52 protein-coding genes and 1 tRNA gene (1 of these 53 cut by a window edge) are annotated in these 47,538 nt (G+C 55.3%); 30 read left to right on the plus strand and 23 right to left on the minus strand.

The features are described from left to right. The 4 genes from C8N36_RS19760 to C8N36_RS19775 form a co-directional block, all read left to right on the plus strand. Positions 1-472 carry the 3' portion of a LysE family translocator gene (locus tag C8N36_RS19760; RefSeq protein WP_097806440.1) on the plus strand. Its footprint begins 149 nt before the window's first position, so the window shows 472 of its 621 coding nt (coding positions 150-621); the start codon falls outside the window, past its left edge; the stop codon is at positions 470-472. Positions 473-497: 25 nt separating this feature from the next. Then, positions 498-1,040, plus strand: coding sequence for a molybdenum cofactor biosynthesis protein B (gene moaB / locus C8N36_RS19765; RefSeq protein ID WP_097806441.1), 543 nt, complete (start codon positions 498-500; stop codon positions 1,038-1,040). A gap of 84 nt (positions 1,041-1,124) precedes the next feature. Continuing rightward, positions 1,125-2,582, plus strand: coding sequence for an efflux RND transporter periplasmic adaptor subunit (locus C8N36_RS19770; protein ID WP_097806442.1), 1,458 nt, complete (start codon positions 1,125-1,127; stop codon positions 2,580-2,582). Between the two features lie 3 nt (positions 2,583-2,585). Then, positions 2,586-5,975, plus strand: a complete 3,390-nt coding sequence (locus C8N36_RS19775; RefSeq protein ID WP_097806443.1) for an efflux RND transporter permease subunit — start codon at positions 2,586-2,588, stop codon at positions 5,973-5,975. Position 5,976: 1 nt separating this feature from the next. Here the strand turns inward: C8N36_RS19775 and C8N36_RS19780 are convergent, their stop codons facing one another. After that, a complete protein-coding gene (locus C8N36_RS19780; RefSeq protein ID WP_097806444.1) occupies positions 5,977-6,774 on the minus strand; it encodes a protein-disulfide reductase DsbD domain-containing protein in 798 nt (265 codons plus the stop codon). Positions 6,775-6,950: 176 nt separating this feature from the next. Between C8N36_RS19780 and C8N36_RS19785 the strand changes: the two genes are divergently transcribed. Together C8N36_RS19785 and C8N36_RS19790 are read left to right on the plus strand one after the other, a co-directional pair. After that, positions 6,951-7,517: a YqgE/AlgH family protein gene (locus C8N36_RS19785; protein ID WP_097806490.1), complete on the plus strand. Its 567-nt coding sequence runs from the start codon at positions 6,951-6,953 to the stop codon at positions 7,515-7,517. A 59-nt stretch (positions 7,518-7,576) separates the two neighbouring features. Continuing rightward, positions 7,577-7,915: a hypothetical protein gene (locus tag C8N36_RS19790; protein ID WP_141468210.1), complete on the plus strand. Its 339-nt coding sequence runs from the start codon at positions 7,577-7,579 to the stop codon at positions 7,913-7,915. Here the strand turns inward: C8N36_RS19790 and C8N36_RS19795 are convergent. Beyond that, positions 7,890-8,837 carry an L-threonylcarbamoyladenylate synthase gene (locus C8N36_RS19795; RefSeq protein WP_097806446.1) on the minus strand — a complete coding sequence of 316 codons (948 nt, stop codon included), beginning with the start codon at positions 8,835-8,837 and terminating at the stop codon, positions 7,890-7,892. The genes C8N36_RS19790 and C8N36_RS19795 overlap by 26 nt on opposite strands. A gap of 125 nt (positions 8,838-8,962) precedes the next feature. Between C8N36_RS19795 and C8N36_RS19800 the strand changes: the two genes are divergently transcribed. From C8N36_RS19800 to C8N36_RS19820, 5 genes are all read left to right on the plus strand, one after another. Further along, entirely contained in the window at positions 8,963-10,663 is a 1,701-nt protein-coding gene (locus C8N36_RS19800) for an acyl-CoA dehydrogenase (RefSeq protein WP_097806491.1), read from the plus strand. A gap of 8 nt (positions 10,664-10,671) precedes the next feature. Further along, complete coding sequence (locus C8N36_RS19805; RefSeq protein WP_097806447.1) at positions 10,672-11,703, plus strand: MBL fold metallo-hydrolase; 1,032 nt, start codon at positions 10,672-10,674, stop codon at positions 11,701-11,703. A gap of 102 nt (positions 11,704-11,805) precedes the next feature. Further along, a complete protein-coding gene (locus tag C8N36_RS19810) occupies positions 11,806-12,264 on the plus strand; it encodes a DUF6173 family protein (protein WP_097806448.1) in 459 nt (152 codons plus the stop codon). A 91-nt stretch (positions 12,265-12,355) separates the two neighbouring features. Next, on the plus strand, positions 12,356-12,490 hold the full coding sequence (locus C8N36_RS19815; protein WP_097806449.1) for an aa3-type cytochrome c oxidase subunit IV: 135 nt from the start codon (positions 12,356-12,358) through the stop codon (positions 12,488-12,490). Between the two features lie 34 nt (positions 12,491-12,524). Then, on the plus strand, positions 12,525-13,148 hold the full coding sequence (locus C8N36_RS19820) for a hypothetical protein (RefSeq protein ID WP_245910998.1): 624 nt from the start codon (positions 12,525-12,527) through the stop codon (positions 13,146-13,148). Between the two features lie 15 nt (positions 13,149-13,163). On the opposite strand, the gene C8N36_RS19825 is transcribed toward C8N36_RS19820, so the two are convergent. Further along, positions 13,164-13,490: an AzlD domain-containing protein gene (locus C8N36_RS19825; RefSeq protein ID WP_097806450.1), complete on the minus strand. Its 327-nt coding sequence runs from the start codon at positions 13,488-13,490 to the stop codon at positions 13,164-13,166. After that, on the minus strand, positions 13,487-14,188 hold the full coding sequence (locus C8N36_RS19830; RefSeq protein ID WP_097806451.1) for an AzlC family ABC transporter permease: 702 nt from the start codon (positions 14,186-14,188) through the stop codon (positions 13,487-13,489). Before C8N36_RS19830 ends, C8N36_RS19825 begins: the two co-directional genes overlap by 4 nt. A 50-nt stretch (positions 14,189-14,238) precedes the next feature. Here C8N36_RS19830 and C8N36_RS19835 point away from each other — a divergent pair, with 50 nt between their 5' ends. From C8N36_RS19835 to C8N36_RS19845, 3 genes are all read left to right on the plus strand, one after another. Then, positions 14,239-15,114 (plus strand): formate dehydrogenase accessory sulfurtransferase FdhD, encoded by an 876-nt coding sequence (locus tag C8N36_RS19835; RefSeq protein WP_097806452.1) that lies wholly within the window; start codon positions 14,239-14,241, stop codon positions 15,112-15,114. A gap of 91 nt (positions 15,115-15,205) precedes the next feature. Beyond that, positions 15,206-15,844, plus strand: a complete 639-nt coding sequence (mobA, locus tag C8N36_RS19840; RefSeq protein ID WP_097806453.1) for a molybdenum cofactor guanylyltransferase MobA — start codon at positions 15,206-15,208, stop codon at positions 15,842-15,844. Continuing rightward, positions 15,841-17,607: a bifunctional molybdopterin-guanine dinucleotide biosynthesis adaptor protein MobB/molybdopterin molybdotransferase MoeA gene (locus C8N36_RS19845; RefSeq protein WP_097806454.1), complete on the plus strand. Its 1,767-nt coding sequence runs from the start codon at positions 15,841-15,843 to the stop codon at positions 17,605-17,607. Before mobA ends, C8N36_RS19845 begins: the two co-directional genes overlap by 4 nt. 34 nt (positions 17,608-17,641) lie before the next feature. Here C8N36_RS19845 and C8N36_RS19850 read toward each other — a convergent pair whose 3' ends face one another. The 4 genes from C8N36_RS19850 to C8N36_RS19865 all read right to left on the minus strand — a co-directional run bounded on the left by C8N36_RS19850 (position 17,642) and on the right by C8N36_RS19865 (position 20,225). After that, positions 17,642-18,649, minus strand: a complete 1,008-nt coding sequence (locus tag C8N36_RS19850; protein WP_097806455.1) for a hypothetical protein — start codon at positions 18,647-18,649, stop codon at positions 17,642-17,644. 9 nt (positions 18,650-18,658) lie between these two features. Continuing rightward, on the minus strand, positions 18,659-19,129 hold the full coding sequence (gene greA, locus C8N36_RS19855) for a transcription elongation factor GreA (protein WP_097806456.1): 471 nt from the start codon (positions 19,127-19,129) through the stop codon (positions 18,659-18,661). Between the two features lie 137 nt (positions 19,130-19,266). Continuing rightward, positions 19,267-19,455 carry a hypothetical protein gene (locus C8N36_RS19860; protein WP_097806457.1) on the minus strand — a complete coding sequence of 63 codons (189 nt, stop codon included), beginning with the start codon at positions 19,453-19,455 and terminating at the stop codon, positions 19,267-19,269. Beyond that, on the minus strand, positions 19,452-20,225 hold the full coding sequence (locus C8N36_RS19865; protein WP_306456926.1) for a DUF6502 family protein: 774 nt from the start codon (positions 20,223-20,225) through the stop codon (positions 19,452-19,454). Before C8N36_RS19865 ends, C8N36_RS19860 begins: the two co-directional genes overlap by 4 nt. A gap of 61 nt (positions 20,226-20,286) precedes the next feature. Between C8N36_RS19865 and C8N36_RS19870 the strand changes: the two genes are divergently transcribed. From C8N36_RS19870 to C8N36_RS19890, 5 genes are all read left to right on the plus strand, one after another. Beyond that, a complete protein-coding gene (locus C8N36_RS19870) occupies positions 20,287-21,612 on the plus strand; it encodes a vWA domain-containing protein (protein WP_097806459.1) in 1,326 nt (441 codons plus the stop codon). Between the two features lie 167 nt (positions 21,613-21,779). Then, on the plus strand, positions 21,780-23,429 hold the full coding sequence (locus tag C8N36_RS19875; protein ID WP_097806460.1) for an electron transfer flavoprotein-ubiquinone oxidoreductase: 1,650 nt from the start codon (positions 21,780-21,782) through the stop codon (positions 23,427-23,429). 61 nt (positions 23,430-23,490) lie between these two features. Beyond that, the gene (locus C8N36_RS19880; RefSeq protein ID WP_170125934.1) at positions 23,491-23,778 is read left to right on the plus strand and encodes a PilZ domain-containing protein; all 288 of its coding nucleotides are present in this window, start codon (positions 23,491-23,493) and stop codon (positions 23,776-23,778) included. A 118-nt stretch (positions 23,779-23,896) separates the two neighbouring features. After that, positions 23,897-25,612 (plus strand): tetratricopeptide repeat protein, encoded by a 1,716-nt coding sequence (locus C8N36_RS19885; protein WP_097806462.1) that lies wholly within the window; start codon positions 23,897-23,899, stop codon positions 25,610-25,612. Then, on the plus strand, positions 25,602-26,420 hold the full coding sequence (locus C8N36_RS19890) for a 4-(cytidine 5'-diphospho)-2-C-methyl-D-erythritol kinase (protein WP_097806463.1): 819 nt from the start codon (positions 25,602-25,604) through the stop codon (positions 26,418-26,420). Before C8N36_RS19885 ends, C8N36_RS19890 begins: the two co-directional genes overlap by 11 nt. A 3-nt stretch (positions 26,421-26,423) precedes the next feature. On the opposite strand, the gene C8N36_RS19895 is transcribed toward C8N36_RS19890, so the two are convergent. Continuing rightward, positions 26,424-27,422, minus strand: coding sequence for a polyprenyl synthetase family protein (locus C8N36_RS19895; protein ID WP_097806464.1), 999 nt, complete (start codon positions 27,420-27,422; stop codon positions 26,424-26,426). Positions 27,423-27,476: 54 nt separating this feature from the next. Here C8N36_RS19895 and C8N36_RS19900 point away from each other — a divergent pair, with 54 nt between their 5' ends. From C8N36_RS19900 to C8N36_RS19910, 3 genes are all read left to right on the plus strand, one after another. Further along, on the plus strand, positions 27,477-27,692 hold the full coding sequence (locus tag C8N36_RS19900; RefSeq protein ID WP_097806465.1) for a putative signal transducing protein: 216 nt from the start codon (positions 27,477-27,479) through the stop codon (positions 27,690-27,692). After that, positions 27,682-28,455, plus strand: coding sequence for a tRNA1(Val) (adenine(37)-N6)-methyltransferase (locus C8N36_RS19905; RefSeq protein WP_097806466.1), 774 nt, complete (start codon positions 27,682-27,684; stop codon positions 28,453-28,455). Before C8N36_RS19900 ends, C8N36_RS19905 begins: the two co-directional genes overlap by 11 nt. Before the next feature lie 116 nt (positions 28,456-28,571). Then, positions 28,572-28,745, plus strand: coding sequence for a YdcH family protein (locus C8N36_RS19910; RefSeq protein WP_097806467.1), 174 nt, complete (start codon positions 28,572-28,574; stop codon positions 28,743-28,745). 26 nt (positions 28,746-28,771) lie between these two features. Here C8N36_RS19910 and gcvA read toward each other — a convergent pair whose 3' ends face one another. After that, positions 28,772-29,713: a transcriptional regulator GcvA gene (gcvA, locus tag C8N36_RS19915; protein WP_097806468.1), complete on the minus strand. Its 942-nt coding sequence runs from the start codon at positions 29,711-29,713 to the stop codon at positions 28,772-28,774. A gap of 111 nt (positions 29,714-29,824) precedes the next feature. Between gcvA and C8N36_RS24280 the strand changes: the two genes are divergently transcribed. After that, entirely contained in the window at positions 29,825-29,980 is a 156-nt protein-coding gene (locus C8N36_RS24280) for a hypothetical protein (protein ID WP_170125935.1), read from the plus strand. A 102-nt stretch (positions 29,981-30,082) separates the two neighbouring features. On the opposite strand, the gene phbB is transcribed toward C8N36_RS24280, so the two are convergent. The 3 genes from phbB to C8N36_RS19930 all read right to left on the minus strand — a co-directional run bounded on the left by phbB (position 30,083) and on the right by C8N36_RS19930 (position 33,117). Then, entirely contained in the window at positions 30,083-30,805 is a 723-nt protein-coding gene (gene phbB / locus C8N36_RS19920; protein ID WP_097806469.1) for an acetoacetyl-CoA reductase, read from the minus strand. Positions 30,806-30,957: 152 nt separating this feature from the next. Beyond that, positions 30,958-32,133, minus strand: coding sequence for an acetyl-CoA C-acetyltransferase (locus C8N36_RS19925; protein WP_097806470.1), 1,176 nt, complete (start codon positions 32,131-32,133; stop codon positions 30,958-30,960). Positions 32,134-32,289: 156 nt separating this feature from the next. After that, entirely contained in the window at positions 32,290-33,117 is an 828-nt protein-coding gene (locus C8N36_RS19930; protein ID WP_370739168.1) for an EAL domain-containing protein, read from the minus strand. A 235-nt stretch (positions 33,118-33,352) separates the two neighbouring features. On the opposite strand from C8N36_RS19930, the gene rpsD reads away from it, so the two are divergent. Next, positions 33,353-33,973 (plus strand): 30S ribosomal protein S4, encoded by a 621-nt coding sequence (rpsD, locus tag C8N36_RS19935; RefSeq protein ID WP_097806472.1) that lies wholly within the window; start codon positions 33,353-33,355, stop codon positions 33,971-33,973. A 138-nt stretch (positions 33,974-34,111) separates the two neighbouring features. Here rpsD and C8N36_RS19940 read toward each other — a convergent pair whose 3' ends face one another. The 4 genes from C8N36_RS19940 to C8N36_RS19955 all read right to left on the minus strand — a co-directional run bounded on the left by C8N36_RS19940 (position 34,112) and on the right by C8N36_RS19955 (position 37,663). Further along, positions 34,112-34,327: a DUF1127 domain-containing protein gene (locus C8N36_RS19940; protein WP_170125936.1), complete on the minus strand. Its 216-nt coding sequence runs from the start codon at positions 34,325-34,327 to the stop codon at positions 34,112-34,114. Positions 34,328-34,730: 403 nt separating this feature from the next. Then, on the minus strand, positions 34,731-35,417 hold the full coding sequence (locus C8N36_RS19945) for a DUF1045 domain-containing protein (RefSeq protein WP_097806473.1): 687 nt from the start codon (positions 35,415-35,417) through the stop codon (positions 34,731-34,733). Between the two features lie 21 nt (positions 35,418-35,438). After that, on the minus strand, positions 35,439-36,638 hold the full coding sequence (locus C8N36_RS19950; RefSeq protein ID WP_370739169.1) for a winged helix-turn-helix domain-containing protein: 1,200 nt from the start codon (positions 36,636-36,638) through the stop codon (positions 35,439-35,441). Continuing rightward, positions 36,638-37,663 (minus strand): LacI family DNA-binding transcriptional regulator, encoded by a 1,026-nt coding sequence (locus C8N36_RS19955; RefSeq protein ID WP_097806494.1) that lies wholly within the window; start codon positions 37,661-37,663, stop codon positions 36,638-36,640. The genes C8N36_RS19950 and C8N36_RS19955 overlap by 1 nt, the downstream gene beginning before the upstream one ends. A 120-nt stretch (positions 37,664-37,783) precedes the next feature. Here C8N36_RS19955 and C8N36_RS19960 point away from each other — a divergent pair. From C8N36_RS19960 to C8N36_RS19975, 4 genes are all read left to right on the plus strand, one after another. Beyond that, positions 37,784-37,860, plus strand: a tRNA-Arg gene (locus tag C8N36_RS19960). A gap of 155 nt (positions 37,861-38,015) precedes the next feature. Further along, entirely contained in the window at positions 38,016-38,870 is an 855-nt protein-coding gene (locus C8N36_RS19965; protein ID WP_097806475.1) for a hypothetical protein, read from the plus strand. Continuing rightward, positions 38,867-39,340, plus strand: coding sequence for a plasmid mobilization protein (locus C8N36_RS24565; protein ID WP_245911000.1), 474 nt, complete (start codon positions 38,867-38,869; stop codon positions 39,338-39,340). Before C8N36_RS19965 ends, C8N36_RS24565 begins: the two co-directional genes overlap by 4 nt. After that, complete coding sequence (locus C8N36_RS19975; protein WP_097806476.1) at positions 39,334-40,857, plus strand: relaxase family protein; 1,524 nt, start codon at positions 39,334-39,336, stop codon at positions 40,855-40,857. Before C8N36_RS24565 ends, C8N36_RS19975 begins: the two co-directional genes overlap by 7 nt. Here C8N36_RS19975 and C8N36_RS19980 read toward each other — a convergent pair. The 6 genes from C8N36_RS19980 to C8N36_RS20010 form a co-directional block, all read right to left on the minus strand. Continuing rightward, on the minus strand, positions 40,854-41,144 hold the full coding sequence (locus C8N36_RS19980; RefSeq protein WP_097806477.1) for a HigA family addiction module antitoxin: 291 nt from the start codon (positions 41,142-41,144) through the stop codon (positions 40,854-40,856). The two genes, C8N36_RS19975 and C8N36_RS19980, sit on opposite strands and share 4 nt — an antisense overlap. A 129-nt stretch (positions 41,145-41,273) precedes the next feature. Further along, positions 41,274-42,506 (minus strand): HNH endonuclease, encoded by a 1,233-nt coding sequence (locus tag C8N36_RS19985; RefSeq protein WP_097806478.1) that lies wholly within the window; start codon positions 42,504-42,506, stop codon positions 41,274-41,276. Then, a complete protein-coding gene (locus C8N36_RS19990) occupies positions 42,503-43,474 on the minus strand; it encodes a DNA cytosine methyltransferase (protein ID WP_097806479.1) in 972 nt (323 codons plus the stop codon). Before C8N36_RS19990 ends, C8N36_RS19985 begins: the two co-directional genes overlap by 4 nt. Continuing rightward, positions 43,471-44,409 carry a DNA cytosine methyltransferase gene (locus C8N36_RS19995; protein ID WP_211318266.1) on the minus strand — a complete coding sequence of 313 codons (939 nt, stop codon included), beginning with the start codon at positions 44,407-44,409 and terminating at the stop codon, positions 43,471-43,473. Before C8N36_RS19995 ends, C8N36_RS19990 begins: the two co-directional genes overlap by 4 nt. A gap of 60 nt (positions 44,410-44,469) precedes the next feature. Further along, on the minus strand, positions 44,470-44,841 hold the full coding sequence (locus C8N36_RS24570) for a plasmid partition protein ParG (RefSeq protein ID WP_245911001.1): 372 nt from the start codon (positions 44,839-44,841) through the stop codon (positions 44,470-44,472). A 362-nt stretch (positions 44,842-45,203) separates the two neighbouring features. Further along, positions 45,204-45,626 carry a helix-turn-helix domain-containing protein gene (locus C8N36_RS20010; RefSeq protein ID WP_097806482.1) on the minus strand — a complete coding sequence of 141 codons (423 nt, stop codon included), beginning with the start codon at positions 45,624-45,626 and terminating at the stop codon, positions 45,204-45,206. 155 nt (positions 45,627-45,781) lie between these two features. Between C8N36_RS20010 and C8N36_RS24575 the strand changes: the two genes are divergently transcribed. Together C8N36_RS24575 and C8N36_RS20015 are read left to right on the plus strand one after the other, a co-directional pair. After that, positions 45,782-46,129, plus strand: a complete 348-nt coding sequence (locus C8N36_RS24575) for a hypothetical protein (RefSeq protein ID WP_245911002.1) — start codon at positions 45,782-45,784, stop codon at positions 46,127-46,129. Positions 46,130-46,143: 14 nt separating this feature from the next. After that, positions 46,144-47,088, plus strand: a complete 945-nt coding sequence (locus C8N36_RS20015) for a tyrosine-type recombinase/integrase (RefSeq protein WP_245911003.1) — start codon at positions 46,144-46,146, stop codon at positions 47,086-47,088. Positions 47,089-47,538 lie beyond the last annotated feature (450 nt).

Below are 47,538 nucleotides of genomic sequence, written 5' to 3' on the forward strand. Positions count from 1 at the left end.
TGGCGCCTTTGTGCATACTGTTTTGGCGGGATTGGGCCTTGGGGCATTGGTTGCGGCATATCCGTCGGCCTTTGAGGTGATCCGTTGGGCAGGCGTGGCCTATTTGCTGTATATTGCTTGGAAAACCTTCCGGACACCGTTGGCGGGGGATAACGCTCCTGCGATGAATTCTGTTCGCTCTGCCTGGCAGGGATTTGCGGTAAATTTGACCAACCCGAAAGTTATCCTATTCATTCTTGCCTTTGTTCCACAATTTGTTGATCCGAACCGCCCAGTTTTACCGCAGTTTTTGGTATTTGGCACCATGCTTGCGATTGGCGGCTTGATCATCAATGGGTTGGTCGGCCAGTTTGCCGGAGGCTTGCGTAGGCAGCTTTCTGCCGGAACACCAACCGAACGAATCTTGCGCTGGATGTCCTCAACACTCTTCGGTGGGTTGGCATTGCGGCTGGCCCTTTCGGCGCGCCACTAAGATCATCTTCTAACAAGGAAACAAAATGTCCCGCATTGATGAATCCAAAGATTTCATCCCGGTTCGCATCGCTGTATTGACCGTCAGCGACACCCGGCAACTGTCCGAAGATCGGTCTGGTGATACTCTGGTCGGGCGGCTGGAGGCAGCCGGACATGTTTTGGCGGATCGCACCATCGTGCAAGACGAGCGTGCCCTTATTTCGGAACAGTTGCGGATCTGGGTCGCAAATCCCGAAATCGATGTCATCATTTCAACGGGCGGCACTGGCCTGACCGGGCGCGACGTCACCGTGGAAGCGCACCGCGATGTTTATGAAAAAGAAATCGAAGCCTTTGGCACCGTTTTCACCATCGTTTCGATGAAAAAGATCGGTACAAGTGCGGTTCAAAGTCGTGCCACCGGCGGCGTTGCGGGCGGCACATATTTGTTTGCTTTGCCGGGCAGTCCGGGTGCCTGCAAGGACGCTTGGGACGAAATCTTGCAGCTTCAGCTCGACTATCGGCACCGCCCTTGCAATTTTGTTGAGATTTTTCCGCGTCTCGATGAACATAAGCGACGGAAATAGGTTTGATCTGCGTATAAGCTTGGCTGCTTGGAATTTGTCCACCAGCCACTACATGATTAGAAGACGTTCAAATAGGGGGGCGCGATGCGTTTTTTACGCAAGAGCCTAACGGGCCTGTTCCTGATATCCTTGGCGTTGGGCATGTTGGCCTACGCAGGCATTATGGTGCGTGATGCCGTGCAGGCCCGGCTGGACGAAACACCTCGGTCGCGCCCTGCCAGCGAGCGGGTTTTTGCGGTCAATGTGGTGCCAGTTCAAATTGGCAATGTGATTCCGGAAATGTCGGCATTTGGCGAAGTGCAAAGCCGCCGGACGCTTGAGCTTCGGGCCGCAGCGGGCGGTGCGCTTTTGGCGCTTGATCCCTTGTTTGTTGAAGGGGGGCGCGTTTCTGCCGGTCAACTTTTAGCGCGCGTCGATCCGGCCAATGCCCAATCGGCGCTGGACCGTGCCGAAAGCGATGTTTTGGATGCCGTCGCCGAGCAGCGCGAGGCAGACCGCGCCATTATTCTGGCCAGAGATGAGTTGAGTGCGGCAGAAGAGCAGGTTGCATTGCGTGAACAGGCTTTGCAGCGCCAAAAGGATTTGAAGGCGCGCAATGTCGGAACGTCGGCGGCGGTTGAAATAGCCGAGCTGGCGGTGTCTGCCGCGAAACAATCGGTCCTGACCCAACGCCGCGCTATTGCAATCGCAGAAGGCCGCATTGAACAGGCCGTAACACGGTTGCGGCGCTCTGAAATTGCCCGCGACGAAGCAATGCGCCGCTTGGCAGATACCGAAGTACGCGCTGAATTTTCCGGAACGCTGTCTGATGTGGCCGTCGTGGCCGGACGTTTGGTGTCTGCCAATGAACGTTTGGCGCAATTGGTTGACCCGGACTCGCTTGAGGTGGCCTTTCGGGTGTCGACGCAGCAATACGCGCGGCTATTGGATGATGCAGGGCAACTGAAAGTTGCACCCGTCTCTGTCAGTTTGGACGTTTTTGGCACCAACATTTCCACGACGGGTCAACTAAGCCGCGAGGGGGCTGCCGTTGGTGAAGGTCAAACAGGGCGTTTGCTGTTTGCGACGCTAGAGGCTCCGCGCGGGTTCAAGCCCGGTGACTTTGTCACCGTCAGTTTGAAAGAACCCGAATTGCAACGCGTGGCCCGTTTGCCCGCCACGGCCTTGAATGCCCAGTCCGAAGTCTTGGAAATTGGCGAAGACAACCGGTTAAATGCGCTTCAGGTCACGCTATTAAGACGTCAGGGCGATGATGTTCTTGTGCGCGCGCGCGGGCTTGATGGCAAAGAGATCGTCGCCGAACGCACGCCATTGTTGGGGGCTGGCATTCGGGTCAAACCGATCCGCGCTGATGGGAGCGAGGCGCCAGCAGCGCCCGAGTTGGTAGAATTGACGGATGAGAGACGGCAGAAAATACGCGCCTTTGTCGAGGCAAACACGCGTATGCCGGCGGACGCAAAAACGCGGATTTTGGGACAATTGGATCAACCGAAAGTGCCAGCGGCAGTTGTAGAACGCATCGAAGCACGGATGGGGGGCTAAGGTATGGCACGCGAGGTTCCCAAGTCCGCGCGCGGTCTTCTAAGCTATTTCACCCGTCACCCTACGTTGGCCAACCTATTCCTTGTGATGCTTGTCGCGGCGGGGCTGATGGCCGGACCGAACATGCGGGCACAGTTTTTTCCGGATGTTGTTTTGGACGACATCAGTGTGCGTGTCACATGGGAAGGGGCCGGTGCCGAAGACATAGACGCCGCGATTGTGCAGGTTCTGGAACCGGTCTTGCTGGCGGTTGAAGGGGTAGAAAGTTCGGGCGCGTCGTCTAGTGAAGGCCGCGCTGTAATCGGGTTAGAGTTTGAGCCTGACTGGGACATGTCGCGCGCCGCAGATGACATTCAAACCGCTGTTGATACGGTATCGACCTTGCCCGACGGGGCGGAGGACCCCGTGGTCCGGCGCGGGGTTTGGCGCGACCGTGTGACTGATCTGGTTATCACAGGCCCGGTTGGTGTCGATCAACTGGCACGTTTCGCGGATGAACTGGTGGTGCGTTTGTTTGCCGAAGGGGTCACACGAACAACGATCCAAGGGCTTGCTGCGCCGCGAACCGTGGTCGAGGTCCCGTCTGCCAATCTGGTGGAATTCGGCGTCACAATGAGCGATATTTCAGACGCAATTGCCGCCGAAGTTAATACCTCTCCTGCGGGGGATGTCGGCACCGCCGGCGCACGGGTCCGAACTGGCGTCGAAAAACGCAGCGCTGATGATATTTCTGACATTGCTTTGCGGTCCAACCCTGACGGATCAAAGCTCACGATTGGAGATGTTGCGGTTATTCGGGTCGAAGGCCCTGACCGTGATCGAAGCTATTTTGTTGGCGACAATCCCGCAATTTCGATCCGCGTGGATCGATCCTCTCAAGGGGACGCAATTCGCATTCAGCACAGTGTTGAAGATGTCGCCCGAGAGTTTGAACAATCGTTGCCTGACGGAGTCAGCGTGGACTTGATCCGCACCCGCGCCGAAGCAATCACCGACCGGCTGAACATTTTGCTGGAGAACGGTTTGACCGGCCTCATGCTTGTGGTGCTGCTGCTGTTCTTGTTTTTGAATGCACGGACTGCCCTTTGGGTTGCAGCAGGTATTCCAACTGCAATGCTGGCCGCAATTGCGTTGATGTATGTGGCGGGATTGACGATCAACATGATCTCTTTGTTCGCGTTGATTATTACCCTTGGTATTGTCGTGGATGACGCCATTGTTGTTGGAGAGCATGCCGACCATTTGGCGAAAAAGGGTTTGGATCCCTTTGTCGCCGCCGAAACGGCAGCCCAACGCATGTCTTTGCCTGTTGTGGCTGCAACCTTGACCACCGTTATCGCGTTTTTCGGGCTAACGGCCATTGGCGGCAGGTTCGGCAACTTAATTTCGGATATCCCGTACACTGTCATTGTAGTGTTGATCGCATCACTGATCGAATGTTTCCTAATTTTGCCCAATCACATGGCGCACGCTCTTGCTCACAGTGCCAGCAAGCATTGGTATGATATCCCTTCCAGAGTGGTGAATGTCGGGTTTTGTTTTTTCCGTGACAAGCTTTTTCGCCCCTTTATGGGGGTGGTGATTTCTGCGCGCTATGTGGTGATTGCAGGGGTTATTTTGGCCTTGGCCACGCAGGTAACGCTTCTGATAAGCGGTGATGTGCAGTGGCGGTTTTTTAACGCGCCGGAGCGGTCGTCGGTTACCGGCAATTTTGCGATGGCACCGGGGGCAACGCGTGCGGATTCGCTGGAACAGTTGAAACTGTTTCAACAGGCCACTGAAGAATTGGCGAAAGAATACGAAGACGAACATGGCACAAACCCTCTGGTTTATGTGCTTGCTGAATTGGGCGGCAACGCAGGGCGCGGCTTGTCCGGCGCGGATACCAAAGACGCCGACCAGTTGGGCGGTATTTCCATTGAGCTGATCGAAGCGGATGATCGCCCTTATTCCAGCTTTGCCTTTGTGGGTGATCTTCAAGAGCGTGTTCCGCGCCATCCCTTGGTTGAGACCCTGTCCTTTCGGGGGTGGCGATCTGGTCCGGGCGGAGACGCGCTGGATGTGCAATTTTACGGGGCCTCGTCCAGTGTCCTGAAATCTGCATCGGAAGACCTGAAAACTGCGGTTGCCCGATTCTCTGAGGTCTCTGCCGTTGAGGACAATCTGTCCTATGACAAAGAAGAGCTGATCTTGCAGCTGACGGCACAGGGGCGGGCGCTTGGCTTCGATATCGAAGGTTTGGGGCATGTTCTGGGGGATCGTTTGGGCGGGATCGAGGCCGCCACCTATCCAGACGGGCCGCGCAGTGCTGAAATCCGGGTGGAACTACCAAAGGGAGAGCTGACAGCCGATTTCCTTGAGACGTCCCAGATGCGCACGCCAGACGGAGCCTATGTGCAACTTGCCGATATTGTCAGTGTCGAACGCCGCACGGGGTTTTCCACTGTACGTCGTGAAAACGGTATTCGACTGATTTCAGTCACAGGCGACATTTCAGAAGATGATCCTGCCCGCGCCACCGAAATAATCAAACTGCTGGAAGAAGAGATCTTGCCGGAAATCTCTGTCAACCGGCAGGTCGAATACAACTTGTCTGGACTTAGCGAGCAAGAAGGCGATTTTTTAAAGGATGCTGGCACGGGTTTGACACTTGTACTTTTGGGGATTTATCTCGTTCTGGCTTGGGTTTTTGCAAGCTGGACAAGGCCCTTGGTGGTGATGGCCGTTATTCCCTTTGGGTTGATCGGCACGATTTACGGCCATGACTATTGGGGCGTGCCACTCAGCATGTTTACAGTTGTTGGCCTGCTGGGGATGACTGGCATTATCATCAACGATTCCATCGTGTTAGTGACGCAGATTGATGAATACGCTGCGGATCGCGGCCTTGTGCCATCGATCATTGACGGAACGGTGGATCGATTGCGGCCTGTCTTTTTGACCACAGCCACAACCGTGCTGGGTTTGGCCCCATTGTTGACGGAACGATCCGCGCAAGCACAGTTTTTGAAACCAACCGTGATCACTCTGGTCTATGGGTTGGGCTTTGGGATGTTCTTGGTTTTGCTGGTGATTCCAGCTCTGGTTGCCATCCAGCACGATGTCGCGCGGTATGTTGCGGCCTTTAAACGCGGGATCAAGTTCCGCGGCATGGCCATACGGGTTTGGTTGGCGCTGGCCTTTGCGGTGATGTTGGCTTGGTTGGGTGTCACTTTGGGGTACACCGCATGGTTCGGCCAATTGCCGGAGGTGCTGGCGCAGGGGCCAGTGGCACAGGTTGCCCCCAATTTTGCGGCCCTTGGCTTGTTCTTGGTCGGCGCAGGGGCGCTTGCCCTCGTGTTCTATATCTTGGGGGGATTTGGATTGGGTATAAAGCGGATGATGCGGAGTTAAGTCAGCCGTCGCAGCCGCGAATGTCTACAGGCATTTTGCCGCCTAAAACGGTGATACGGACACGGGATCGGTCCAAGGCAAAGGCGTTCCCGTCCATATGGGCCATGCGTGCTTCTGCCAGCAATTGCCCGCCTTCCCACCATGTCCGCGGCTCCCCTACCCAAATCTGGGGGTTCGCGGTTTCGATAACGGTTTCTTCGCGGCCCGTCCCTTTCGGCATTTTAATTTGCGCGCGCAGCGATAGCCCGCCGTCTGCCGGGGAAACCACACAGGACACTTTCGAAACGCCAGCATCTTTTGCGTTATACGGTTCATCTGCCAAGGCGGCGGCAATTGCCGGATCGGGGCGTGTTTGGTCAGCTGAGAGTACGGTCTTGACCCGTACCCGATGCGGAAGGCAGACATCCTTGCAAATGCCGATGTTGATCGTGCCCTTTAGCTGCGCGTTGCTGCCTGTTTTGTTCATTTGAATGCGCAATGGCAGCACAACATTGCCGGAATACCCGACTGAGCGCATGCCTGACTGGTGAAACACCTGAGGGGCGGGCCAGTGAACGGAGACACTTTTGACGTCCTTGGCACCCGTCCATTGGAATTGCGGCGGGATGCCTGCGTCTCCGGGCGCGCGCCAATAGGTTTTCCAACCCGGTGCCAATTGCAAATGCAACGCAGCCATATGCGAGCCATCAGCCATGCGCCAACCGGGGCGTAGTTCCGCTTGGACGATGTTTTCATAGCTTTCGGCAGCGCCAATAGACGGCAATAGCAAAGCGGCAAGTGTCAATATTTTGCGTATCATGCCTCTGACTTGGGGTTTTTCGCGCAGAAATGAAAGTCACATTCTGGCGATGATGTGCGTGAAACACCTTAGAGTTGTTCGCTTGACCTGCGGCACCAGTCGCTCTTGCGCAATGAGTGCGACCAAGCCATGTTGAGTACAAGACTGTTGAAAGGCCTGTGATGACGATAAAAGACATGACTGCCCCTACAAATCTAACCGGGCACATGTTGATTGCCATGCCCGGCATGGGTGATCCTCGATTTGAGCACAGTGTGATCTTGCTATGTGACCACTCTGATGAGGGAGCAATGGGGCTGATCATCAACAAATCCAGTGATGATCTCGATATGCCGACTTTGCTGTCGCAACTTTCGATTGACGTGAAAGACGACTTTGAAAAACATCCGGTGCATTTTGGTGGTCCTGTCGAAATGGGGCGCGGGTTTGTGTTGCACAGCCCGGACTACAAATCGCTGGTGACGACGCTTGAGGTCCGGGACGACATTCACATGACCGCGACGCAGGACATTCTTGAGGATCTTGGCAAAGGTGAAGGTCCTGAAAAATGGATGATGGCGCTAGGCTATGCTGGTTGGGGGGCCGGGCAACTTGAAGGTGAAATCGCCGAAAATGGATGGTTGATCTGCGATGCCGTGCCTTCGATTGTTTTTGACCTACCGGATGTTGCCAAATGGGAAGCCGCGCTTGAAACGCTTGGGGTTGGGGCCTTGGCCTTGTCAGCAGAAGGCGGCAGAGCGTGATGCCGTCGGCTAGCCCAAAAAAGCCCTGAATGAGAAATGACGAAAAAGGCGACAAAAACATGACGCTATCTGCAATTTGGTCACCGGTTCGGGTGGCTTGGAGCGCTGAAAATGCACCGTCGGACCTTGCGATCGGTAATGCGGAACGCCTGATGGTTGCCTTGGCCGTTTCGGGGCATTTGCCCGATTGGGCAGGGCGGGGCGATTGGCCGACGGTCTGCTTGAATTGGACCAGCGCCAAAATCGAAATCGAAGTCTTCGATGATGTTTATGAATTGTGCCAATTTTCCCCCGAAGCCCATTCAACGGTTATGGTTGTTGAATATGCAGCAACGCCAAGCGGAATAGGTGATTTGGTTTCTGCGATGCGATTTAACGATCAGCTGCAGCCCGGTTAAGCCGATCATTGATAGCCGCGCCCATACCGGTATTTGGAATGGGAGATACAGCGATAATCTTAGCGTGACCTGCATCCAAACGGTGCAAAAACTCAAACAGATTGGCAGCGGCTTGGGTTAGATCAGCCGTTGCGGATAGGTTCAGATCGCAATCGACCTCCCCAAACCCGAGGCGCGCTTCGCCAGATGCCCAAGATGTGGCATTTAACCGGACACGCGCCCGTGGCGCATAGTGTGACTTGATTTGACCGGGCGCAGAGATCTCAGCTGCGTCGTCTCGGATGGTGACTGGCGCGGCCAAAACCTGTGTTAGCTGGTCAAGGGTGACACCGCCGGGACGCAGCAACGTGGGCGTGCCCGCCAAGCCCAAAATCGTTGACTCCAAGCCGACAGCGCAGGCTCCGCCATCTAGAACGGCATCAATTTTACCAGAGAGATCGCCCAGCACATGCTCTGCGCGCGTCGGGCTGATCTGGCCTGATGTATTGGCCGACGGTGCCGCCACTGGCCCGTCAAATTCCGTCAACAAGTTGTGGGCCACTGTGGCCGAAGGCACGCGCACTGCAAGGGTATCAAGGCCAGCGGTGACCAGTTTGGACACCCCCGCATCGGGTTTGAGCGGTAAAACCAAGGTCAAGGGGCCGGGCCAGAAGGCCTGCGCAGCCCGTTCCGCCGCGTCGTTCCATTCAACCAGCTCTTTGACGGCGGCCACAGATGGAAGATGTACGATCAAGGGATTGAAGCTGGGCCGCCCCTTGGCCGCATAGATGCGCGCCACGGCGTGATCGTCGCATGCATCAGCACCCAAGCCATACACCGTCTCGGTCGGAAAGGCGACCAAACCGCCACCCCGCAAGATGGCCGCAGCACTGCTTAGTCCCGCCGCATCGGGCTGCAACCGCTGTGTCCCAAGTTCTGCCATCTCGCCCTCATGTTTTGTGTGACGCGGCGTTTCGGTTGATGGCCGGGCCTGTCCATTTCATCGTGTTCACAGACACCTTTAGCTACAAGAGCGCTTGGCCAATGCCAAGCCATACGGGAGATCCCATGTCGTATCGTGCCCCGCTGGATGAATATCGTCTGCTGTTGAACCATGTTGTCGGCTTTGATGCCGTGGCGGGGACGGACAAGTTTGCGGATGCCACCCCCGAAACGGTGGATGCTATTTTGACCGAAGCCGCCAAGATGTGCGAAGAAGTCCTGGCCCCGCTCAACCGCAACGGCGATCTTGATCCTGCGGTTTTGGAAAACGGTAAGGTTCGCAGCTCCAAGGGCTTTGCTGAAGGGTACAAAGCCGTTGCAGATGGCGGCTGGGTCGCGGTTTCAGCGGATCCTGAATATGGCGGAATGGGTTTGCCCATGACGGTGACATCCATCGTCAACGATATGATGGTTGCGTCCTGCATGGCGCTTCATTTGAACCCTTTGATGACCCAAGGCCAGATCGAAGCGCTGGAGCATCACGCAAGTGACGCGATCAAGGATCTGTATCTACCCAAACTGGTCACCGGTGAATGGGCAGGCACAATGAACCTGACGGAACCGCAGGCGGGATCGGACGTTGGCGCGCTGTCTTCGAAGGCAGAGCCGAATGGCGACGGCACCTATAGTGTCACTGGTCAAAAGATCTTTATCAGCTGGGGCGACAACGATTTTACCGAAAACGTCTGTCATCTGGTTTTGGCGCGCTTGCCGGACGGGGTTCCGGGCACAAAAGGCATCAGCCTGTTTTTGGTCCCGCGCAATATTCCTGATGAAACAGGCGCACCGGGGACAGCGAACAGTCTCAAAGTCGTGAGCCTTGAGCATAAGCTGGGTCTGCATGGCAGCCCGACCTGTGTAATGGCCTTTGAAGGGGCAAAAGGCTGGCTGATTGGCAAGGAAAACGACGGCATGCGCGCCATGTTCACGATGATGAACAACGCCCGCCTTGGTGTCGGAGTGCAAGGTGTTGGCACGGCAGAGGGAGCCACCCAAAAGGCGATGGAATATGCGCTTGAGCGTAAACAAGGCCACACGCAAGAAGGCACAATCATTGGCCATGCCGATGTGCGGCGGATGCTCGCGACCATGAAGGCAGACACGTTTGCCGCCCGTTCAATTGCCCTGTCCTTGGCTGTGGCGATTGATATGTCCAATGCGACAGGGGATGCAGAGTGGAAAGCGCGGGCGGCATTTTTGACTCCGATCGCCAAGGCCTTTGGCACCGATACCGGCATTGATGTCGCAAACATTGGCCTGCAAGTGCATGGCGGCATGGGGTTTGTCGAAGAAACCGGCGCGGCCCAATATGTCCGTGATGTGCGCGTGACCTCAATTTATGAGGGCACGAATGGCATTCAGGCAATGGATCTGGTTGGCCGTAAACTGATGGATGGTGGCGAGGCAGCGTATCGCTTGCTGGACGAAATCGAAGCCTTCGCGGAAGGCGCGCGGACCACTTTTCCCGAACTGGCAGAGCTTGTTTGGCAGTCATCGGAAAACCTGCGGGAAACCACCGAGGCTTTGGTCGCGCGCGATATGCCGGATCGTTTTGCCGTGGCTGTGCCGTTCTTGCGCGGCTTTGCGCGGGTGTTGGGCGGATATTTCCACCTTTGCGCGGCGATGGCAAAGCCGGACAGGGCCGAGGCACGGATTGCACGGTTTTACATCACACGCTTGTTGCCGGAACATGTCGGGCTTTTGGCGCATGCCCGCGAAGGTGCAGCGGATTTGATGGCTATTTCACCCGACGACTTGGCAGTGTAAGGGCCCTTATGACCAATGTGATCCGCTACCCGTTTGAAACGCCCCCCGCCCCCGGCGAAGCCATCGAAGTTGCTGATGGCGTGCTGTGGATGCGCCAGCCGCTGCCGATGAAGCTGGATCATGTAAACCTTTATGCGCTGGATGACGGCGATGGCTGGACCATTGTCGACACCGGATTTTCCACCCGCAAATCACGTGAAATTTGGGAAACGGTTCTGGCCGGCCCGCTAAAGGGCAAGCCGGTTCGCCGTGTGATCGGAACGCACCACCATCCCGATCATATTGGGCTGGCCGGTTGGTTCCAAAAGGAACACGGTGCCGAACTGGTGATGACCCGCACGGCGTGGCTGATGGCGCGAATGCTACAACTCGATGTGCAGGAACTGCCCACCGAAGAGACGGTAACCTATTGGAAGGGTTGCGGGATGGCAGAGGATGAATTGGCGGAACGCGTGGCGGGCCGCCCGTTCAATTTTGCCGATTGTGTCTATGAAATGCCACTGGGCTTTACCCGTATCCAGCAAGACGATGTGATCCGTGCCGGTGGCCGTGATTGGGACATTCATATCGGAAACGGTCACGCACCTGCGCATGCGACACTATGGTCCCGCGATTGCGATCTGGTTCTGACCGGCGATCAAATCCTGGCCTCGATCAGCTCAAACCTCGGCGTTTACGCCACCCAACCCGAAGCGGACCCTGTGGGCGAGTGGCTCGAATCTTGTGAACGCCTGTCGAAACTGGCCCGGCCCGAGCATTTGGCGCTTGGCGGGCACAAGTTGCCCTTTACCGGTGTACCGCAACGCATGCGGCAGCTGATCGACAATCACCACGGCGCGCTAGAGCGCTTGCTGGACCATCTGGATACGCCAAAATCTGCCGGTGAGTGCTTTATGCCGCTGTTCAAACGTAACATTTCTGGCGGGGAATATGGTTTGGCGTTGGTTGAATCCATGGCGCATTGTTTGCATCTTTGGCACGAAGGCCGCGCCACCCGGACTTTGCGCAGCGATGGTGCTTGGGTTTTTCAAGCGAACTGAAGCGATATTCTGGATGCATTAATTCGGAACGGCTCTGGCTTCTTGTGTGGTTCTTTGCCAAAATGTTCTGAGGAACATTGGATAGACCGATGAAGGGGACACATGACCGACGCAATCGCCACTGCTGCCGAAGCGCATGAAGCAGACGCAATGCCACGCCGGATCGATGTGCATACCGAGGGATCCGCAATTCCGACGGATGACTTGCCAGAGGCCATCACCAAAAAACCGGTACAACAGAAAAGTCCGGCGGAATGGGCTTATGAGCGGCTGATTCTCTATATTCAAAATTTTGAAAAGCAGTTGGATAACGAGCATGAAGTCGCAATGGGCTTTGCTGGTGGGGATGCTGGTATTCTGCGGATAGAAGGCCTTGGGTTTTACGACCCTGATATTGTGACCTTCTATGGTACGGATCCAACTGGCGCGCGCACGCAATTGATCCAGCACGTCAGTCAGCTCAGTGTTATTTTGCGGGCTTTGCCGAAGGCTGCGAAAGAAGAAAATAGCCCGCCGCGCCGCATCGGATTTCATCTCATTAGTGAACTGGGCACCAAATGAGCCGCGACATTTCTGCGCGATTGTGATCGTGACAGAATCTACAAAATGCGCTAACTCCAGCTGGAAACGCTAAGAAATAGGACGAAACATCATGGCCGAACATAAAATGGGCAGCATGGACATCACCGAACAGACAAAAACGTTTGACGGTTTCATCACTTTTACAATCCGTTCGCTGATCGCGATCTTTGCGATTGTGGTTATTTTGGCTCTTTTCGGAGCGTAAAAGCACCGTTGTTACTCATTTAAGGGGGAAGCTGATGGGACTACGTTCCTTGGCCTTTATGTTTGCGGCCGCATTTGCGTTGGCTGGATGTGAAACTCAAAAAGCCGGTCCCGATTCTACCCCGGAGCAGGCAGCGCAATCAGCGTACCGTCATGACGGTCCGCCAGCGCTGACGCTTTACACAATGATCAACAACAACTCGGGTGCGGGTGCGCATACCAGCCTGATGATCAACGCCAACCAACGTGTGGTCTTTGACCCCGCCGGAACCGTCCGCCTAAAGGCCGTGCCCGAGTTGAATGATGTCCTTTACGGTGTCACGCCCAAGGTCAAAGATTTCTACGAACGCGCCCATGCCCGCAATACATTCCATGTCCGCATTCAGCGGGTCGAAGTGCCAATGGAAGTGGCGATGCAGGCCATTAGGCTGGCGCAAAAAGCTGGTCCGGTTGCGTCCGCGCAATGCGCATCGTCGACGTCCCAGATTTTGAAACAATTGCCGGGGTTCGAAGGCGTCAACAGCACGTGGTTCCCAAACAAATTGGCTGACCAGGTTGCCAAAGTTCCCGGCGTGTCGGAACGCGTTTTGCGTGAAAACGATGACGACGATAAACAGGTTGCCATAGCTGAGTTCGAAGCCAAACAGGCCGATCGGTAAGTCAGTCGAAATTCTTCAAGCAGGCCAATAGGCCGCTGCGATCATTACGGCGGCCCCTGTGCCAAGGGCTCCGTAAACACTTTTGCTGAAATAGCCGACGCAGACAGCAGATAGCGCCGCAAATAGGCGGACAGGGTCCGTTTGCCCGCCCGTCGCCGCTGGCCAGACGACCAGCGGTGTGACCAGCGCGGCCAGTACCGCAACGGCTGTGTATCGCAAGTGCCGCATGACCCATTCGGGCATGGCGCGATCACCAACCAACCCCAAAAACAAAAACCTAAGCCCGAAGGACCCGACGGCCAATGCGGTAATCACTATCCAAAGGTCCGTTTTATCAATCATAGCAGACCCCTGCGTTCCATTTCGGCACCAACGGCCATTCCGCCAAGGGATGCAAAAATCAAACCAAGGTTAAACGGCACCCAGATCAGTCCAAGCGCTAGGAGGCAGGATGTCATCGCAGCTCCTTGATGTGCCTTTGTCCTCAAGGCGGGGGCCACCATCGCGATAAATGCAATTGGCAGGGCGAAATCAAGCCCGTTTTCAGATGGAATAGATGCGCCAAGAAAGGCCCCAAGTGCTGCAAAGACATACCAGAGCGGGCACACAGGGGTCATAACCCCCATGAAATACGCAAATTTTTGCGACACGTTTTCGTCGGGATGTTTTTCGTAATCAATGGCCGATGCAGCATAAGTAACGTCAACGATGAAATAGGCCGCGATTACCCGTTTCCACAGTGGCAACGGGCCCAGATACGGCACAAGGGCGGCTGAATACATCGCCATGCGCAAATTGACGATCAGGGCCGAAACGATGACAACCAGTAAAGGCGCATTTTCATTCATCAATTGCAGGGCTGCAAATTGGGCAGACCCTGCAATCACCGCGACCGAAAACGCCACGGTTTCAAACACCGAAAGTCCTGATTCCGTGGCCAAGACCCCAAACAACGTCGCAAAGGGGGCAATCACCAAAAAGAAGGGCATCCCGTCGCGAAAGCCTCTCCAGTAGCTTGACATCACATCGCTACGCGCCATGACTTACCCCTCAATCCCTAGACCCAAGCCGTAGCCAAGGCCCGAGCCATATGCAATTGCCGAAAAACGATTATCTGATCGCCCCAGACCCCAGCGCCCCGCGATTGACGCGTGCAGTGGTCGGCACCGATCACACCGGTGCCCCCGTGGATGTGTCGGTGGTCGAAGAGCGCCCGTTAACGATTTACCTGAACCGCCAGGAAATTGTGACGGCAATGACCATTGGCGATCATCCCAAATATCTGGCGCTTGGGTTTTTGCGCAATCAAGGGATGCTGTCGGATGAGGCTGACATAACGGGCGTCGATTACGACGAAGAGCTTGAGGTCGTTGTGGTGCGCACCGCGTCCGAGACGACTTATGAAGAAAAGCTACAGAAAAAGACCCGCACCAGCGGCTGCGCTGTTGGCACCGTGTTTGGCGACATGATGGAAGGGCTCGATCAGGTTACTCTACCGGCTTCGGAACTGCGGACGTCATGGCTCTATGCCTTGGCGCAACGCATCAACACAACGCCGTCGCTGTATCTGGAGGCCGGTGCGATTCATGGCACCGTGTTGTGTCAACGCGATCGGCCTTTGGTCTATATGGAGGATGTCGGGCGCCATAACGCAGTTGATAAAATCGCCGGTTGGATGTTGTCCGAAGGGGTCTCTGGCGGCGACAAGATGCTATATACCACCGGGCGCTTGACCTCGGAGATGGTGATCAAAGCGGCGCTGATGGGCATCCCGGTGCTGGCGTCCCGGTCTGGTTTTACCGCATGGGGCGTCGAAATCGCGCGGCAGGTTGGAATGACCTGCATCGGCCGAATGCGCGGAAAACGGTTTGTGTGTTTGAGTGGCGAGGAACGCTTAGTCCGCGATATCGATCCCGATAGCGTTCCTGAAGAGGCCAAGAAATCGCGGCGGAAGGCGGCGGAATGATCTCTGTTTGGCCGAGGCGTGTCGTGGTTGTCATTCCTGTGGTCTCGGCTTTAAAAAGTACCAAACCAGTCAGCAAAGTTAGGACGTTTCCATGAAACAACCCGTAGGAGTGATCCTTGCTGGTGGTCAGGCGACCCGCATGGGCGGCGGAGACAAAGGGCTGCTGCAATTGGGTGGGCAGACGTTACTGGCCCGTGTGATCGACCGGATCGACCCACAAGTGGCCGGTCTGGCATTGAATGCCAATGGCGATGCCGTGCGTTTTGATCGGTTCCGCTTGCCGGTGGTGCCCGATAGCATTGCCGAGTTTCCCGGCCCGCTGGCGGGTGTTCTGGCGGGGATGGATTGGGCGGCATCGCAAGGCGCAGACACGGTGGTGACCGTCGCCGCTGATACGCCGTTTTTCCCCGGTGATCTGGTGCCGCAATTGCTGCTGGCTGCTGATGGGCAAGAACACCCACTTGTTTTGGCAACCACCCCGCGTGGGGCAGGTGAAGCGCTGAAATCTGGCGGTGGTCGCAAGGTGAACCGGCATCCGACCTTTGGCATTTGGCCCGTTGCGCTGCGCGATGATCTGCGCGCGGCCTTGCACGGCGGTTTGCGCAAAGTGGTGCTTTGGACCGACAAACATGGTGGCCGCGAGGCGCTGTTTCCCGTGACAAGATTTGATCCATTTTTTAATGTCAACACGCCCGAAGATCTGGCGATGGCCGAGGGTTATTTGGGATGAAGGTTTTTGGCGTCACTGGATGGAAGAACGCTGGTAAAACGGGGTTGATGGAACGGCTTGTCGCCGAGATCACCAAGCGTGGGTTTTCCGTCAGTACGGTGAAACATGCTCATCACGCCTTTGATGTCGATCACGAAGGGCGGGATAGTTACCGTCACCGCGTAGCAGGAGCCCATGAAGTGATGCTTGCGTCAGGTGTGCGTATCGCTCAAATGAGCGAATTACGCGGCAGCGCCGAGCCGCCTTTATCCGACCTTTTGGCCCGTCTGAAACCGGTCGATCTGGTGCTGATCGAGGGCTATAAACGCGAACCTCATCCGAAGATCGAAGCCTTCCGTGAAGTGGCCGGTCATGATCTGATGGCTCCGCAGGACGGGACAATTGCCGCTGTGGCCGCCGACATAGCGCTAGAGGTGGATCTCCCTGTTTTTGATCTGGATGACACCGCGCGGATTACGGAATTTGTGTTGCGACAGGTCGGGCTGATTGCTGAAGCGCAGCCAACCTCGAATCTCAAACCGCCCCCACTTAAGAACGACTGTTTTGCGCTGCCTCCAGGGGTGAACTGGACCCCTGTGGATGAGGCCTTGGAGGCCCTGCGCACCCGTTTGACAACAGTGGTTGGCCGGGAAACTGTGCCGCTTGAACTGGCTTGCGGACGGGTATTGGCCGCAGATTTGGTCGCAAAACGGTCAAACCCGCCGCTGCCGAATACAGCGGTGGACGGCTATGGCTTTGCCGGTGCGGTGCCCGAAGGCGAGGCGGTATTTCCCTTGATCGCAGGGCGTTCTGCGGCCGGTGTTCCCTATCAAGGGCGTGTGCCAGACGGGCACGCGATTAGGGTCCTAACAGGGGCCGCTTTGCCGGACGGCGTTGACACGGTGGTGCTCGAAGAAGACTGCGCGATCAGTGAAACCCAAATCGCCTTTAACGGGCCGGTCAAGCACAAGTCCAATACACGAAAAGCCGGCGAAGACGTCGCCGAAGGCGATATTGCCCTTTCGAAGGGGCGGGTCCTGACGCCTGCCGATTTGGCACTGGCGGCGGCGGTGGGATTTGGCGAACTGCCGGTTTTTCTGCCTTTGCGGGTCGGTGTTTTGTCTACGGGTGATGAACTGGTCGAACCGGGACAAGAGGCTGGCGTAGGGCAGATTTTCGACGCCAACCGTCCGATGCTTTTGTCTGCCATCGCGCGTTTTGGATATAAGGCCGTGGACTTGGGGCGCGTCGCGGACAGCCGTGTGGCTTTGACGGATCAGCTCAAAAACGCCGCCGCCAAAGTTGATGTTATTTTGACCTCGGGCGGGGCATCTGCAGGCGATGAGGATCACGTTTCGGCTTTGCTGCGTGAAAGCGGGGCCTTGGCTGAATGGCGGATTGCCCTGAAACCGGGGCGACCATTGGCGCTAGGGATCTGGGACGGCGTGCCGGTCTTTGGGCTGCCGGGAAATCCGGTTGCGGCCTTTGTGTGTACGTTGATATTTGCCCGTCCGGCGCTGTCGGTTTTGGCGGGCAGCGATTGGCGCGTGCCGGACTATTTTGATGTACCTGCCGCCTTTTCAAAACGCAAAAAGCCGGGCCGGCGTGAATACTTGCGGGCGCGGATGCGCGGCGGTCGCGTTGAGGTGTTCAAGTCCGAAGGATCGGGCCGCGTGTCAGGTCTCAGCTGGGCCGAGGGGCTGGTTGAACTGGGGGACGAAGGCCGCGAGATATCCGAAGGCGATCTGGTGCGCTTTTATCCCTACGGCAGTTTTGGCCTCTGACCGCCAAGGCGGTCCAGCCCAATAGCTTCTAACCTCAGTCAAACGTACCCGCGACACGGCCAAGCAACATAAAGGCGCGGGCGGTCCGGGTGGCGGCCAATTCAGAGATTTCGGCGTCGGTCGCGTGTTGTTCGAACAACGCGATATTTTGATCAAAGCGTCGCAAGAAATGGTGCGCAGCGTCGCGAAAGATAGGATCTTGCTTCATTCGGCCAGCGGTAAGGGCCAAGGACGAACGGTCGCGCACGCCGCCCAAACCCGCCACTTCACGCCCGCGCGTGCCGCGCGCAAAAGTGCGCCAGACTTCTGGACGGGCCATATCGGGGCGCAGGTCGTCCATATAGATGCCGTCTTGGGACATCAGGGTGAGCACGTCTTGGGCGGCTTGGATCAGCTGCGCCGCCTGCCTGTCCTTCAATGCGCGGCGCAAAGCGGCAAACCCTTCGGTGTCTTCGGCAGTTTCAGGGAAATGCAGCGCGCGAATAAAGTCTTCGTTGCTCAGCGGCGGGCGGTGGACTTCGGCGGGTGTGCCAAGAGACAACACTGGTTGATCTTCTTCCACCGGCTCTTGAGCGGAATCCGGGGTCACGATTGGGGTCGGATCAGCCTGACGCATGCCTACCAGCATCGCGAGGGTGGTTTCCTGATTTTTCTGTGTCGCGGCAATTTCGTCGAGCCGCTTAAGAACAGCTGGATGCGGTGTCTCGCTCCGGCCGGATTGTGCTTGGGTCACATAGGCCTGCCGGATTGCGTCAATAGCGGCTGCCAAGCGGGCGCTTTCCTCGCGCATGACGCGGGTTGACCGCACCGTCATTGCCGCAACCCAAATCAGGGCGATTGGCATCATAATAACCATCACCCGCAACAAAAAACTCATGCCATCGGCTTCGACCGGACCGCCCGTCAGGAAATACGAGCCTGACAATCCAAGCCAGAGCACAGTGGCCACAATCGCGGCCATTTCAATCGAGGTGATGCCCGACACAGCCGTCCGGTCGTAAAGACCGGGGGGCGTTGGGCGGGCTTCTTTGCGGTCTGACATGAATGCTGCTTACTTAAAGACGACTTCGAGGATTTCGTAGGATTTCAGGCCGCCGGGTGTTCGCACTTCGACGCTGTCGCCTTCTTCTTTGCCAATCAAACCGCGTGCAATCGGGGATTTGACGTTCAAAAGGGCTTTTTCGACGTTGGCTTCGTGTTCGCCGACGATTTGCCACGTTTTTTCTTCGTCCGTATCCTCATCCACAAGCTTGACCGTAGCGCCAAATTTAATGGTGCCGGACAGGGTCTTGGGGTCGATCACTTCGGCGAGACCGATCACGCTTTCCAGCTCTTTGATACGGCCCTCGATAAAGCCCTGTTTTTCGCGGGCAGAGTGATACTCGGCGTTTTCCTTCAGGTCGCCGAGCTCGCGGGCTTCGGCGATGGCCTGAATAATCGTAGGGCGCTCAACGGATTTGAGCTGCTTCAATTCAGTTTCAAGCGCAGTGAAGCCTGCGCGGGTCATCGGGAACTTGTCCATTATGTCGTATCCGTTGTTATTCTTAACTTATCCGGGGCGGGCGGCCCCTTGGGCCCGATCCAGTATCGCAACACAATGTGCGCATGCGCCTGTGCATTGCAACAAGGCAATGCCAAAGTCCAGCAAAAGCGGGCGATTCACTGTATCGGGCAGCCAGTTCCGCCGATTCCGTCGCCGGTTGTCTCGCAAGGATCGTTGGATTTGGCAGGGGTCGCTGCCTCGAAGACTTGCTCAAGAACCGGTTCAGCGGTGTTGGGGGAGGGAGCTGGGGCGGCGCAGGCTGTCACAAGCGCGAAAATTCCGAGGGCAAGGCATCTGGAGATCATGAAGGGTTATCCTTGCTTGTGTAAAAATAAGCTCCGGCACGAAACCGCTGATCGGCCCTGTCTGGGGCTTTGGATTTCATGGCGTTTGCTTTTGCATTTATGTCAGCCAGCACTGCCATTTGTCCGACCTCAAAATCCGCGGCCAAAGTGGCAACCTGCGAAGGCGTCAATCCAGTGTAATGCACTGCCCGTTCAAAATGTGCCGGACGGGCACCTTGGACATTTTCGCAAGCCGCCAAGACATGATCGCCTGTGTTGTCTGACAAATAGGTGAGTTGTTCATCGCTGCCGCGCAACGGCACATAGGCCTTTTGCTGCAATGTGATATGGCCATCTTCCCCGATGGAAACTGTTCCCGCCGCCTCCAGTGTATCGAGCATGGTGCGCGGATGAACGTCTTGCCGAACGTTGCGCGCAAGGCTTTCAAACGACGGCGCAGGTCCGTTTCGAGGAAGCGGTTTCGGCCCGCGTTCAATGCAATACTCTGCATGGGTTTGCCACATCGCCACAAGTTTGCTTAGTGGGTTTTTGCGCGCGGGTTTGGCCTCAAAGGCGCGCAGTCGTGCAATATCGCGGCGCTGCAAACCAGTCATAACCGACAGGCGGCTGTCGGTGGTCTTATCTGCGGACTGAACCTGCGCAGCGCGGACGTAATGCCCCTTTAGTCTTTCTGATAGCTCGAAAAAAGGCACACCACGTGCTACCATGAGGCGCGCGAGCGCTGCGAGCAATGAGTCGAAGGTTTCCAGCATAATGTGCAATATGCACATTTATGTTGATTGATGCAATTGGGTTGATTAATGTGTAATTGACACATTTTTGGAGAGTGCGATGGTGATTGTGGATCAATTAAATGTCCAAACCGGTCAGCCGCGCAAAAAATTTATTGCCATTTTGTTGGGGCTAAGCGTCTTGGCGGGTTGTAGCGTGCCTGAGATCAGCGACTTCGAAATGGGGGCGGTATTGGATGGCAAAGCCGCTTCTGAACCGCCTGTCGTTGCCGAAGAGGCCATGGTCGAGCCGATGGTGTTGCCTGCTCTCCCGGATGCGGGCACAGCTTCAACGGGTGCTTCCCGCCGCGGTGTCGTGACGGCTGGCGACATTGACGACGGGCTGAATTTAGACGCCTTCAAGCGGTATCAATCTCGGGCGGCCAAAGATTTGGATCTGCCGCGCGCCAATCTATTAACGCCTGTTCAGGTGCAGATGGTCGGGCCGGACAATCGTCCGGCACCGGGGGTGTCCTATACGCTTCGTAAGCCGGGCGCCCCTGACCCTTTTCATTCCGGGTATTCGGGTGTGGATGGACGCATTTCAGTCTTTCCTGCCTCATTGGGGGCAAACCGCCAGTCCAAGGTTGAGCTGCGCGCGTTTGAAAATGGCGAAGAGGTGCTTCGCAAGGTTCTAACGACAGGCGAGCGAAATCGGGTCACAGTGCCTGCCTCTGAAGGGTGGACGCCGGATTTTCTCGATCTGGTGTTTGTCTTCGACACGACGGGTAGCATGGGGGATGAGCTGGCTTGGCTGACCAAGGAATTCGCTGGCATTGTGCGCCAAGCAAGGCGCGCTGCGCCCGGTGTTGATGTGCGCTATGGGTTGGTCGCTTACCGTGATGTTGGCGATGACTATGAAGTGCAGAACTACGGTTTCACGGATCAAAAGCGCGAGATGCAAAGCTGGTTGCGCAAGTTGGATGCCAATGGTGGTGGCGACTACCCCGAAGCTGCAGATCGCGCGCTGCATGCGGCGGTCAATCTGGACTGGCGGCGCGGCAAAGGCGAACGGATCATTTTTCACATTGCTGATGCGCCGCCGCACAAGCAAGGTGCCTTGTCTTATGTACGTGCGGCCCAAATTGCGGCCGGACAAAACGTACAGATCTTTGGGTTGGGGGCCAGTGGCGTCGGCGCTGAATCGGAATATCTGATGCGTCAGGCTTCGGTTTTGTCCGGGGGGCGGTATTTGTTTTTGACCGACGATTCCGGTGTTGGGAACAGCCATGCCGAACCGGATATCGCCTGCTACCGCGTGACCGCTCTCAAAGACCTGTTGGTTCGGGTTTTGGCGTCAGAACTCAGTGGCGTTCGCAATGAGGCCACAGATTCGGCAGTGCTTCGAGAAGTTGGGAACTATGCCAATGGAGTCTGCCTCCAGTGAACCGGCAGGTTCTGTGTGCAAGGAAATTGCGCTAACACCGAGTCATTTGGCAGCATTCTGTCGCATTCCCTGAAATGGACGCCGTGTTCCGATTGACCAATGCTGCGCCGCCGCGCTACGTCTCGCTTTGAAAAAAACAAAAGCCAATACCCCGGGAGGACACCGGCATGACCGACGTACAACGCGAAGCGATGGAATATGATGTTGTGATCGTAGGCGGCGGCCCAGCTGGCCTGTCTGCAGCGATCCGTCTCAAGCAACTGAATGCTGACCTTGAGGTCGTGCTGCTGGAAAAGGGATCCGAGATCGGTGCGCACATCCTATCCGGCGCGGTTCTGGACCCCTCGGGTCTTGATGCTCTGATCCCGGATTGGAAAGAAAAGGGCGCGCCCCTGACGGTGCCGGTCAAAGAAGACAACTTCTATATGTTGGGTGAAGCGGGCCAGATCCGGATCCCCAACTGGCCGATGCCGCCGCTGATGAACAACCACGGCAATTACATTGTGTCGATGGCCAACGTATGCCGGTGGATGGCGGAACAAGCCGAAGCGCTGGGCGTGGAAATCTTCCCCGGAATGGCGTGTTCCGAATTGATCTACGGCGACAATGGCGAAGTACGCGGCGTAGTCGCCGGTGAATTCGGCAAAGAAGCCGACGGCAGCCAAGGCCCAAGCTATGAACCGGGTATGGAGCTGCTTGGCAAATATGTGTTCTTGTCCGAAGGGGTCCGCGGATCACTGTCTAAAGAGGTGATCGCCAAATATGACCTTCAGGCTGGAAAAGAGCCGCAAAAGTTCGGTCTTGGCATGAAAGAAATCTGGGAAATCGATCCAGCCAAGCACAAAGAAGGCACTGTGACCCATACGATGGGCTGGCCTTTGGGCGGCAACGCCGGCGGTGGTTCCTTTATCTACCACATCGAGAACAATCAGGTTTACGTCGGCTTTGTCGTGCATCTGAACTACAAAAACCCGCATCTGTATCCCTACATGGAATTCCAGCGCTTCAAGCATCACCCGATGGTCGAAGAGCTGCTGAAGGGCGGCAAACGTGTGGCTTATGGCGCGCGCGCCATTTCCGAAGGTGGTTTCCAGTCGATGCCCAAGATGGTTGCGCCGGGTGTCGCGCTGCTTGGGTGTTCGGTGGGGATGGTCAACGTGCCGCGCATCAAAGGCAACCACAATGCCATGTTGTCTGGCAAAGCAGCGGCAGAAGCCGCGTTTGCTGCAATCAACGCAGACCGTTCCGGTGATGAGCTGATTGACTACGAGGCCGAGGTGCGCAACGGCGCTATCGGTCAGGACTTGAAGAAAGTCCGCAACGTCAAACCGATGTGGTCTAAATGGGGTTTGACTGCCTCTTTGGCGCTGGGCGGGATGGACATGTGGACCAACACGCTTGGTTTCTCGCTGTTTGGCACCATCGGACATGGCAAAAACGACGCCGAAAGCACCGGTGCAGCAGCGGCCTATGAACCGATCGACTATCCAAAGCCCGACGGAAAAATCAGTTTTGACCGCCTGACCAATGTCGCGTTCAGCTTTACCAACCACGAAGAAAGCCAGCCGGCGCACCTGAAATTGATCGACGAAAACGTGCCAATCTCGATCAACTTGCGCCAGTTTGCCGAGCCTGCTCAGCGTTATTGCCCGGCAGGGGTTTACGAAGTTGTGACAGAAGAGGGTAAGGACCCGAGGTTTGTCATCAACTTCCAAAACTGCGTGCATTGCAAAACCTGCGACATCAAAGATCCAAGCCAGAATATCACCTGGACGGTTCCGCAGGGTGGTGACGGGCCGAACTACCCGAATATGTAAACGTTAAGCGAGCTTTCATTTTTGCCTGCGACAGTCCGGTTACGGAATGCGTGGGCAGAAAATGAAGGTACGGGAACAACGTTGGCCCAGTTCTTGGGCGATTGAGCTTCGCACCCGCGAGGCTCCTTTTCTTGTGCGGGTAACGAATGTCAGCGCCTCTGGTCTGCGGTTTGAAGGGCAGGTCGCGGCGCGCCTCGGCCAGATCGTAAAGTTCAAAGTGCTTGGGCAGGTTGTTACCGGAAAAATCGCACGCATTTCTTCGGAGACCGGGGCAGTGGTCTTTCGAAAAACGATCAGCCCGACAGAATTGGCCATCATGCGGCAGCGCCGTTCAATTTGCGATATCTAAGTTTCCAGAGCCATTCGGCAAGGTCCGGTTTAACGGCCTTGTCAGACTTGTGCGATTGCTTTGGGGTAGCGGGGAGCTTAGGCTCTGACCAACCGAGCAGAAAACAAAGGGGCGCATAGTGGCATTTTGGGCAAACACAGTTCGAGCAGCATGTATCGCAGCGGCAATATCAACGCCTGCGGTTGTCGCAGCCAACGGGATTGCTGGCGATTATCTGGCCGCACGTCAGGCAAGCTTTGCCGGTGATTTTAAAACTGCCGCTCACTATTACGGGCGGGCTATTATGTTTGACCCCGAAAAACCCGAGCTGCTGGAGCGAGGTATTCTTGCGAATTTGGCTTTGGGGCAGATCGAAGTTGCAGCTGGGCTGGCGGACCGGATGGCTGAACTGGAGCTACCCAGTCAGATCTCGCACATGGCCTTGATTGCGCGCGATGCCAAAAACGAAAACTATGATGCCATTTTACAGGCGATTGACACCAAGCGCGGGCTGGGGCCGCTGGCCGATGGCATGGTGCGGGCTTGGTCGGAACTTGGGCAGGGCGACATGAGCGCCGCTTTGGTTGGTTTCGAAGAGGTCAAGAAAATCCAAGGGCTTGCAGGGTTTGCGATCTATCACAAAGCATTGGCGCTGGCCTCCGTTGGTGATTTTGAGAGTGCCGAGACCATATTTTCAGCGGATGGCGCTGGTGGATTGGGAATGACACGGCGCGGGATCATGGCCCATGCGGAAATCCTAAGTCAATTGGATCGCAATGCTGATGCGGTGACCTTGCTTGATCGCGCTTTTGGACGTGACCTTGATCCCGAGCTTGACGCAATGCGCTTGGCGCTAGAGGCCGAAGAAAAACTGGCGTTCACGCATATCAGATCGCCGCGCGACGGAATTTCCGAGGTGTTCTTTTCGCTGGGCGGGGCCTTGGCAAACGAAAACAACGATGAATTGACGTTGATGTATACGCAGATCGCGGAATATCTGCGTCCCGATCACGTGGATGCGATTTTGCTTTCTGCCGAGATTATGGATGCCATGCAGCGCTACGACCTTGCCGTAGATACTTATGCGCGGGTGCCCAAGGACCACAGCTCGTTTCATGCGGCTGAGTTGGGCCGCGCTGCCGCATTACGCGCCCAAGGTAAGTCCGACGAGGCGATTGCCGTTTTGCAAGAGCTGACCCAAAGCCATGGTGATCTGCCGATCGTGTATTCGACATTGGGTGATCTCTATCGCGCGGATGAGCAATTCGCAGAGGCTACTGTCGCTTACACCACGTCGATTGATCTGCTCGAAGAAGTCACGAACCGGCAGTGGTTCTTGTATTACACGCGCGGAATTTCCCTTGAGAGACAGGGTAATTGGGACGGTGCCGAGGCGGATTTGCGCAAAGCGCTTGAGCTGAACCCCGACCAACCGCAGGTGTTGAACTACCTGGGGTATTCCTTGGTCGAAAAGCAGATGAAACTGGACGAAGCGCTGGCGATGATCCAACGGGCGGCAGCGACCCAGCCCAACGCAGGTTATATTGTAGATTCCCTCGGTTGGGTTTTGTACCGGCTGGGTCGATACGAAGAAGCGGTTCCCCACATGGAACGTGCTGCGGAATTGATGCCAATTGATCCAATCGTCAATGACCATTTGGGTGATGTCTATTGGTCTGTGGGCCGAGCCCGCGAAGCCGAATTTATGTGGAAGCGGGCGCTGTCTTTTGCGGATTGGGAAGAAGCTGCGGAAGAGGCCGATGTAGACCGCATTCGCCGCAAAATCGATATTGGTCTTGATGCTGTTTTGAAAGAAGAGGGCGCTCCGCCGCTGAAACTGGCTGATGGCGACTGAGGTATTTGCGCCCGCCAAGATTAATCTGACACTGCATGTAACCGGGCAGCGATCCGACGGGTATCACCTGTTGGATTCGCTGGTGGTCTTCGCCGATTTCGGTGACAGACTGCGGGTGACACCGGCCTCTGAAATGTCGATTACGGTGACCGGCCCTTTTGCGGAGGGGGTGCCGCTGGATCAGCGCAACCTGTGTTGGCGGGCTGCTGAGCTGTTCGGAGAAACCGTTTCAATCGAGCTGGAGAAGAATTTGCCCCATGCGGCGGGCATTGGCGGAGGGTCGTCTGACGCTGCCGCTGTTATATCCGCGATGGAGCAAATATTCGATCGCGCGATCCAAGGTGACCCGCTGACCTTGGGCGCCGATGTGCCAGTCTGCGCCGTGGGCAAAGCGGTGCGTATGCAGGGCATTGGGGATCAGCTGGGCCTTTGTCATTTCCCGCCGCTGTGTGCTGTTCTCGTGAACCCCGGAGTGCTGGTGCCGACGCCATTGGTCTTCCAAGGTTTGACGTCCAAGGAGAATCCCGGGATGGGGGCTTTGCCGCAGCCTGATGTGCCGTCTGACGTCTGGGACTGGCTTGTGGCCCAAAGAAACGACCTTCAGGCACCCGCAATTGCAGCGCAGCCGGTGATTGGCGGCGTTTTAGAGGGCCTGTCAGGGCTTGCTGGCGTGCGCCTGGCGCGGATGTCGGGATCCGGCGCGACATGTTTTGGCATTTTCGAACACGCCGAATTTGCAAAGCGGGCCGCACAGCACATCCAAAAGGCCCATCCAGATTGGTGGGTACGGGCCGTTCAGCTTAGTTAAGGATCAGTTGACCCGCGACACCACATAATCATTCAGCTCGATAAGCAGGTCGCGCAATTCGCTTTGAGGCAGGGTCTGCATCGCGGATTTGGCGCGCTCGGCCCAAGCCAATGCCTCTTGGCGGGTGTCTTCCAGCGCGCCATGTTTGTTCAGCAAGGCGATGGCATGCTCAAGGTCGCCGTCGCGCTGATCGCCTTTTTCAATGACCCGTTTCCAAAACGCGCGGTCTTCGTCATTGCTTTTGGCGATGGACTTGATCAGAGGCAATGTCAGTTTGCGTTCGCGGAAATCATCGCCGACGTTTTTGCCAGTGGCGTCCGATCCCCAATAGTCCAGCAAATCATCCACAATTTGAAACGCGATTCCCAAGGCATCGCCATAATCGAATAGTGCTTGCACTTCGTTCGCAGGACTTCCCGCGATCACGCCGCCCACTTCGGTTGCAGCCGAAAACAGCGCTGCGGTCTTGCCGCGGACGACCTGCAAATAAATGTCTTCGGATGTTTTCAGATCTTGCGCTGCTGTCAGTTGCAGCACTTCGCCTTCGGCGATTGTGGCCGCCGCATTGGACAAAATACGCAAAACATCGAGGTTTTTGGTTTCCGTCATCAACTGAAAGGATCGGGCAAACAGGTAGTCGCCGACCAAAACGCTGGATTTATTGTCCCACAAAAGGTTGGCCGTCGGACGGCCGCGCCGTTTGTTGCTTTCATCCACAACGTCATCGTGCAGCAAGGTTGCGGTGTGAATAAACTCAACTGTGGCGGCCAGATGCACGTGGTAGGGGCCCGTATAACCACACATCCGAGCAGCGGCCAGTGTCAGCAGAGGGCGCAGCCGTTTGCCACCAGCTTCGACCAGATGGGCCGTGACTTCGGGGATGCGCGGTGCATGCTTCGACGCCATGCGATCACGGATCAACGTGTTCACAGCAGCCATATCTTCGTCCAGCAAGGTTGCCAAACGCTCATGCGGTTTTAGCGGTGTTTGTTTCACGCTCATCACACTCCCGTACAAGGGTCGACATTTGCCGTTCCTTGTCCTTACATCCCTGTCATGGAAGAGCTTTTAAGAACAAACGACATCACGCTGATCCCGCTGGCGAAAACCCTTCTGAACGAGAAGGGTATAGACAGCTTTGAATTGGACGTAAACATGAGCATTCTAGAAGGTAGCATCGGCATTTTGCCGCGCCGCCTGATGGTCCGCGCTGACGAGATCAATCAAGCGCGGCGGATTTTGCGCGAAAACGGAGTGCGGTTTGAGGACTGAAGGTTTTGCCGCGGCAGATTTAACCGAAGACGATTTTTTGGGCGGCAAGGTTCGCATCCGACAACCGATCGACGGATACAGGGCGGGGACAGACCCTGTTTTGTTGGCTGCCTCAGTCGAGGCATTAGCAGGCCAATCGGTCTTGGAATTGGGCTGCGGGGCCGCTCCGGCCCTGTGTTGCTTGGGTGTGCGGCTGCCGGGCCTTGTTTTGCACGGCTTGGAACTGCAACCCGGATATGCGTCTTTGGGGCGCGAGAACCTAGAGCGGAATGGTTTACAAGGAACCATATGGCAGGGCGATATTGCTGATCCTCCGGCGCAAATGAAGGCTCAAAACTTCGATCATGTCATCGTCAACCCACCTTATTTCGAAGGTGGAAAGCGGGTGGGAGCGGAGGATAACGGTCGTGAAATCGCCCTTTCTGGGACCACGAGTCTGCACACGTGGGTCAAGACTGCGACAAAACGCCTGAAACCTCGCGGCTATGTGACCTTTATTCAGCGGGCTGAACGCTTGCCTGAACTTATGTCTTCGATGACTCAATATGTCGGCTCGCTTGAACTGTTACCGTTATTGCCTCGTGCGGGCCGGCCGCCTCGTCTTATTTTGCTACGTGGACGCAAAGACGGCCGCGCGGATTTTCGGTTTCACAGCCCGCAGGTCATCCATGAAGGGGCAAGCCACACAGAAGACGGAAAGCGATACAAAGCGCCATTCCAAGCGATCTTGGGCGCAGGTGCCGCGCTGCCTTTTTCGGCATAAAATGGCCAATTACTGGGCGGTTGACATAATTCCTTTGTAATACTGTGCAGGTGCAGCGTGACAACCGGTTCTGATTGTGCTGGACTGTCTTTGTTACCGATCAAAAGGAGGAAACTATGAGCTTGAGTTCACACGTGCAGGAACTGAAGAAAAAACATCAGTCGCTTTCCGACAGCATCGAGACGGCACAACGCGCGCCGGGCATCGATGACCTGCAAATCGTGGACATGAAAAGGCAAAAGCTGAAGATCAAAGAAGAAATCGAACGGCTTAGCGCGCCAGTCGCGTAAGGACTTTTCACCTCATGACCTGGTGATTAAATCAGGTCTTCAATAGGGATTTGGATTTTCCCTTCTGTCCCGTTTGGGAGTTTGCCGAGATCGGTAAATAACCATTCTTCAAAGGCCGCTATCTGCGGCCTTTTTTCATTGCCAGCAACGCATAGAAACCGAAAACATGTCGGCACCTTCAATGCAACTTTAAAGGGAGCGACCAGCTGGCCACTGGCAAGGTATCGTGTGGCCAGAGCAGAGCGAGCAAGCACAACGCCGTCGCCTGCCAGGGTCGCATCAAGCGCATGATCGGGTTGAGAAAACTGGGCCGCCAGTGGCGGGTTGTGCTCGATGTCATTTGCCAAAAACCAATGTTTCCAATTCGCCTTGGCGTGCAACAAAGGCAGAGGATCCCCATAGATCAACGGCGCATCAATCAAGCTGTTCGGGGACATATACCGCTCTGCTAGATCGGGGCGCATCATCGGCATCACCGCATCATTAAGAAGGGTCCGGCTGTAGAGCCCAACGTCAGGGCCTTCTCCGTATCGGACGGCCACATCGATTTCATCGCGGTCAAAATCCATCATGCGCAGACTGGCGGCAAACCGCAGTTCAATTTCCGGATGGGCGCGGGCAAAGTCATAGAGGCGTGGGGCAAGAATTTTTGCAGTGAACGCAGGCCCGGCAGTGACAGACAGGGCGCTGGTGTCCTGCAATTTCCGGGTTGCTCGCCACGCGCTTTCAAGTCTGTTGAACGCTTCGCTGGTTCCGGGGGCTAAGATGCGTCCGGCTTCGGTCAATTCAACAGCCCGGTTCAGACGATGGAATACCGGGTGGCCGAGATGCTCTTCGAGGTTTTTTATTTGGAAAGACAGGGCGGCTGGCGTGACATGAAGTTCGTCTGCGGCCTTTGCAAAAGACATATGGCGGGCAGCTGCTTCAAAGGCGCGCAGGGCAGTTAGCGGTGGAAGGCGTTCTGGCACGGATTAGTTTTTCTTAACTGAAGTTGAAAATAGTCTCGTTTGTTAAGCGTGATGGTGGCGGTTAAGTTCAGATCAGTCAAGAGATGCTAACCCAAAGCCCAGGAGGCCAAGATGATTGAGATCGCTCATACCCGCCAAATGGAACGTGCCATTAAATTGGCCCGCGCCGAACGCAGTGCTGCCTTTGCCGCGGTTTGGACCCGCCTATTTTCGTTCCGGCCGAAATTTCATTTGCGTCCCAAGCCGCAGGCCGTGCCCGCCGGCTAATCGTATTTGCCATGGACGGAACTGAAAACGCCCCCGAACCGCAAGGCTCCGGGGGCGTTTTTTTATGTTTTCCGGGCTAGTAAGCCCGAGCGCGGTCTTTCGTTAAACGAAGAACTGTGCGCCGTTTGCCGAGATGGTCGAGCCGTTGATGAAACCAGCGTCGTCTGCCGCCAGGAAGGCCACGCAGCGCGCAATCTCTTCAGGTTCGCCAAGACGGCCGACTGGAATGCCTGCAACGATAGAATCGCGGACTTTCTCAGGGATCGCCATGACCATTTCGGTGGCAATGTAGCCAGGGCAGATGGCGTTGGCGGTGATGCCTGCGCGTGCGCCTTCTTGTGCCAGCGATTTCACGATGCCCAGATCGCCTGCTTTGGTCGCAGCATAGTTCACCTGAGCGAACTGGCCTTTTTGACCATTGATCGAGCTGATCACAATGATGCGGCCAAACTTGCGTTCGCGCATGCCAGGCCAGATCGGGTGGACGGTGTTGAAAACGCCGGTCAGGTTGGTGTCGATGACCTCTTTCCACTGGTCGGGGGTCATTTTGTGGAACGGCGCATCGCGGGTAATACCAGCGTTCGCGACCACAACATCGATTGGGCCGAGATCGGCTTCTACCTGCGCAATGCCCGCCTTTGAGGCTTCATAATCGGCAACGTTCCATTTGTACGTCTTGATTCCGGTTGCGGCGGTAAAGGTCGCGGCCTTTTCGTCGTTGCCCGCATATGTCGCGGCAACTTCGTATCCGTCGGCCTTCAGCTTTTTCGAAATCGCTTCACCGATACCGCGGCTACCGCCGGTGACGAGTGCAACTCTTGCCATTGTCTTCTCCAAAATGTGACTACCCAGTGGGTAAGGTTGTTATTCAAGTTCGACGCCTTGCGCAACAATATTGCGTATCATTGTTGCGAATCGTGTGAAATATAAAAAAAGAGGCACCCGAAGGCGCCCCTGATAATAGACTGAACCGTCTCTTACGGACGCTCTACGCAAAGAGCGACACCCATGCCGCCGCCGATGCAAAGCGTTGCGAGGCCTTTTTTGGCACCGCGTCGCTTCATTTCAAACAACAAGGTGTTGAGAACGCGGCAACCGGAAGCACCGATCGGATGGCCGATGGCGATTGCGCCGCCGTTGACGTTTACAATGGCTGGATCCCAACCCATGTCTTTGTTCACTGCGCAAGCCTGTGCGGCAAAGGCTTCGTTGGCTTCGACGAGGTCCAGATCAGCAACCGACCAACCCGCTTTGTCCAATGCTTTGCGCGACGCATAGATTGGGCCAACGCCCATGATCGATGGGTCAAGACCGGCTGTTGCGTAGGACACGATTCGCGCCAATGGCTCGATGCCGCGCTTTTCTGCGTCGTCTGCGCTCATCAACAAGGTGCCTGCGGCACCGTCGTTCAAGCCCGAAGCGTTTGCGGCAGTGACCGATCCGTCTTTGGCGAAAGCGGGGCGCAATTTCTGCATCGCTTCCATTGTTGCGCCGTGGCGAATGTATTCGTCTTTGTCGACAATGATGTCGCCGCGGCGGTTTTTGACCGTGAACGGGATGATTTCGTCGTCAAATTTGCCAGCTTTTTGTGCTGCTTCGGCTTTGTTTTGCGAAGCGACAGCAAATGTATCCTGCATCTCGCGGGTGATTTCCCACTTTGCAGCAACATTTTCAGCTGTTTGGCCCATGTGGTAGTTGTTGAAGGCATCCCACAGACCGTCACGAATCATCGTGTCGATGTATTTCATGTCGCCCATTTTGGTGCCTGGACGCAGGTTTGCGGCATGTGTCGACAAGGACATGTTTTCCTGACCGCCTGCACAAACGATGGACGCATCGCCCAACATGATGTGCTGTGCGCCCAATGCGACAGCGCGCAGGCCGGAACCACATACCTGGTTAATACCCCATGCGGCACCTTCTTGCGGCAGGCCTGCATTGATATGTGCCTGACGTGCAGGGTTTTGTCCCTGTGCCGCAGTCAAAACCTGACCAAGGATGGTCTCTGAGACCTCGGCCTTTTCGATACCGGCGCGTTCGACCAGTGCTTCGAGCACAGCAGAACCTAGATCATGCGCAGGTGTGTTTGCAAAAGAACCGCTAAAGCTGCCCACGGCTGTCCGTGCTGCACTTGCGATAACTACGTTGGTCATATGAATTCCTCCGGCCAAGCATACGAGACATGCTTAGCGCGATTCTGCGTTGTGCAAAACCGTACTTTGCTCGCCTGTCAGGAGAGAGGAATAGATCAAGCCGCGTTGCGGCAAAACCGGACAGGGTGTCTCAGTTGTGCCGTAACGTCATTTTTGCTAAGCGGACTGCTGTTCTTCGTTGTCGCGCCAGGGGGGGCGGACGCTTGGTGCCGCAAAATAATATCCTTGCAGGCAATCGACGCCTAATCTGGCAAGGCATTCGGCATCCGGTAGGTTTTCGACATACTCGGCAACCGTAAACATATCAAATTGCTCAGCAATTGAGACCATGGCAGCAACCAAAACCTGGTTGTCAGGATCGTTTGCAATCCCCACAGCGAATTCCCCGTCAATCTTAAGGACGTCAAAACTGAATTCCTTAAAGTGGCGAAGTGCGGTGTAGCCAGCCCCGAAATCGTCGATTGCAAAAGAAATACCTTTGCCCTGCAAATCATCCATAAAACTGGTGACAAGTTCTGGCACCATCATGGCTGATTGTTCCGTAATTTCGAGAATCAGGCGTTCGGCGACAGTGGGATCTTGGGAAAGGCCGCGTTGTAGCGTGCGCATCCATTTCTGAAACCCAATCGACCGCGCCGACATGTTGATCGACAAGCGAAGGTCGGGAACGCGGTGCAGTTCGGCCAGCCCCTTCTCCAAGGCGATGCAATCAAGCGTTCGGCCGTATTCGGTGTCTTCTACCGCGCCGATGAATTCGCCAGCGGGGATAATCCTGCCGGTTTCATCCAAAACCCGAATGAGCCCTTCATAGAACGCGACGCGGTCCATGGCTTGAGCCTGCACAACAGGTTGAAAGGCCAGCATCACCTGACGATGCTGGATGGCACGGTGCACCATTTCCATGGTGCTCGCGTCGCGCGTGCTTACCGCATGCTCCAGCGCGTTGCGTGCGCCGCCTGAATTGTTCTTATGGTCGCGTCCCAAATCCGCCTCCGTATCGAACCTGCCTTATTTGTGACGCGAAGGTTTTAAGCCTCCCTTAAAGATCGTGTTTGCTAAGAATTGTAAGCATTGCGCCAGAGCCGTTGACACCGGCCAAGACTGCCGTATAAGCGCGCATTCATTGGTGTTGGTGGCCTCCGCAAGGGGATCCCTGTCATTCCGGCAAAATCCGGGAAGAGGACAACGCCCTTCGAAACCTAAACGAAGGATATCAGCTGTGACCAAACGCACATCTGCCAAGTACAAAATTGACCGCCGCATGGGCGAAAACATCTGGGGCCGTCCTAAATCCCCGGTAAACCGTCGCGAATATGGCCCCGGCCAGCACGGTCAGCGCCGCAAGGGCAAAATGTCTGACTTCGGTCTGCAGCTTCGCGCCAAGCAGAAGCTAAAAGGCTACTACGGCGACCTGACCGAAAAGCAGTTCCGTCGCATCTTCGGCGAAGCCGAGCGTGTTAAAGGCGACACTGGTGAAAACCTGATCGCACTTCTGGAACGCCGCTTGGATGCGGTTGTTTACCGCGCCAAGTTCGTTGCGACCGTATTCGCCGCACGCCAGTTCGTGAACCACGGCCACGTTCTGGTCAACGGCAAGCGCGTAAACATTCCTTCGTACCGCGTCAAAGAAGGCGATGTTGTTGAAGTGCGTGAAAAGTCTCGCCAGATGGTCGTTCTGCTGGAAGCAACTCAGCTGTCCGAGCGTGACGTTCCTGACTACATCGAAGCCGACCACTCCAAAATGTCTGCGAAGTTCGTTCGTTCGCCTGGTCTGGCCGATGTGCCTTACCCAGTTGTGATGGAACCAAACCTCGTCATCGAATACTACGCTCAGAACTAAGCGTCGTTATCGAAGCAATGCGAAGGCCGTCCAGTTTGGGCGGCCTTTTTTTGTGCGTGGTTTGAAAAAGGTAAGCGGACAACAAAAAACGCGCCCGGAATAGGGCGCGTTTTGAACAAACAAACTGTGTCTGGCGGGTCAGATATACAAGACATCCCGGAACACATGCCGAACGATATCTTCGCGGCGAATGTTTTTGGCGGCAAGTTGTTCATCGCTCATCCCTTGCAGGCGTTCGACTTCTTGAGACCGTGAATTGGCCTCGGCCAAGCGCAGCAGTGCATTGAAGATGGTTTCAAAAAAGCCAGTCGCGGGCGCGCCCACTGCGTGAATATTGGTTGTTACATTTGCCATCGTACGTACCTCGAATTTGATTGCGTCTCTCGCTTGCAATCAACTTATGCTGCGGCACAGAAAGAATCTAGGTTGGCGGTAACATAGCCGCGTTTCATTGGATGCATAGCTGAGTGATTGGTTGCATAGCTGCTGTTAGAATTAAGGGGCAGCCAATTGGCCACCCCTTTGAAATCTGTCCAAAAGCCGTTCCCGAGCTAAATCCGTCGCCCGGGTTTCGGTCACACTCACCCAATAAGGATAGCCGAAGGTGTAGGTTTAAGGGAAGAAAACTGCCGCAATCGGGCAGAAATAAAGCCGATTTTGTTGGTTTGTGATTACTTTTTCATCGTACAGGTGCGAATATTGGGGTCAGTTCACGGTTTCGTGTTCGAAATAGGGCGCATTTCCGTGCGTCGCGAATCTACTGGGTGAAAGGAAAGCGTTGGATTTCGTGAAACATGCCGGTCTGATTTTCACCCATGAGGGACATCGAAGTTATGGAAAACGGCTTCGGCAACATCGGGTCGATGATGGGCCTCAGGACGCTTAATGCCTGTTCAGCCTGTTTTCGAGGCATCTTTCCAGTCAAGGTCATGTGAAACTTAAACGCTTCCATGACATGGGGGTAACCCCAGTGTTCCAGATTGTTGAGCAGCTGCGGGGGCATATTTGGACGCTTGCGTTTGTCCAGTTCGGCCTGTGACATAGGGGCGCGAAACGCGTCCAACGTCGCGACGGTATCAGCGGCCAATGCGTTCACACCCGCGGTGTCGCCCTGCGGAGTTAAAGCCAGAAATCCGCCCAGCTTTGTCACGGACAAACCGTCAAATTGAACGCGTGTCCGATCCTCGCAAAGCTGTCGAATGCTCTTGGCTAGATCCTCAAGACTGGTTCCGACAGCCAATCGAAAGGGAGGTTTGATGGTGGCGTGCAAGCCATATTTGCGTGGGGTATGCGTCAATTGTTCAATGGGCATCGGCAGGCCATCAATCCGGGGGTGGGGAACCGCTCTGACCGACCGAGAATCCCAGCCAAGAAGACTGGTACAAAATTCCAGTGCCTGGCCTTCAGGCATTGTGGCGAAAATGGCATATCTGGCAAAAGTCATCGGCGTCCCCTTTGATCCCAGCTATTTAGGATCCCGCAGCCAATTGTCGGAAAAGCTGACACCTGAAGTTACGCAAAAACGGGACATCCGAGCCAGTTCTGCATTCAGTCGATCCTGACGCGCCTTGCCCCACAAAACGCCGCGTTCCGGCCAGACGGCGGTGACATGCAGCCTGTCTGCGTTGCGATCTGTAGCAACATCGATCCGTCCAACCAGCCGATCTTTTTCCAACATCGGGAAGACATAGTACCCGTATTGGCGTTTTGCAGCGGGTGTGAAAATTTCGATCCGGTAGTGAAAGCCAAACAGCTTTTCCGCCCGTTTTCTGTCGCGCAGCATTGGATCGAACGGGCTTAGGATACGCATGCGATTCTGCGGGATGGGAGCGTTGTCTGCAGCCATCAAAACATCTGGTCTTGCAAAGCATTGGCGCATTTGGCCATCGGTTTGCTCAATCTGGATTGGGGTCAGATGGCCGGAGGTGACAGCCTCGTTGCACCAGATACGAGCCTCAGCAGCGGAAATAGATGCCCAAAAGGCAGCGATTTCACCGCTGGTGGCAAAACCCAAACGGTCAATGGCGGCGTTGCACAACCAATCGATGCTCTGTTTCTCTGTTGGTTTTCTGGTCAATTGGGTTTGGGGGATGACCCGATTTGTCAGATCAAAGAATTTGCGGAACTGTTCGCGGCGAGACACAGCCAACTGTCCGGTTTGCCAAAGGAACTCCAGCGCGGTCTTAGATGGGTGCCAGTCCCACCATCCACCTGATCCCCTTGCTTCGTCGTCACCCACGTCACCCGAACCGCAGGCCCCTTTGTCTTCTATGCGGTCCAAAACCCCCTGCACTTTGTCCTCAAATCCGTCACGGCGCCATGCACGCCACTGTTTGCGCAGCTTGGTGTCGTTCCGGTCAAAACGCATATTCCAGTGGGGGTAGAAATCAGTTGGAATGATAGACGCATCATGCGTCCAATGTTCGAACAGGGATCGGTCGTGCTCCAGAAGGTGATCCAGATTCCCCGGGCGATAGGCCTGCCGTCTTGAAAACAAAATCATGTGGTGAGCGCGTTCAACTGTGCGCACGCTGTCGACTTGAACAAAACCAAGTCGTGTAATCAGTTCTAGCAGGTCTGCGCCCTTGCCGGCCCCTGTCGGTGCTTCGCCAAGGGCGTGTTTGTCCAAAAACAGCCGCCGCGCCTGTGCGTTTGAAAGCGTTATCACCGGCGTTTGAGCGTGTCCCCGTAGGCAATCGTCGGGGTCAGTTCGACGATTTTCTCAAGTTCCGCGTCAGCGTTGTCGACACGATTGGCGATGATTTGCGCGGCGCGTGTGCCAATTTCAGTCCGGCACGCATCCATCGTGGCCAACTGGCGTGGCAAGCCTTGCAGCAACTCAACCCCGTTGAAACCAGCAAGGCCAACCTGTCCGGGAATATCGATGCCTTTGTCCAATAGGTGCAACAAACCCCCAGCTGCTATCATATCATTGGAGTAATAGAGGAAATCCAGTTCAGGATCGCGCTCCAACATGGTGGCCGTCATTTCGCGGCCCTTGGCGAGCGCCGAGCCGCCGGAGTAGAATTCTTGGTCGACCACCTCGACGCCCTCTTTCGCCAAGGCCTCTGTAAAGCCTTCGAAACGCTTGCGGGCGCGGTGGTCCAACGGCATTTTTGTTCCCATGAAACCAATACGTTGATAGCCTTGCTTTAAAATAGCGCGCGCCATTTCGCGGCCTGCACGGCGGTGCGAAATGCCGACGGCGCTATCAATGGGCTTGCCATCGGTGTCCATGATCTCGACCACCGGAATTCCGCTGGCTTTGAGCATCGCGCGCGCAGCGTCAGTATGTTCCAGACCGGCGATAATGACGCCCGATGGCCGCCATGACAGCATTTCATACAAGACGCGTTCTTCCTTTTCAGGAAGGTAATCTGTAACGCCGACCACAGGCTGCAGATCGGTTTCTTCGAGCACGCTGCTGATACCGGACATGACTTCGGGAAAGACCATATTGCGCAGCGACGGGATGATCACAGCGACTAGATTTACACGCTGACTGGCCAAGGCTCCAGCGATTTTATTGGGTACATACCCCAGTGTCTTTGCTGCTTCGAGAACCTTTTCGCGGGTTGCTTGGCTGACATCGCCCCTGTTTCGCAAAACCCGGCTGACGGTCATTTCGGAAACGCCCGAAGCTTCGGATACATCGCGGAGAGTCAGCGGGCGAGAAGCATCATTGGTCACAGGCGCAAATCCTTTTGTTTTGAAAAACGTTACCGCAAACGTGGTGCATGACACAAGATGGCCAATGTGACGCGGTGACGGGATGACAACCGGTGGAAGGCAAGCTATGAGATTCGGTGTGGTCCCGTGGCTCAACTGGATAGAGCAGCCCCCTCCTAAGGGGCAGGTTGCAGGTTCGAATCCTGCCGGGGTCACCAAAAACACCTGAAAAATATGGCTTATTTACAGGGCCTTGTGCAGGAGCGTGCAGAAAGTCCCGCGAGCTTTCGCGCTCAATTCTGCTGAAACGGCGGAAATCTCGTACAAATCCTGTACAAAATTTGCACGTCTTTGCGTATCTTGGGGCCTTCCAATGAGCTGGCGGGTTGCGAACACATGCGCGGAACGGAAGTTCGGCAGCGCCACGCGCAAGCAGATCATCATGTTTCTGGCTGACAAGGCGAGCGATGATGGTTCGGGCATCTGGTGTTCCAAGGGCACGATCCAGCGACATACCGAGCTCGGCGAGACCACAGTCAAGCGAACCGTGCGAGAGTTCCTGAAAGAAGGCATCCTAGTCGAGACCGGCGCACGGACCTGTAAGAACGGTTTCACGGTCGTTTACCGGATCGATTTGGCGAAAGTCGAAGCGCTGGAACCGACCGCAGAACCCGAGATTGAGACGGGGTCCACAGTGGCCCCCGTCCAGTCTGGCCCCGGTACGGGGGCCACTGTGGCCGGGGTACCGGGGCCACCACGGCCCCCAAACCATCCTAAAACCATCCATAAACCACCTACGCGCAAGCGCGAGGCGGCGGTGAGTGAAGATGCTGATAAGATTTTGGCAGCCTATCCACCCGACCGACTTCGCGGCAAAGCGGCCTGCCTTGCCCAAATCGAAGAGGCCATGAAGGAAGGAATTGCACCGGAGGACTTGCGGCAGGCGGTCCAAGCCTACGCGACCGACAGCGCAGGGTTCACCCGCTCCAAGGTCTGCTTTTCCGACAACTGGTTTCAGTCGCGGCGTTGGCAGGCCTATGTCGAGAGGCAGGCGGAAGACCGAGAAAAAGCGACGGCGTTGGGGGCCGATCATCGCGCTCGACTGGCTTGCTGGATCAGCGATAACCACCCGATGTGCAAACACATCACGCCGAGGCAGGTTGCAGATTTGCTTGCCTCAAAGCTGGTGACACAGGCGCAACTCCAAGCCGCGGGCCTCAGATCATGACCGCAACCGATCCAACCAAAGAGCAAACAGCAAGGCGACCCATGTCATACGCTGGCGCTGCTGACACGGGACCTTGCGAGGGGCGGCAAGCCTCCCCTTCGAACCACACAGGCGCGGAAAATGCCCGCACCAAAGAGCCGCTAACCGAGACCTTCGTCTTCCGGTGCACAGCGGCAGAGAAGGCCCAGCTCCGCGCCAAAGCCGAGGCTGCTGGCTTGCCCGCAGCGACCTTGCTGCGCGAGGCGCTTGGCCTCACTGAGGCCCGCCGCCGCAAGCCCATCCCTCGCGTCGATCCGGCGCTGGTGCTGGCCGTCGGGCGCATTGGGGGCAACCTCAACCAGATCGCCCGCTGGCTTAACCGCGCGATGCTGGTGGGGCGCGTTGATCTTGACGCGCTCACCGTTGCCCGCCGTTTGTTGACCATCGAGCGCCAGCTTGCCCAGATCGTCGAGGCGGCGCGCCGATGCTGATCAAGTTCTTCCGCAACGGCAAAGGCGCGGGGGCCGGTCCGGTCGGCTACCTCGTCGCGGACAAGGTGCTGGCCTATGACGACAACCGCGAACTGATCCGCGATGCTGACGGCCAGCCGATCACCGTCACGCGCGAGCCTTTGCCAGAGGTTCTGCGCGGCAATCCCGACCGCACCGAAGCGCTCATCGACGCAAGCCGCCACCAGTGGACCTACCGCGCGGGTGTGATCAGCTTTGCCGCCGAGGATGCCCCGACCGAGGAACAACAGGCCGAGGTCATGGACCACTTCGAGGGTCTGGCCTTCGCGGGGCTGGACCCTGAGCAATATGAGGTGCTCTGGGTCCGACATACCCACGAAGACCGCGTCGAGCTTCACTTCTGCACGCCGCGCTTGGAGCTGACCTCGGGGCGGAGCCTCAACATCGCGCCGCCGGGCTACGAGAAAGCCTTCGATAGTCTGCGCGACGTGATGAACCAGCGCCACGACTGGGCCGATCCGATGGAGCTGGAGCGAACCCAGGAGGTCCGCGACACCATCGAAACCCCGACCCGCGCACAGGGCCGCGACGAGCTGCATGCGTGGCTGCAAGACCAGATCAGCGTGGGCCTGATCACAGACCGCGCCACGATGATCGATGCCCTCGCAGACGCAGGCTACGACCTGCCGCGCGTCGGCAAGGCCTACCTGACCGCCCAAGACCCTGACACCGGCGAGCGGTGGCGTTTGAAAGGAGAGATTTTCCATGAAGACTGGCAAGCCGACCCGGTTGAGCGAGAAGCTGAACGCGGAGCTGGACACGATCCGGCAGGACTACGCCGCCTCGATGGCATCCCAGCTGGAGAGCTTCAGGAGCGATTTGAGCAGCATTGCGACCAACGCGCAGCGTACAATCGAGATCGATACCCGCACTTTTCTGCGACAGAACAAGAGCTGGCTGACGATCTCGCCTTGGCTGATCACGGGGACATTCTTGGCGGGGATCGTCTTGATGATGGCCGCGAGCTTGCTCTGGACGCTGTTGCTGACCAGCTCGGAACTGACGGACTTGGGGGTGACACGGATCGACAGGGAGGACTCGACATGGCTGGTATTGGACCCGACCAAGACGCGTCTGAGGACCTGCACACTGGGCGGCAGATCAGTGACCTGCATCAAGATCGAGGAGGACTAGATGACGACACCCCTGACAGCCTTGGAACGCGACTTGCTCGTCTGCGTCGAGCGGTTGGTAACGGCCTGCGAGGTCTCAGCAAAGGAATTGAGCGGGTTAGAGGAACGCTCGACGACCAGGATGCAGAGCCAGATGGATGGTATCGCACAATGCGTGACGCTGCTGGTGCGTTCGCAAGCCGTGTCACTGAAAGCATTGCGTGGATTGTTGAACGAGGAAGCGAGCTACGCGACGCTGGACGAGCAATTGAGCAGGAGCTTGAGCTTAGCGAAGGACGCCGAAGAGAGGCTGAGACAGAACTAGAAGAGCGGGAAGTCGAGATGGATCGGGGGATGACGCACTAAGGTGCGATTAATGGTTCGATGCCCGAAATATCGATCTCTTTGGCTGCAGTCGCTATGCCGAAATTCGTTTGCAAGTTCATCCAATAGGCTGGTGTGGTGCCGAAAACGCGGGCGAGTCGCAGCGCTGTGTCAGGCGTGATGCCATTTTTTCCCTTGATCAACTGTTCAATCCGAACCCGAGGCATTTCAAGACGGCGAGCAAACACTATTGCGGGAATTTCTAGGGGATCAAGGTAAAAGTTCTTCAAGACTTCACCCGGATGCATTGGTTCTTCGAGCAGTCCCATGAGCATATGCAATTACCATTTTATAGCGTTGGGCGGTTCGGAGGCGACGCCATACGTCTGTGCCATTGCCCAATGATCCGACTTCGACGCGTTCAGGCAACTGCGACGTTACCAGAAACTGTAAGCATGCTAGGTATACCGAGCGCGCCATTCTAAGTTCCCGACTCCAATTTCTTGCGGAAAATTTATGTGTCTTGGGAGGCCAGCGTAACTAACCGCCCCCTCAATTTGTTCGTGTAGAGTGACCCCACCATCAGGTGCGATCCTGATTTTTCCGCTGTCATATAAGCGATGAATGTCGACACGCATGCAAAGGCCATTGCCGACAAAATCGGTGCCGCCATCACCAACCGGAATGATATGAGCGGCTTCCAGTACTTCAAGAGTCGGTTCTTGTGTTAAGATACAGCGACCCGCACCTGCCTGAAGTACGTCTCTTCTAAATCTCGATTGATTGGAACGCCTTAGCACACTTGCTGTGACGCGCGTGCGTTCGATAATCAAAGGGATTTCCGAGCTGCGCGAGGTAGCGACCTCCTCATCAATGCGCTCTATGTTTTCGAGGAAGGACTGCTCTTCGCCTTGCTGTATTTCCGTGTTCATCACTTCATCAAGATAGAATTTTTGTTCGTATCGATCGGCAGTTTGATCCGTCTGACAAATTCCAAAATTTGCTAAGAACAGTAAGAATTCTCGAGCGAGCCTTTTGTCATTAGCCGCTGGGACGCAGTCTGGCCAGTCACTGACATCAAGCCGTCCTTTGCGGAACTCAAAAACTGATACAGCTATGTCACCATGAGGAGCCATCGTACCAGCGAGTGGAATGACAACTTCTATTAGCTCATTGGAGCTCAGAAAAGCTTCAGAAATCCCGTACGCCCGCCCCAGCTGGTTCATAACGGACAAGATCAATTCAAACGGCTTGATGCGAAGCCCAGCCCCTCGCCAATTAGCAATTTCTGCGTCACCATATGTTGCGGGATTAGGTAGCACGGTATTTCGGACCATTAAGGCGGCAAACTCGTCATTTGTAATTCGACCTAGCGCAACTTTACGTCCAAATTCTGTCAGTTCAACTTGGCCTCTTCTTGATGTCAGAAGCCCAGTGCCTCGCCAATACTGCCCGGAATTTCGAATGAGGTTTCGATCACCGGTTCTGGCTAGATTGATATCAGTTCTCGTATCTAGCCGGACCCGATCAAGTTCTTCAATTAGCCTATCTGAGTTGAATGCATCCCCTTCAAACTGACTAAGCGCCCTCAGAACTCCTAAGAATACAGGCGCTTTTAACAATCCTTCACTTGGCGCGACGCTTAGCCATCGCCATTTGTACGATGGGAAAGGCTTAACAGGAGTGTTCATATCGCAAGCTCAACGTTCTGAGTAATGCGGTCGGCGTTTTTTGCAAGCATTACGCCAATCGCGTAGCCGAGAGCGGGAGGAACTGCGTTAGCAATTTGCCTATATGCGGACGTTTTCGTGCCTTCGAAAACAAAGTCGTCTGGAAATGACTGAACTGCGGCTAACTCTCTGGCGGACATCCTTCGATGGTTGTTTGGATGGTGAAGAACAACGACACCGCCTTTTTCGTCCCCCCGCCCGGTGACTGTCGGTGCAGGTTGATTAGCATCGATCACGCGATGTCCAAGGTGACCGTTGAACCGAAGTTTGTATTTCGAACATTCATGGTTGGGTAAATTTGGTGCATCCTCGGGCTCAGGTATGTGGGCAAGCGCTTTGCCAACCGTTAGCCAAGGCTTCAACGTTGCGTCTCTGGATTTGGACTTCGGATCTTGGTGACTTGGGCTTGGTGGAAAGAACAGTTCAGTCTGCGTAATGTCATTCCGGACGCCCAGCATCACAAAGCGCATTCTTTTTTGTGGTGCTCCAAAATCGGCAGAGTTAAGGACTTTCCATACAGTTCTGTAGCCAGCATCAGAAAAATCGGACTCGATCCTTCTGAGAATTTCGCCTTTTCCAAGCGAGACTAGCCCTTTAACATTCTCTGCGATGAAGAACTTCGGCTGTTTTTCCGTAACCACACGGACCATTTCGACATATAATTTGTTTCGTTCGTCCGAAACCGTCCGCCCTCGATTGGCTACTGAAAACCCCTGACAAGGGAAGCCACCGACAACAACATCCGCCTCTGGAATTTCGGAGGAGGGAATTTTGCAGATGTCACGCGTATCAACATGATCACCGATATTGCGGCGATAGGTTGCAACCGCATCAGCAAAAATATCATTGGCCCAAACTATTGTATGCCCAGCCTTTATGAGTCCTAAGTCCAATCCGCCAGCGCCACTAAAAAGAGAAATGATTTTCATAAAGACACGCGCTCCATCTTCGCTAAGGTGCTAAGTTGTTCGCCCAAGTATTTTCCAAACAGGACTGGGACTGCATTTCCAACTTGCCGATAACACGAGTTCATTTGACCAAGAAATTCGAAATCTATGGGAAAAGATTGAATGATTGCTTGCTCACGTACGGACATGCGTCGATGGTTTTTTGGGTGTTGTATTGCACAAACGCCGCCGCCACCGTTGCCACGTGCCAATATTGTTGGCGACGGCATGTCTGGGTTAGTTGTTCTATGGCCAGTAAAGTTCCTGTTTGTAACTTTGTACAGGGAGCAGATGTGGTTCAACAACTGGTGATCACTTTCTGGCTCAGGAATGTCTGCCAATGCTGTCCCAACGGAAACCCACTTTTTCAAGTTACCTGAACCTTTGGCATCGTGTGTCGGCTCTGGATAACGGTAATCCAACGTCTCAGGCAAATCCTTGCGAGTTCCAGCAATAATGACCCGTCGTCGAGATTGAGGAACACCATAGTCGGCAGTGTTGAAGAGCCTTTTCTGTACCCGATAACCAGCCCGCGAGAAATCGTCTTCTATCTTTTTGATGGCATGACCACCATCAAGACTTAAAATCCCACGCACATTTTCAGCAAGAAACCATTTAGGTTGCTTGTCAGTTGTGACCCTAAGAAACTCTTTATAGAGACTATTTCGTGGATCATCCCCGACCCTCAAACGGTTAGCTTGAGAGAAGCCTTGGCACGGAAATCCGCCCACCACGACATCGCAGTTGGGGATTTCTTCGGAGGGCACATTTTCAATAGGGGCAAGAATGGCGTGGTTGCCGATATTGTGAGCATATGTCCTCACGCAGTCGGCATCGAAATCATTTGCCCAGACGATCTTATGTCCCGACTGAATCAGCCCTAGGTCTAACCCACCCGCTCCGCTAAAGAGTGACACCACCCTCATCGGTTCACACGCTTTTCAGAAAAAATTTGAACCAGTTTCAGTAGCATAAGGTTATTGTTTCTCATCTTCTAATTCTGAAACTCTCTTCTCTATGAATGCGATAATTTCTGAAGCCATCTTGCTTTTTGTCCTAGCACAAACGACTTTGAAGCGTGTGTGTAAGCTTTCAGGAACATCAATAGAGACCCTTTTCATAGGTCCACTCGATGACGCTTCTGGGCTAGTGGAAAAGTTGTTGCCGTTAGTGTTCATCAGTCTTGTTTTTCCTGATTTAGGGGCCTTTTCTGCATTCATGGCCGTTAATTTAGTTGCCCAGCCCGCATATGGCTTGCGCCAACTCATCCTTTGCTTATCGCACCAATTGCCATGTAAACGAATAAATGTGCAAACCCACATTTGTGGGTCATTCATAAGGCTACCCATGCTGGATTGTCCATAAGCATATTGCGATGTTTACATAAACCTAAGCCCAGTTTTGGGGGAGCTATTCTTCGACAAGCTGGTCTAGGCGAAGCCTAGTGACGTGTAAGGTCAGAACTGATCCCGTTAGCACAGGCACCAGAGCGCCGGAGATAACTACGACGAGCAATTGCATGGCCGTAATCCAATCCGGACCCGCGGATATGTCGAAAAATTGAAAACGTAGAAAGCCAACTAAATAGCAGACACAGACACTTGCATAGATGGTATAGAGGGGCGTCAGCGGGGTAATCGCGGTTCGTTGCGCCCGTTCCAAAGCTGCCCGTCGAATACGCTTCCAGTTATCGCTTGGTTGTTGCATTTGGTTACTCCCTTGAGAATTCAATCCAAGTGTGAACGGCATCATCCGTTACTTCGTTACCTTTAACCTCTGACTCGTACCAGCGCGCCACGATGGCCCCGCGCTTCTCACTTTTGATTTTGATGCCAGCGCTCACCAGATACTGATCCAGCGAAGTTTCGATCCGTTTCAAAGCTTCGAAATCATGGCCAACGCGGATTGATTTCGTGCCGAGCAGCAACCAAGCGACGTCAACCTCGAACTTGTCCTGCATCTTAACTAAGGCTTCGACAGGGACGCCGCGCTTGCCTTTTTCGTAACTGTGGTACGCCCTATGCGAGACGCCAATGGCTTCGGCCATAGCAGCCTGAGAAACACCTATTTCACCGCGACAGATCGCTAGGCGTGCGCCTATCTCAGCAAACAAATCGGCATCTTCTCGCGGCATGCAAGTTTCCTAATTGACCGTTGCGCAATTTTGTATAAACATAGCACAAAATGACGTATATTCACGTTTCAATCCATCAGAACACGTCAGAAGGTGCGGAACAAGCGATTCCACGTGTACAGAAAATTCGACCCGAACGGAGAAGGATGACTGAAATGGCAGAAATTGACAAAACAGACAGCTCGCAAATCCTGGGGCTTGGCAAGACGCCAGCTCAATGGGTTGAGATCATGGCCGAGCGGGAGATTGAAATTTCCGAGCGCACCTTGCGCGAGCGGGCAAATGATACAGGCGCGTTCTATCGGCTAGGGCGGACCATGCTAATCACACCCGCGCAGATCGACACGATTTTTGAAGGAGGTCAGTCATGCCGCTCCAAATCTACAAGAGGGGTCGCTTCTACTGGGTTAAGGGCTGGGTCGAGTACAACGGCAGGCGCATCGCAGGCCCATACCGGCGAAGCACTAAGGCATCTACAGAAGCGGGCGCGCGGGACTGGGTAGCACTTGAAACTGAAATGCAGATACGTCGACATGTTGTCGGTGATGAGATCAGCAAGACATTTTCAGATGCAATCATGCTCTATAACGCCTCCGAAGAAGACGCTGAGCGTCTCATTCCAATTGTCAAAGCGATTGGGGCCATGCCGCTGACGGCGATCACAGGCGCTTTGTTGAAAGGGTTTGGGCCAGATTGGAAACCGATGGCATCGACCGATACTTGGTGGAGGGAAATTATTGTTCCAGCAAGCGCTGTCATCAATAATGCACACCAGTTGTTGGGGACGCCTCTGATCCGCGTAAAGCCCTATGATAAATTTGAACGTATTTCACAGGACAAACTGCGCGACAAGCCGAGCCGCGTTGAGCGTACGCCTGCGGACAAGGAGTGGATCGAGGCGTTCTGTAGCGCAGCTGATCCATACAACGCGGCGCTGGTCCGGTTCATGTTCGAGACGGCGGCGCGGATCGATCAGGCGGTTTCGTTAGAGCCTCATGATCTGCGGCCCGCCGAGAACAAGGTAAGGGTAAAGGCCCAGAAGGGACACCCCGAGAGCTGGATCACGGTATCCCCAGAGATGATGGACGAACTGCAGGCCTTGCCACCAAAGCGACCCAAGAACCGCAAGACCGGTAAATTCATGAAGCCGCGCGTTTTTGGCTATGGCAGCTCGACCGGATACAACACACGCTGGAAGACGATCTGCAAGCGGGCTGGCATCCAATACCTATCCGCGCACCAAGCAGGGCGGCACGGGTTCTTCACTGAATTGGTTGTCCGACAAGGGGTCGATCCGGTCACCGCAGCCAAGGCCGGGCGCTGGTCAGACCCGAATTTGCCCATGCGCATCTATGCCCACGCAGAGACGGATGAGGCCGATGTTAGGGCCCGTTTTCGTACAAACCATGTACAGGAAGACCCTGTACAATCACCCAAACAACAGAAATCAAATAAGGAATAACGCTATGAACGGTTCCCTCCTAAGGGGCAGGTTATTGGTTCGAATCCAATCGGGATCACCAAAACACCCTTAAAATATTGCCTGTTTGCAGCGCTTTGCGCAGAAACTCACGCCGCGACGCATGCCGATGTCGGCTGATGTGGATAAATTCCTGTATTAAACCGGTAGAAACCCGTTGGGTTTTCCGCCTTTTGAGGCCCTCCAATGCGCTGGTGCCTGGCTAAGGAGTGTTCTGAATGCAAGTTCGGGAGTGCTCCACGCAAACAGATCATCAGGTTCTTGGCTGAAAAGGCGAGTGACGACGGCTCAAGCATCTGGTGTTCCAAGGGCGCAATCCAGCATGGACCTGTCGCGGTTTGATGCCGCTCCTTTGATAGCATTTACTGCAACAAAGGAGACAGACTATGGGACTGAAACGTACGGACGAATTTCGCCAAGATGCGGTGCGTA

This window comes from Pelagimonas varians, assembly GCF_003208435.1.
In the GTDB taxonomy this organism is placed as follows: domain Bacteria; phylum Pseudomonadota; class Alphaproteobacteria; order Rhodobacterales; family Rhodobacteraceae; genus Pelagimonas; species Pelagimonas varians.

What these genes read in the sequence shown, in the direction of transcription:
- moaB (WP_097806441.1), top strand. Translation starts at nt 498, where the DNA reads ATGTCCCGCATTGATGAATCCAAAGATTTCATCCCGGTTCGCATCGCT.
- C8N36_RS19770 (WP_097806442.1), top strand. Translation starts at nt 1,125, where the DNA reads ATGCGTTTTTTACGCAAGAGCCTAACGGGCCTGTTCCTGATATCCTTG.
- C8N36_RS19775 (WP_097806443.1), top strand. Translation starts at nt 2,586, where the DNA reads ATGGCACGCGAGGTTCCCAAGTCCGCGCGCGGTCTTCTAAGCTATTTC.
- C8N36_RS19780 (WP_097806444.1), bottom strand. Translation starts at nt 6,774, where the DNA reads ATGATACGCAAAATATTGACACTTGCCGCTTTGCTATTGCCGTCTATT.
- C8N36_RS19785 (WP_097806490.1), top strand. Translation starts at nt 6,951, where the DNA reads ATGACTGCCCCTACAAATCTAACCGGGCACATGTTGATTGCCATGCCC.
- C8N36_RS19790 (WP_141468210.1), top strand. Translation starts at nt 7,577, where the DNA reads ATGACGCTATCTGCAATTTGGTCACCGGTTCGGGTGGCTTGGAGCGCT.
- C8N36_RS19795 (WP_097806446.1), bottom strand. Translation starts at nt 8,837, where the DNA reads ATGGCAGAACTTGGGACACAGCGGTTGCAGCCCGATGCGGCGGGACTA.
- C8N36_RS19800 (WP_097806491.1), top strand. Translation starts at nt 8,963, where the DNA reads ATGTCGTATCGTGCCCCGCTGGATGAATATCGTCTGCTGTTGAACCAT.
- C8N36_RS19805 (WP_097806447.1), top strand. Translation starts at nt 10,672, where the DNA reads ATGACCAATGTGATCCGCTACCCGTTTGAAACGCCCCCCGCCCCCGGC.
- C8N36_RS19810 (WP_097806448.1), top strand. Translation starts at nt 11,806, where the DNA reads ATGACCGACGCAATCGCCACTGCTGCCGAAGCGCATGAAGCAGACGCA.
- C8N36_RS19815 (WP_097806449.1), top strand. Translation starts at nt 12,356, where the DNA reads ATGGCCGAACATAAAATGGGCAGCATGGACATCACCGAACAGACAAAA.
- C8N36_RS19820 (WP_245910998.1), top strand. Translation starts at nt 12,525, where the DNA reads ATGGGACTACGTTCCTTGGCCTTTATGTTTGCGGCCGCATTTGCGTTG.
- C8N36_RS19825 (WP_097806450.1), bottom strand. Translation starts at nt 13,490, where the DNA reads ATGATTGATAAAACGGACCTTTGGATAGTGATTACCGCATTGGCCGTC.
- C8N36_RS19830 (WP_097806451.1), bottom strand. Translation starts at nt 14,188, where the DNA reads ATGGCGCGTAGCGATGTGATGTCAAGCTACTGGAGAGGCTTTCGCGAC.
- C8N36_RS19835 (WP_097806452.1), top strand. Translation starts at nt 14,239, where the DNA reads ATGCAATTGCCGAAAAACGATTATCTGATCGCCCCAGACCCCAGCGCC.
- mobA (WP_097806453.1), top strand. Translation starts at nt 15,206, where the DNA reads ATGAAACAACCCGTAGGAGTGATCCTTGCTGGTGGTCAGGCGACCCGC.
- C8N36_RS19845 (WP_097806454.1), top strand. Translation starts at nt 15,841, where the DNA reads ATGAAGGTTTTTGGCGTCACTGGATGGAAGAACGCTGGTAAAACGGGG.
- C8N36_RS19850 (WP_097806455.1), bottom strand. Translation starts at nt 18,649, where the DNA reads ATGTCAGACCGCAAAGAAGCCCGCCCAACGCCCCCCGGTCTTTACGAC.
- greA (WP_097806456.1), bottom strand. Translation starts at nt 19,129, where the DNA reads ATGGACAAGTTCCCGATGACCCGCGCAGGCTTCACTGCGCTTGAAACT.
- C8N36_RS19860 (WP_097806457.1), bottom strand. Translation starts at nt 19,455, where the DNA reads ATGATCTCCAGATGCCTTGCCCTCGGAATTTTCGCGCTTGTGACAGCC.
- C8N36_RS19865 (WP_306456926.1), bottom strand. Translation starts at nt 20,225, where the DNA reads ATGTGCATATTGCACATTATGCTGGAAACCTTCGACTCATTGCTCGCA.
- C8N36_RS19870 (WP_097806459.1), top strand. Translation starts at nt 20,287, where the DNA reads ATGGTGATTGTGGATCAATTAAATGTCCAAACCGGTCAGCCGCGCAAA.
- C8N36_RS19875 (WP_097806460.1), top strand. Translation starts at nt 21,780, where the DNA reads ATGACCGACGTACAACGCGAAGCGATGGAATATGATGTTGTGATCGTA.
- C8N36_RS19880 (WP_170125934.1), top strand. Translation starts at nt 23,491, where the DNA reads ATGAAGGTACGGGAACAACGTTGGCCCAGTTCTTGGGCGATTGAGCTT.
- C8N36_RS19890 (WP_097806463.1), top strand. Translation starts at nt 25,602, where the DNA reads ATGGCGACTGAGGTATTTGCGCCCGCCAAGATTAATCTGACACTGCAT.
- C8N36_RS19895 (WP_097806464.1), bottom strand. Translation starts at nt 27,422, where the DNA reads ATGAGCGTGAAACAAACACCGCTAAAACCGCATGAGCGTTTGGCAACC.
- C8N36_RS19900 (WP_097806465.1), top strand. Translation starts at nt 27,477, where the DNA reads ATGGAAGAGCTTTTAAGAACAAACGACATCACGCTGATCCCGCTGGCG.
- C8N36_RS19910 (WP_097806467.1), top strand. Translation starts at nt 28,572, where the DNA reads ATGAGCTTGAGTTCACACGTGCAGGAACTGAAGAAAAAACATCAGTCG.
- C8N36_RS24280 (WP_170125935.1), top strand. Translation starts at nt 29,825, where the DNA reads ATGATTGAGATCGCTCATACCCGCCAAATGGAACGTGCCATTAAATTG.
- phbB (WP_097806469.1), bottom strand. Translation starts at nt 30,805, where the DNA reads ATGGCAAGAGTTGCACTCGTCACCGGCGGTAGCCGCGGTATCGGTGAA.
- C8N36_RS19925 (WP_097806470.1), bottom strand. Translation starts at nt 32,133, where the DNA reads ATGACCAACGTAGTTATCGCAAGTGCAGCACGGACAGCCGTGGGCAGC.
- C8N36_RS19940 (WP_170125936.1), bottom strand. Translation starts at nt 34,327, where the DNA reads ATGGCAAATGTAACAACCAATATTCACGCAGTGGGCGCGCCCGCGACT.
- C8N36_RS19945 (WP_097806473.1), bottom strand. Translation starts at nt 35,417, where the DNA reads ATGACTTTTGCCAGATATGCCATTTTCGCCACAATGCCTGAAGGCCAG.
- C8N36_RS19965 (WP_097806475.1), top strand. Translation starts at nt 38,016, where the DNA reads ATGAGCTGGCGGGTTGCGAACACATGCGCGGAACGGAAGTTCGGCAGC.
- C8N36_RS24565 (WP_245911000.1), top strand. Translation starts at nt 38,867, where the DNA reads ATGACCGCAACCGATCCAACCAAAGAGCAAACAGCAAGGCGACCCATG.
- C8N36_RS19975 (WP_097806476.1), top strand. Translation starts at nt 39,334, where the DNA reads ATGCTGATCAAGTTCTTCCGCAACGGCAAAGGCGCGGGGGCCGGTCCG.
- C8N36_RS19980 (WP_097806477.1), bottom strand. Translation starts at nt 41,144, where the DNA reads ATGGGACTGCTCGAAGAACCAATGCATCCGGGTGAAGTCTTGAAGAAC.
- C8N36_RS19985 (WP_097806478.1), bottom strand. Translation starts at nt 42,506, where the DNA reads ATGAACACTCCTGTTAAGCCTTTCCCATCGTACAAATGGCGATGGCTA.
- C8N36_RS19990 (WP_097806479.1), bottom strand. Translation starts at nt 43,474, where the DNA reads ATGAAAATCATTTCTCTTTTTAGTGGCGCTGGCGGATTGGACTTAGGA.
- C8N36_RS24570 (WP_245911001.1), bottom strand. Translation starts at nt 44,841, where the DNA reads ATGGGTAGCCTTATGAATGACCCACAAATGTGGGTTTGCACATTTATT.
- C8N36_RS20010 (WP_097806482.1), bottom strand. Translation starts at nt 45,626, where the DNA reads ATGCCGCGAGAAGATGCCGATTTGTTTGCTGAGATAGGCGCACGCCTA.
- C8N36_RS24575 (WP_245911002.1), top strand. Translation starts at nt 45,782, where the DNA reads ATGGCAGAAATTGACAAAACAGACAGCTCGCAAATCCTGGGGCTTGGC.
- C8N36_RS20015 (WP_245911003.1), top strand. Translation starts at nt 46,144, where the DNA reads ATGCAGATACGTCGACATGTTGTCGGTGATGAGATCAGCAAGACATTT.